Origin of the sequence: Streptomyces sp. NPDC001599 (genome assembly GCF_042893535.1) — a bacterium.
Lineage (GTDB): Bacteria > Actinomycetota > Actinomycetes > Streptomycetales > Streptomycetaceae > Streptomyces.
In genome coordinates this window covers 1-41,743 of sequence record NZ_JBIAVA010000031.1, presented here as the reverse complement: position 1 = coordinate 41,743, position 41,743 = coordinate 1, and the positions used below count along the sequence as shown (strand labels likewise).

Annotated in this window: 21 protein-coding genes; 16 read left to right on the top strand and 5 right to left on the bottom strand. The window is 73.6% G+C overall.

Annotated features, from left to right (window positions below; genetic code table 11):
- On the bottom strand, positions 1-17,069 hold a 17,069-nt coding region (locus tag ACFYZ3_RS38330), incomplete at its 3' end, for an amino acid adenylation domain-containing protein (protein WP_388528000.1).
- 305 nt (positions 17,070-17,374) lie between these two features.
- On the opposite strand from ACFYZ3_RS38330, the gene hppD reads away from it, so the two are divergent.
- The 3 genes from hppD (at position 17,375) to ACFYZ3_RS38315 (ending at position 21,326) form a co-directional block, all read left to right on the top strand.
- The gene (hppD, locus tag ACFYZ3_RS38325; protein ID WP_388527997.1) at positions 17,375-18,451 is read left to right on the top strand and encodes a 4-hydroxyphenylpyruvate dioxygenase; all 1,077 of its coding nucleotides are present in this window, start codon (positions 17,375-17,377) and stop codon (positions 18,449-18,451) included.
- 245 nt (positions 18,452-18,696) lie between these two features.
- Complete coding sequence (locus ACFYZ3_RS38320) at positions 18,697-19,995, top strand: alpha-hydroxy acid oxidase (RefSeq protein ID WP_388527994.1); 1,299 nt, start codon at positions 18,697-18,699, stop codon at positions 19,993-19,995.
- The gene (locus ACFYZ3_RS38315) at positions 19,992-21,326 is read left to right on the top strand and encodes a PLP-dependent aminotransferase family protein (protein WP_388527991.1); all 1,335 of its coding nucleotides are present in this window, start codon (positions 19,992-19,994) and stop codon (positions 21,324-21,326) included. The genes ACFYZ3_RS38320 and ACFYZ3_RS38315 overlap by 4 nt, the downstream gene beginning before the upstream one ends.
- On the opposite strand, the gene absA2 is transcribed toward ACFYZ3_RS38315, so the two are convergent.
- Positions 21,316-21,984, bottom strand: a complete 669-nt coding sequence (gene absA2, locus ACFYZ3_RS38310; protein WP_388527988.1) for a two component system response regulator — start codon at positions 21,982-21,984, stop codon at positions 21,316-21,318. The two genes, ACFYZ3_RS38315 and absA2, sit on opposite strands and share 11 nt — an antisense overlap.
- Positions 21,985-22,002: 18 nt before the next feature.
- Positions 22,003-23,706: a sensor histidine kinase gene (locus ACFYZ3_RS38305; RefSeq protein ID WP_388527985.1), complete on the bottom strand. Its 1,704-nt coding sequence runs from the start codon at positions 23,704-23,706 to the stop codon at positions 22,003-22,005.
- 136 nt (positions 23,707-23,842) lie between these two features.
- Here ACFYZ3_RS38305 and ACFYZ3_RS38300 point away from each other — a divergent pair, with 136 nt between their 5' ends.
- The 7 genes from ACFYZ3_RS38300 to ACFYZ3_RS38270 all read left to right on the top strand — a co-directional run bounded on the left by ACFYZ3_RS38300 (position 23,843) and on the right by ACFYZ3_RS38270 (position 29,374).
- On the top strand, positions 23,843-24,796 hold the full coding sequence (locus ACFYZ3_RS38300; protein WP_388527982.1) for an ABC transporter ATP-binding protein: 954 nt from the start codon (positions 23,843-23,845) through the stop codon (positions 24,794-24,796).
- Between the two features lie 6 nt (positions 24,797-24,802).
- Positions 24,803-25,597 (top strand): ABC transporter permease subunit, encoded by a 795-nt coding sequence (locus ACFYZ3_RS38295; protein ID WP_388527979.1) that lies wholly within the window; start codon positions 24,803-24,805, stop codon positions 25,595-25,597.
- Between the two features lie 145 nt (positions 25,598-25,742).
- Positions 25,743-26,198 (top strand): phospholipase, encoded by a 456-nt coding sequence (locus ACFYZ3_RS38290; RefSeq protein ID WP_361008209.1) that lies wholly within the window; start codon positions 25,743-25,745, stop codon positions 26,196-26,198.
- A 77-nt stretch (positions 26,199-26,275) separates the two neighbouring features.
- Positions 26,276-27,130: a prephenate dehydrogenase gene (locus ACFYZ3_RS38285; protein ID WP_388527976.1), complete on the top strand. Its 855-nt coding sequence runs from the start codon at positions 26,276-26,278 to the stop codon at positions 27,128-27,130.
- 91 nt (positions 27,131-27,221) lie between these two features.
- Positions 27,222-27,650: a hypothetical protein gene (locus tag ACFYZ3_RS38280; protein WP_388527973.1), complete on the top strand. Its 429-nt coding sequence runs from the start codon at positions 27,222-27,224 to the stop codon at positions 27,648-27,650.
- A 204-nt stretch (positions 27,651-27,854) separates the two neighbouring features.
- Positions 27,855-29,036 (top strand): alpha/beta hydrolase family protein, encoded by a 1,182-nt coding sequence (locus ACFYZ3_RS38275; protein WP_388527970.1) that lies wholly within the window; start codon positions 27,855-27,857, stop codon positions 29,034-29,036.
- 122 nt (positions 29,037-29,158) lie between these two features.
- On the top strand, positions 29,159-29,374 hold the full coding sequence (locus ACFYZ3_RS38270; protein ID WP_003975599.1) for an MbtH family protein: 216 nt from the start codon (positions 29,159-29,161) through the stop codon (positions 29,372-29,374).
- Between the two features lie 60 nt (positions 29,375-29,434).
- Here ACFYZ3_RS38270 and ACFYZ3_RS38265 read toward each other — a convergent pair whose 3' ends face one another.
- A complete protein-coding gene (locus tag ACFYZ3_RS38265; protein ID WP_388527967.1) occupies positions 29,435-31,351 on the bottom strand; it encodes a BTAD domain-containing putative transcriptional regulator in 1,917 nt (638 codons plus the stop codon).
- 747 nt (positions 31,352-32,098) lie between these two features.
- The gene (locus ACFYZ3_RS38260; protein WP_388527964.1) at positions 32,099-34,489 is read right to left on the bottom strand and encodes an HAD-IC family P-type ATPase; all 2,391 of its coding nucleotides are present in this window, start codon (positions 34,487-34,489) and stop codon (positions 32,099-32,101) included.
- Positions 34,490-34,754: 265 nt separating this feature from the next.
- Here ACFYZ3_RS38260 and ACFYZ3_RS38255 point away from each other — a divergent pair, with 265 nt between their 5' ends.
- From ACFYZ3_RS38255 to ACFYZ3_RS38230, 6 genes are read left to right on the top strand one after another with little or no spacing between them, the layout of a single operon-like run.
- Entirely contained in the window at positions 34,755-35,801 is a 1,047-nt protein-coding gene (locus ACFYZ3_RS38255) for a class I SAM-dependent methyltransferase (RefSeq protein ID WP_388527962.1), read from the top strand.
- Positions 35,798-37,345 (top strand): anthranilate synthase component I family protein, encoded by a 1,548-nt coding sequence (locus ACFYZ3_RS38250; protein WP_388527959.1) that lies wholly within the window; start codon positions 35,798-35,800, stop codon positions 37,343-37,345. The genes ACFYZ3_RS38255 and ACFYZ3_RS38250 overlap by 4 nt, the downstream gene beginning before the upstream one ends.
- The gene (locus tag ACFYZ3_RS38245) at positions 37,342-37,938 is read left to right on the top strand and encodes an anthranilate synthase component II (protein ID WP_388527956.1); all 597 of its coding nucleotides are present in this window, start codon (positions 37,342-37,344) and stop codon (positions 37,936-37,938) included. Before ACFYZ3_RS38250 ends, ACFYZ3_RS38245 begins: the two co-directional genes overlap by 4 nt.
- Positions 37,931-38,962, top strand: coding sequence for an anthranilate phosphoribosyltransferase (gene trpD, locus ACFYZ3_RS38240; protein ID WP_388527953.1), 1,032 nt, complete (start codon positions 37,931-37,933; stop codon positions 38,960-38,962). The genes ACFYZ3_RS38245 and trpD overlap by 8 nt, the downstream gene beginning before the upstream one ends.
- Positions 38,959-39,735, top strand: coding sequence for an indole-3-glycerol phosphate synthase TrpC (gene trpC / locus ACFYZ3_RS38235; protein ID WP_361008229.1), 777 nt, complete (start codon positions 38,959-38,961; stop codon positions 39,733-39,735). Before trpD ends, trpC begins: the two co-directional genes overlap by 4 nt.
- Entirely contained in the window at positions 39,732-41,402 is a 1,671-nt protein-coding gene (locus ACFYZ3_RS38230) for a class II 3-deoxy-7-phosphoheptulonate synthase (RefSeq protein ID WP_388527950.1), read from the top strand. The genes trpC and ACFYZ3_RS38230 overlap by 4 nt, the downstream gene beginning before the upstream one ends.
- Positions 41,403-41,743 lie beyond the last annotated feature (341 nt).

The window sequence follows — 41,743 nt, the reverse complement described above, 5'->3', positions numbered from 1 at the left end:
TGGCCGTGGTGGTTCCAGTGGGCGAGGTCGCCGGTGCGGTACATGCGGGCGCCGGGGATGCTGCTGTGGGGGTTGGCGGTGAAGCGTTCGGCGGTCAGCGCGGAGCGGCCGAGGTAGCCGCGGGCGAGCTGTTCACCGGCGAGGTACAGCTCGCCGGTGACGCCGGGGGCGACGGGCCGCAGGGCCGAATCCAGGACGTAGACCTGAGTGTTGGCGAAGGGCCGCCCGATGGGGACGGGGCCGTCAGGGATGTCCTCGCTTACGTGGTGGTCGGTGATGTTGACGGTGGATTCGGTGGGGCCGTAGGCGTTGATGATCTGGACGCCGGGGTGCTGGGTCCGCCAGGTGGCGAGGTGGTCGGTGTGGAGGGCTTCGCCGCCGAGGATGAGGGTGTGGGACGGGGATGCCGTCTCGGGGAGTGTGGTGAGCAGGGGGAGGTGGCTGGGGGTGGCCTTGATCAGGCTGGGCTGGACCTCAGCTTCCTCCAGGCTGGTGAGGTGGACCGTTCCGCCGCTGGTGAGGGGTGTCCACAGGGCGGTGATGGTGAGGTCGAACGCCAGGGGTGAGTGGAGGACGGTCACGCCGGTCATGGCGGAGTACGTCGTGCGGGCGCGGTGGAGGTAGGTGGCCAGGGCGTGGTGTTCGATGACGACGCCCTTGGGCCGTCCGGTCGAGCCGGAGGTGTAGATCATGTAGGCGGCGTGCCGGGCTGACCACGGGCTACGACGCTCCGCGTCCGTGAGCGGACCGTCGGGACGGCTCGCATACGCAGCGGGGTCCACCGGCTCGGTGAGGGTCAGGGCGGGCCGGGCGTCGTCGAGCATGTAGCTGATGCGCTCGGCGGGGTAGTCCGGGTCGATGGGCAGGTAGGCCGCGCCGGTCTTGAGTACGGCGAGCATGCTGATCACCGCGTCCAGTGACTTGGCCAGCGCGATCGCCACGAAGTCCTCGGCCCCAAGGCCCTCTTCGATCAGGTGCCGGGCGAGTTGGTTGGCGCGCCCGTCCAGTTCGGCGTAGGTCAGGGAGGTCTCCCCGCACACCACCGCCACGGCGTCCGGCGTCAATCGGGCCTGCCCGTCGATCAGTTCGTGCAGCGGCGTTCCGGGAAGCTCGGTCGGAGCCCCGTTCCACTCCACCAGGACCCGCTCCCGCTCGACCGCGTCCATCAGGTCGACGGCACCGATCGGCCGGTCCGGGGTCGTGGTGACGGCCTCCAGCACCCGCAGGAACCGGTCCGCGATCGCCTGGGCGGACAGGCGGTCGAGAAGTTCCGTACTGAAGTCCAGCGCCGCGTCGATGCCTTGTGGACGGCGAGACGTGTCGAAGGACTCCGCGAACCCGAAGGAGAGGTCGAACTTCGACGAGGTCCGCTGGACCTCCCGGAGCGCGACGGTGAGCCCGGGAAGCTCGGAGATGTCCTTCAGCGCGCCCTCGTGGTCGGTGTTGTTGAAGGTCAGCAGGACCTGGAAGAGGGGGTGATGAGACAGCGTACGGGCCGGGTTCAGCGCCTCGACCAGTCGCTCGAAGGGGAGGTCCTGGTGCGCGTAGGCGGCCAGGTCGGTGTCCCGCACCCGGTCGAGGAGCCGGCGGAAGGTCGGATCACCGGACGTGTCCGTGCGGAGGACCAGCGTGTTGATGAAGAGCCCGATCAGGTCGTCGGCGGCGTCGTCGGTGCGTCCGGCGACGGGGGTGCCGATCGGGATGTCCTCACCGGCGCCGAGACGGGTGAGCAGGACGGCGACCGCCGCCTGGATCACCATGAACGTACTGGTGTTGGTGGCGCGCGCCAGCTCCGTCAGCCGCGTGTGCAGCTCCGTCGGCACGGTGAACGGAACACGGTCCCCCGAGTACCCCGCGACTGCCGGTCGGGGCCGATCGGTGGGGAGGTCAAGCTGTTCGGGCAGGCCGGCGAGCTGCTGTTTCCAGTAGGCGAGTTGTTTGCCGGCGAGGGTGTCGGGGTCGGTGTCGTCGCCGAGGATGTCCTGCTGCCACAGGGCGTAGTCGGCGTACTGGACGGGGAGGGGCTGCCAGGTGGGCGCCTCGCTGCGGGCACGGGCCGCGTAGGCGGCCGTGAGGTCCTGGGCCAGCGGGGCCCGGGACCAGGCGTCACTGGCGATGTGGTGGATGAGGAGCAGCAGCACGTGCTCCTGCTCCGACACCCGGAACAGCGACGTACGCGCCGGAAGTTCCTGCGCGAGGTCGAAGCAGTGGCCCACGGCTTCGTCGAGCCGGTCGCCGATCTCCTCCTCGGCCACGTCGACGACGGTGAAGGGCGTCGAGGCGGCCTCCACGGGCAGCACGATCTGATACGCGCCCCGTTCGTCCTCGGTGAAGACCGTCCGCAGACTCTCGTGCCGGGCGACGACGTCACCGATCGCCGCGCGCAGCGCCTCCACGTCGAGCGCGCCGGCGAGCCGCAGCGTGAGCACGGTGTTGTAGGTCGCCGACGGTCCTTCGAGCTGGTGGAGGAACCAGAGGCGTTGCTGGGCGTAGGAGAGCGGGATGCGCTCCGGGCGCGGCCTCGCGGTGAGCGCGGTACGGACGGTGCCCGACGCGTCGAGGGCCTCCGCGAGACCCGCCACGGTCGGCGCCTCGAAGAGCTGCCGGATGGACAGTTCGACGCCGAGTGCGGTGCGGGTTCGGGAGACGAGTCGGGTGGCGAGGAGGGAGTGTCCGCCGAGGTCGAAGAAGTTGTCGTCGATGGTGACGTGGTCGACGCCGAGGACTTCGGCGAAGAGGGTGCAGAGGATTTCTTCGCGGGGGGTGCGGGGGGTTCGTCCGGCGGTGGATGCCGTGTAGGCGGGTGCGGGGAGGGCGGTGCGGTCGAGTTTGCCGTTGGGGGTGAGGGGGAGGGCGTCGAGGGTGACGTAGGCGGAGGGGCGCATGTAGTCGGGGAGTGCGCTGGCCAGTGCGTCCCGGACGGTGCTGTCGTCGTATCCGGTGGATGTGACGAGGTAGGCGACGAGGCGTTGGTCGCCGGGGGTGTCTTCGCGGAGTTGGACGGTGGCCTGGGTGATGCCCGGTTGTGCGGTGAGGGTGGTTTCGATCTCGCCCAGTTCGATGCGGTGGCCGCGCAGCTTTACCTGGTGGTCGGCGCGTCCGTCGTAGGTGAGGTGGCCGTGGTATTTCCAGTGGGCGAGGTCGCCGGTGCGGTACATGCGGGCGCCGGGGATGCTGCTGTGGGGGTTGGCGGTGAAGCGTTCGGCGGTCAGCGCGGGGCGGCCGAGGTAGCCGCGGGCCAGCTGCTCGCCTGCGAGGTACAGCTCTCCCGTGACGCCGGGGGCGACGGGTCGCAGGGCCGAATCCAGGACGTAGACCTGGGTGTTGGTGAAGGGGCGTCCGATGGGGACGGGGCCTTCCTCCGTGCCGTCGAGGCGGTGGTCGGTGATGTTGACGGTGGATTCGGTGGGGCCGTAGGCGTTGATGATCTGGACGTGGGGGTGCTGGGTCCGCCAGTCGGCCAGCTGGTCCGTGTGGAGGGCTTCGCCACCCAGGATGAGGGTGTCGGACGGGGACGCCGTGTCCGGCAGGTTGGTCAGCAGGGGGAGGTGGCTGGGGGTCGCCTTGATCAGGCTGGGCTGGACCTCAGCTTCCTCCAGGCTGGTCAGGTGGACCGTGCCGCCACTCGTGAGGGGTGTCCACAGGGCGGTGATGGTGAGGTCGAACGCCAGGGGCGAGTGCAGGACGGTCACGCCGGTCATGGCGGTGTAGGTGTTGCGGGCGCGGTGGAGGTAGGTGGCCAGGGCGTGGTGTTCGATGACGACGCCCTTGGGCCGTCCGGTCGAGCCGGAGGTGTAGATCATGTAGGCCGCGTGCCGCGCCGACCACGGGCTACGACGCTCCTCATCCGTGACTGCCGCGACGGAGTGACCCGCATACCGCTCCACGGCTATCGGCTCGGTGAGGGTCAGGGCGGGCGTGGCGTCGTCGAGCATGTAGCTGATGCGCTCGGCGGGGTAGTCCGGGTCGATGGGCAGGTAGGCCGCGCCGGTCTTGAGTACGGCGAGCATGCTGGTGACGGCGTCCAGCGACTTGGGCAGTGCGATCGCCACGAAGTCCTCGGCGCCCAGCCCCTCTTCGATCAGGTGCCGGGCGAGCTGGTTGGCGCGCCCGTCCAGTTCGGCGTAGGTCAGGGAGGTCTCCCCGCACACCACCGCCACGGCGTCCGGCGTCAATCGGGCCTGCGCGCTGATCAGTTCGTGCAGCGGCGTTCCGGGAAGCTCGGTCGGCGCTCCGTTCCACTCCACCAGGACCCGCTCCCGCGTGGCCGGGTCGAGGGTGTCCAGGTGGGCCACGGGACGGTCCGAGTCGGTGGCCAGTGCTTCCAGGACCCGCAGCATCCGGTCCGCCAGCGAGCGGACCAGGTCGCCGGCGCAGGTGTCCGCGCGGTAGTCGAGGCGCAGCCGCAGGTCGTCGTCGCGGGTGTGGGCGACCAGGTTGACGGCGAAGTCCGTGCTCTCGACCGCGTCGAAACCGGCCACCCGCAGTCCGTCGAGCTGGCGGCTCGTCGTGTCGGCGCTCACCGGGTAGTTCTGGAAGACCATGGCGGTGTCGAAGAGTTCGCCGTGTCCGGCCCAGTGCTGGATGTCGGCGAGTCCGGGCCACTGGTGGTCCAGGAGGCGGGCCTGTTCACCCTGGAGGCGACGGAAGAAGTCGCCGAGGGGTTCGGCCTGGTCGAGGCGGGCGCGGACGGGCAGGGTGTTGATGAACAGGCCGATCATGGATTCGACGCCGGGCAGCTCGGGCGGGCGGCCGGAGACGGTGGCGCCGAAGACGACGTCGTCGCGTCCGGTGGCCTGGGCCAGCGCGAGGGCCCAGGCGCCCTGGACGACCGTGTTCATGGTCACGCCCCGACCCCGCGCCCAGGCCGACAGCGCCGCAGTGGCCTCGCGGTCCAGGCCGAACGGGATGCTCAGCGGCGCCGCCTCGGCGGGGCCGGCGTCCGGGGCGAGGAGGGTGGCCTCGTCGAGCCCGGACAGGGACCGCTGCCAGGCGTCCCGGGCGGCGTCCCGGTCGCGGGCGCCGAGCCAGGCCAGGTGGTCGCGGTACGGGCGGACCGGGGGCAGGCTCACGGGGTCGCCGCCGGAGACGTACAGCTCGGTGAGTTCCTGCCAGAGCAGGGGCATGGACCAGCCGTCGAGCAGGATGTGGTGGTTGGTCATCACCAGCCGGACGCGGTCGGCGGACAGCCGGATCGCGGTGAAGCGCAGCAGCGGCGGGCTGGTGAGGTCGAAGCGGCGTTCGCGGTCCCCGGCCGCCAGCCGTCGGGCCTCCGCGTCCCGTTCCGCCTCGGCGCGGTCGGTCAGGTCGCACTCCCGCCAGTCCGGTTCGAGCTCGGCGGGCACCACCTGCACCCACGCGCCGGACGACGTCTGCCGGAACCCGGCCCGCAGGTTGGCGTGGCGGCGCAGCAGGGCCCCGGCCGCCGCGCGCATCCGGGTGCCGTCGAACGCGCCCTCCAGGTCGAAGGCGAGCTGGCCGACGTAGACGTCGCGGGCGCTCTCGTCGTACAGGTTGAGGAAGAGGAATCCCTCCTGGAGGGGGGCGAGGGGCAGGATGTCCTGGAGGCCGGGGACTGTGTGCTCCAGGTCCTCGATCTCGTCCTGGGCGAGCGCCGGGTGAGCGATGTCGGAGGGGGTGAGGCCGCCCGCGCCGGGCTGCCGGGCCTCCTCGACGAGGCGGCGCAGCAGCCGGAACCAGGTGTCGGCCAGCCGCTGGGTGTCCTCGGGCTCCAGCGCGGTGCGGGAGTACGTCCAGCGTGCGCGCAGCCGGGTGCCGTCGGCGGTCTCCCGGGCGACGGCGTTCACGTCCACGGGGTGGGCCAGCGGCATGGCACCGTCGATACCGGCGACGTCGCCGCCCTCGATGGTCCAGGGGGCCTCGTCGCCGCCCTCCCGGCCGATCCGGCCGAGGTAGTTGAAGCCGAACTCGGGGAGGGGCAGCGCGGCGAGGAAGTCCCGGGTGCGGGGGTTCAGGTGGCGCAGCAGGCCGTAGCCGAGGCCGTCGCCCGGTACGGTGCGCAGCTGCTCCTTGACGGCCTTCAGCGCGCGCAGCGCCGATCCGTCACCGGAGGTGGTGCCGGTGGCAGGGGCCGTGGGCGGTGGTGTGAGGCGGACGGGGTACATCGACGTGAACCAGCCGGCCGTACGGCTGAGTTCGGCGCCCGGGACCGCCCCCTCGTGCCGGCCGTGGCTCTCCAGGTCGAGCACGACGGGGGTGTCGGGTGTTTCGGGGGCCTCGCCGCGCCCGCGCCGCCACGCGGCGACGGCCAGCGCGAAGGTGCTCAGGAACACGTCGTTGACCGTGGCGTGGCAGACGCCGGGGACCCAGGTGAGCAGGGCCTCGGTGGTGTCCGCGTCGAGTTCGGCGGTGATCTCGCCGGCGGTCGCGTGGGTGTCCCGCGCGGGATCCAGGCGGAGGGTGTGCGGGGTGTCGCCGAGGACCGAGTGCCAGTGGTCCAGCTCCTCCTCGGTCCGCGGCTGCCCGGCGAGGTCGGAGAGGGACAGGGCCCAGTGCCGCCACGGGGTGCCCACCGGGGCGAGGGTCTCGCCCGCGTAGGCGGCCGCCAGGTCGGGGACCAGGATGCGCCAGGTGACGCCGTCCATGACCAGGTGGTTGGCGACCAGGACGAGCAGCCCGTCCCGGTCGGCGCCCCGGTCGACCCAGACGGCCTGGAGCATGCGGCCGTCCGCCGGGGCCAGGCGGTCGCGGGCCGCCCGTGCCTGCTCGGTGACCGCCGAGCGCACGGCGGACTCGTCGAGGCGTACGGCGTCGAAGCGGACCAGGCAGTCGGCCGGTGTCACCGAGCCCGGCGGCGGGATCTCGATGGTCCAGTCGTCGGCCACCCGCATGCGCAGCGCGTCGTGCCGGTCGAGCACGGCCCGCAGGGCGGTGCCGAGCGCGTCGGGGTCGAGGGCGGCGGGCACGCGCAGGACCAGCGACTGGTTGAACGCGGCCAGGTCGGAGCCGAGACCGGCGAACCAGCCCATCATCGGGGTGCGCGGCGCGGGGCCGTCGGCGGGCACGTCGGAGTCCTGCGCCGCGCGGTCCCCGGCGGGTGCGGCGGCGGCCGACCGGGCGAGCAGCGCGGGCGTCTGGTGTTCGAAGACGTCCCGCACCGACAGGACCAGGCCCGCCGCGCGGGCGCGGGCGACGAGCTGGATGGAGAGGATGCTGTCCCCGCCCAGGTCGAAGAAGCCGTCGTCGACGCCGGCCGGCTCCACGCCGAGGATCTCGCCGAACAGCCCGGTCAGCAGCCGCTCGCGCGGGTCGCGGGCGGCCCGGCCGGAGGTGCGGGCGGAGTAGTCGGGGGCGGGCAGGGCCCTGCGGTCCAGCTTGCCGTTGAGGGTCAGCGGCAGCGCGTCCAGCACCACGAACGCGGTCGGGATCATGTGGTCGGGCAGGGTCTCGCGCAGTGCGGCGCGGAGTTCGGCGGTGTCCACGGCGCGGCCGGGCTCGGGCACGACGTAGGCGACCAGCCGCCGGTCGCCGGGCCGGTCCTCGCGGACGATCACGGCCGCCCGCGCCAGGTGCGGGCGTTCGGTGATGACCGCCTCGATCTCAGTGGGCTCGATCCGCAGGCCGCGGATCTTGACCTGGGTGTCGGCGCGCCCCAGGTACTCCAACTGGCCGTCGGGCCGCCAGCGGACCAGGTCGCCGGTGCGGTAGAGCCGACTGCCGGCCTCGCCGAAGGGGTTGGCCACGAACCGTTCGGCGGTCAGCGCGCGGCGGTCGTGGTAGCCGCGGGCCAGATGCGCTCCGGCCGCGTACAGCTCGCCGGGCACACCGGGCGGTACCGGGCGCAGCGCCGCGTCCAGCACGTACACGGCGCTGTTGGCGACGGGGGAGCCGATGGGCGGGACGAGGGGGCCGGACAGCGGGCCGCTCATGGTGGAGCAGACGGTGGTCTCGGTGGGACCGTAGGAGTTCAGCATCGTACGGCCCGGCGACCAGCGTTCCACCAGCTCGGGCGGGATGGCCTCGGCGCCCACGACGAGGGTCAGGCCGTCGGGCAGCGAGCCCGGCGGCAGGAGCCCGAGGACGGACGTGGTCAGGCTCAGGTGGGTCGCCGCGTGCCGGGTCGCCAGCTCGGCCAGTTCCGGTCCCGGCGTGGTCTCCGGCGGCGCCACGACCAGGGTGGCGCCGGTGAGCAGGCCCATCGCCAGCTCCCAGAACGAGGCGTCGAAGCTCGGGGAGAGGTGCTGGAGGATCCTGCTGCCCGGGCCGGCCGCGCAGTCGCGGGTGAAGATGTCCAGGAGGCCGGGCAGCCCGGTGTGGGTGACGACGACGCCCTTGGGGCGGCCGGTCGTTCCCGAGGTGTAGATCATGTACGCGGGGTGCTCGGGGCGCAGCGGTACCGGCCGGTCGGCGTCGGTGACGTCGTGGCCGGGGAGGGCGGCGAGGGTCGCTGCGGTCTCGGGGGTGTCGAGCAGGAGGACCGGCGTGCCGGTGTCCGGGAGGCCTGCGGCCAGGGCGGACGTGGTCACGATGAGGGTGGGCGCCGCGTCCGAGACGAGGTGGGTGATCCGTTCGGCGGGGTGCGCGGGGTCCACCGGCAGGTAGGCCGCGCCCGCCTTGAAGGCGGCGAGCGCCGAGACGACCAGGTCGGCGGAGCGGGGCAGGGCGACCGCCACGAACCGCTCCGGACCCGCGCCCCGTTCGAGCAGGGCATGGGCCAGCCGGTTGGCGCGCTCGTTCAGTTCGCCGTAGGTCAGCACGCCGTAGGTCAGCGCGCCGTCGGGCGTCCCGGCGCCGGCCGTCTCGACCGCCGGGTGGCCGGGGCGCTCGGCGGCGTGCCGGGCGACGTGGTCGGCGAAGGTGCCCTCCACCGGCCGGCGGGCGGTGTCGTTCCACTCGGTCAGGACGCGCTCCCGTTCCCGGGGGCCGAGCACGTCGACGTCGCCGATGCGCCGGGCCGGGTCCGAGACCAGCGCGTCCAGGAGGCGCAGGAACCGCTCCACCAGCAGCGCGACGGTGCCCTCGTCGAAGAGGTCCGCGCTGTACTCGGCCGCGCCCACCAGCCCGGCGGGGGTGCCGTCGGCGTCGCGGTGCTCGGCGATCTCCAGGGCGAGGTCCAGCTTGGCGACCCCGGTGGCGACGTTCAGCAGCCGCACGTCGAGGCCGGTGGCGGAGAGCGCGGCCAGGGCGTCCTGCTGGGTGGTGTCCAGGCTCAGCAGCACCTGGAACAGCGGGTTGTGGGAGAGCGACCTGGCCGGGGAGAGGACGTCCACCAGGTGCTCGAACGGCAGGTCCTGGTGGTCGTAGGCGGTCAGGTCGGTGTCGCGGACCCGGTCGAGGAGTTCACGGAAGGTGGGGTTGCCGCCGGTGTCGGTGCGCAGGACCAGGGTGTTGACGAAGAAGCCGACGACCTGGTCGAGGGCGTCGTCGCCGCGGCCCGCCACCGCGGTGCCGAGCGGTACGTCCTCGCCCGCGCCCATCCGGGTCAGCAGGGCCGCCAGCGCCGCCTGGAGCACCATGAAGACACTGGTGCGGGACTCCCTGGCCAGCTCCGCCACGCCGAGGTGCAGGGGCGCGGGGACGGTGAGGGGCACCCGGCCGCCGCGGTGCGAGGCGACGGCGGGCAGCGGGCGGTCCGCGGGCAGTTCGAGCCGGTCGGGCAGCCCGGCCAGGGCCTCCTTCCAGTGCGCGAGCTGCCGTCCCGCCGGGCTGGTGGCGTCGGCGGCGTCCCCGAGCGCGGCGCGCTGCCACAGGGCGAAGTCCGCGTACTGCACGGGCAGCGGCGCCCAGTCGGGGGCGCGACGGGCCGCCCGGGCCGTGTAGGCGGTGGCCAGGTCGCGGATCAGCGGGCCGAGGGACCAGCCGTCACCGGCGATGTGGTGGACCATCAGCAGCAGGACGTGCTCCCGCGCGCCGAGCCGGAACAGCTCCGCCCGCACCGGGATGTCGCTCGTCAGGTCGAAGCAGTGCCGGGCGGCCTCCTCCAGACGTTCGTCCAGCCGGTCCTCGGCGATGTCGGTGACGTCGGTGACCGGCAGTTCGAAGCGCACACCGGCGGCGTCGAGCACGGTCTGCCGGGCGCCGTGCCCGTCCTCCGTGAAGACGGTCCGCAGGCTCTCGTGGCGCGTGACGACGTCCTGGAAGGCCGCGCTCAGCGCCCCGGGGGCGAGGTCACCGGTCAGCCGCAGCGCGCCGGTGATGTTGTACGTGGGGGAGGGGCCCTCCAGCTGGTGCAGGAACCACAGCCGCTGCTGGGCGTACGACAGCGGCAGCCGCTCCGGGCGCTCACCGGCCGTCGGGCCGGTGCCGGACCGTTCGGCGCCGTCGAGGGCGGCGGAAAGCCCGGCGACCGTGGGCGTCTCGAACAGCCGCCGCACGGACAGCTCCACGCCCAGGGTGCCGCGGATACGGCCGGCCAGCCGGGTGGCGAGCAGGGAGTGGCCGCCGAGGTCGAAGAAGCTGTCGTCGACGGTCAGCCGGGGCACCCCGAGCACCTCGGCGAACAGGGAGCACAGGATCTCCTCGCGCGGGCCGCGCGGCGCGCGTCCGGTCACCTGCCCCGCGTGGGCGGGGGCGGGCAGCGCCTTGGTGTCGAGCTTGCCGTTGGGCGTCAGCGGCAGCACGTCCAGGGTGACGAACGCCGACGGCAGCATGTGGTCGGGCAGGCGAACGGCCGCGTGGTCGTGCAGTGCGCGGGCCGTCGCGCCGGAGCCGGTCACGACGTACGCGACGAGCCGGGGGTCGCCCTGGACGTCCTCGCGCGCCACCACGGCCACGTCGTCGACCGCGGGGTGGGCGGCGAGCACGGCCTCGATCTCGCCGGGCTCGATGCGGAAGCCGCGGATCTTGACCTGCTGGTCGGCGCGGCCCAGGTAGTCCAGGCCGCCGTCGGTGCGGCGCCTGGCCAGGTCGCCGGTGCGGTACATGCGGGTGCCGCGCTCGCCGAAGAGGGCGGCGTACGGATCGGCGGGGAAACGGTCCGCGGTCAGCGCCGGGCGGCCCAGGTAGCCGCGGGCGAGACCCGCACCGGCCACGTACATCTCGCCGGTGACGCCGGGAGCGGTGGGGCGCAGCCGGTCGTCGAGGACGTAGACCCGCAGGTCGGGGATGTTGACACCGATGGTGCTCGCGGACGAGGCGGCCGCGGTGGCCCGGTCCAGGGCGAAGTGCGAGACGTGGACGGTGGTCTCGGTGATGCCGTACATGTTGACCAGGGCGGGCGCGTCCTCGGCGTGCCGCTCGTACCAGTCGGCCAGCCGGGACAGGTCCAGGGCCTCCCCGCCGAACACCACGGTGCGCAGGGCGAGTTCCGCTGCGTTCTCCCGGTCGGCGGCGGCCAGCTGGTGGAAGGCGGACGGCGTCTGGTTGAGGACGGTGACGCGTTCGCGCGCGAGCAGGGTGAGGAAGGCGGCGGGGTCCCGGGTGACGTCGTGCGGGACGACGACGAGCCGGCCGCCGTGCAGCAGCGGACCCCACAGCTCCCACACCGAGAAGTCGAAGGCGTACGAGTGGAAGAGCGTCCACACGTCGCGCTCGTCGAAGCCGAACCAGGGCGCGGTGGCGGAGAAGAGCCGTACGACGTTGCCGTGCGGCACGGCCACGCCCTTGGGCCGGCCCGTCGAGCCGGAGGTGTAGATGACGTACGCCGTGTCCCTCGGGTCCAGCGGCCTGACCCGCTCGCCCTGCGCCAGGTCGGTTGCGGGGTGGGCGTCCGCGGTGTCGCCGTCCGCCGGGGCGGGGGCGTCGAGGACGATGCGGGGCACCTCGTGGGCGGGCAGCCGCCCGGCGGTGGCGCGGTCGGTGAGCAGGGCCGCGGGCGCGGAGTCGGACAGCGCGTGGGCGAGCCGGTCGGCGGGGTACCCGGGGTCGAGCGGCACGTAGGCGGCGCCCGACTTGACCACCGCGAGCAGGGCCACGACCAGTTCGACGGAGCGCGGCAGGGCCAGGGCGACCAGCGCGTCGGGGCCGATCCCGCGGGCGGTCAGCAGCCGGGCCAGGCGGTTGGCGCGCGCGTTCAGCTCGGCGTAGGACAGCGAGGTGCCCTCGAAGGTCAGCGCGGTGCGGTCCGGGTGCCGGGCGGCCTGCCGCTCGAACAGCTCGGGGAGCGTGGCCGACACCGGCGCGGTCGAGGCGGGCGCCGGTGAAGTGGACTCGGTGCCGGGCCGGTTGGCGGCCACCAGCAGGTCGTGGTGCTCGCCGGGGAGGAGGACGTCGAGGTCGCCCAGGCGCACGCCGGGATCTGCGGCGACCTGCGTGAGCAGCCGCAGCAGCCGCTCGGTGAGGGCGCGCACGGTGCCGGCGTCGAACAGCTCGGTGCTGAACTCCACCGCGAGGTCGAGACCGGCCTGCCCGCCCGCGGCGTCCCGCCGCTCGTCGAAGGCGAACACGAGGTCGAACCGGGACAGCCCGGTGTGCACGGGCAGCAGCGACGTCGTGATCCCGGGCAGCCGGCCCAGCTCGCCGAGAGCGTCCTGCTGGGTGGTGTCGAAGGTCAGCATCACCTGGAACAGCGGGTGGTGGGAGGTGGCCCGGTCCGGGTTGACCGCCTCGACGAGCCGCTCGAAGGGCACGTCCTGGTGGGCGTAGGCGGCCAGGTCGCGCTCGCGGACGCGGGAGAGCAGCTCGCGGAAGGCCGGGTCGCCGCCGGTGTCCGTGCGCAGCACCAGTGTGTTGACGAAGAAGCCGACCAGGTTCTCGACGGCGGCGTCGGTGCGGCCCGCGATGGTCGAGCCGATCGGCACGTCCTCGCCCGCGCCGAGCCGCGTCAGCAGCCCCGCCAGCGCGGCCTGGAGCACCATGAAGACGCTGGTCCGCGTCTCGGCGGCGAGCGCGGCCAGCGAGCGGTGCAGCTCGGCGGGCACCGGCAGGTCGAGGCGCGCGCCGGAGTTGTCGCGGCGCACCGGGCGCGGCCGGTCGCTCGGCAGCTCCAGCCGCTCCGGCAGCCCGGCCAGGGCCTCGCGCCAGTGGGCGAGCTGTCGGGCACCCTCACCGCCTTCCCCGGTGCCCGCGCCGTCCCCGTCGGCGCCCAGCAGTTCACGCTGCCACAGCGTGTAGTCGGCGTACTGCACCGGCAGCGGCGCCCAGTCGGGGGCCGTGCCGGCGGTCCGGGCGGCGTAGGCGGTGCCCAGGTCACGGGCGAGGGGCGCCAGCGACCAGCCGTCGCCCGCGATGTGGTGCAGGACGAGGAGCAGCACGTGCTCCTCGGGCGCCACCCGCAGCAGGGTGGCCCGCAGCGGTACGTCCCGGGTCAGGTCGAAGGTGTGCCGGGCGGTGCGCGCGAGGTCGTCGGCCAGCCGCTCCGGGGCGCTGTGCAGCGTCTCCAGCCGGGGCGCGGCCCGCTCGGCGGACAGGATCACCTGGTGGGGGCCGTGCGCGTCCTCGGCGAAGACGGTGCGCAGGCTCTCGTGCCGGGCCACCACGTCGCCGAGGGCCGCGGACAGCGCGGCGCCGTCCACCGGGCCCGCCAGCCGCAGCGCGGCCGGGATGTTGTAGAGCGGCGACGGCCCCTCGTACTGGTGGATGAACCACAGACGCCGCTGCGCGAAGGAGAGCGGCAGGCGGTCGGGGCGCGGCCGGGCGGTGACCGCCGCGCGGGCCCGCCCGCCGTCCGCCAGCGCCGGGGCCAGCTCCGCCACGGTCGGCGCCTCGAAGACGCGCCGGATCGGCACCTCCGCCCCGGCGGTGGCGCGGATGCGGCTGATCAGCCGGGTGGCGAGCAGCGAGTGGCCGCCCAGGTCGAAGAAGCTGTCGTCGACACCGACCTCGGCCACGCCGAGCACCTCGGCGAAGAGCGTGCACAGCAGTTCCTCGCCCGGCGTGCCCGGCGCCCGCCCGCCGGAACGCGCGGTTTCCGCGGGGGCGGGCAGGGCCCGCCGGTCGAGCTTGCCGTTCGGCGTGACGGGCAGCCGGGACAGCGCGACGAAGGCCGAGGGCACCATGTACCCGGGCAGCAACTCCCTCAGCCGCGCGGCGAGCACGGCACCGTCCGGGCCGGGGTCTGCCCCGGTCCCCGTCCCGGTACCCGCCCCGGTGGCGGGCGCGGTGTCCGGGTCCGTGCCCGGTGCGGCGCCGGTCCGCGCGTCCGCTCCGGTGTCGGCGCCGGTTCCCGTGGCCGCGTCCGCTCCGGTGCCGGCAACGGTCCTCGTCGCCGTGCCGTCCGGCCCGGGCTGCGGCCCGCTCCCCGTCCCGGCGACCGCCCCGGAGTCGGGCGCGGTGTCCGTGTCCGGTGCCGTACCGGTTCGGGGGTCCGCGTCCGGTCGGGCGTCGGCACAGGCGTTCGCGGCCGTGCCGCCCGGCTCGGGGTGGGTCCCGGTGTCCGCAGGGGTGCCCGGGGCCGCGCCCGGGTCCCGGGCCGGCACGGTGTAGGCGACCAGGCGCTGGTCGCCGGGGCGGTCCTCGCGCAGGACGACGGCGGCCTGGGCGATCTCGGGCTGCCGTACGAGCGCGGCCTCGATCTCGCCGAGTTCGATGCGGAAGCCGCGCAGCTTGACCTGGTGGTCGGCGCGCCCGAGGTAGTCGAGGCTGCCGTCGTGGTTCCAGCGTGCCAGGTCGCCGGTGCGGTACATCCGGCTGCCGGGCGCGCCGTGCGGGTCGGCGGTGAAGCGCTCGGCGCTCAGCGCGGGGCGGCCCAGGTAGCCGCGGGCGAGCTGGACACCGGCGATGTACAGCTCGCCGGGCACCCCGGCCGGGACCGGGCGCAGCGCGGCGTCGAGCACGTACATCCGGGTGTTCCACACCGGCCGTCCGATCGGCACCGGTCCGTCGCCGGTGTCCTCGGCGCACGGCCAGTACGTCACGTCGACGGCGGCCTCGGTGGGCCCGTACAGGTTGTGCAGCGGCACGTCCGACACGGCGAGGAAGCGGGCCCGCAGCTCCGCCGGGAGCGCCTCGCCGCTGCAGAACACCCGTCGCACCGGCGTCGCACCGCCCAGCGCGGCCGCGGCGGGCTCCCGCAGGAACACGTCGAGCATCGACGGCACGAAGTGCAGGGTGGTCACGCCCTCGCGCCGGACGGTGTCGGCCAGGTAGGCCGGGTCCGTGTGGCCCCCGGGCCGGGCCACGACCAGGGTGGCGCCCTGGATCAGCGGCCAGAAGAACTCCCACACGGACACGTCGAAGCCGGACGGCGTCTTCTGAAGCACCCGGTCGGACGGCTCCAGGCCGTACGTGTCCTGCATCCAGGCCAGCCGGTTGACGATCGCCCGGTGGGAGATCACCACGCCCTTGGGGCGGCCGGTGGACCCCGAGGTGTAGATGACGTAGGCGGGGTGGCCGGGGTCGGGCACCGCCCGCGGGACGGTGGCGGGCGGGGCGGCCGGCCCCGTCGCGGCCGGCTCGTCGAGCAGCAGCCGCGGCGTGCCGTCCCCGGGCAGCCGCTCCGCCGTGTCCCGGGTGGTCAGGACGAGCATCGCGCCCGCGTCCCGCAGGATGTGCGCGATGCGCTCGGCCGGGTAGCCCGGGTCCACCGGGACGTACGCGGCACCCGACTTGAGCACCGCGAGCAGCGCCACCACCAGCTCCGCGGACCGCTCCACGGCGACCGCGACGAACCGCTCCGGCCCCGCGCCCCGCGCCGCCAGCGCACCGGCCAGCCGCTCGGCGCGGGCGTCCAGTTCGGCGTACGTCAGCGAGGCGCCCTCGTACACCAGGGCCTCGTGCCCGGGAGTGCGGGCGGCCCGCGCGGCGAACAGCTCGGGCAGCGTGGTCTCCGGGACCTCGTGGGCGGTGTCGTTCCACCCGTCGAGGACCCGCTCCCGCTCGTCCGGCGTCAGCAGGGCCACCTCGTCGACCCTGGCGGCGGGGTCGGCCGCCAGCTCCGCCAGGAACCGGACGAAGCGTTCCTGCAACACCGTCAGGTCCTGGACGCCGTACACCTGCGGGTTGCCCTCGAAGTCGACGCGCAGGCCGGACTCGGGGGTGCCGCTCAGCACGATGTTCAGGTCGGACGTCGGACCCGAACTGACACTGCGCATCAGGCCGACCGGGCCGCCGAAGTCCACCGGCCTGATGTACGGCATGACGTTGACGGTGGGCCCCGACACCCCCGCGCCGCCCAGCTCGCGGTCGAGGTCCTCGCCGCGGAAGCGGCTGTGCGCCAGGAGGCCGCTCATCGCCTCGGACACGGTCTCGACCACCCGCGCGAAACTCTCGCCGGGGCGCACCGCCAGCCGCAGCGGCAGCCGGTTGGAGACCATGCCGGGGGTGATCCGGGCGTTCGCGCCGTAGCGCCCGGTGACCGGCACCGACACCACGATGTCCCGGGCGCCCGTCGTCCGGTGCAGGAAGGCGCCCACACCGGCGATGACCACGCGGGCCCAGTGCGCACCGGTCGCCTCGGCGGCCCGGCCGAGCACCTCCGTGCGCTCCGGGGGCAGGCCCAGGCTGGTCACGGTCGGCGCGAGGACCCGGCCACCGCCGCGCCCGGTGAGCGAGACGGGCTCGGGGCGGTCGGCGAACAGGCCGGTCCAGTAGGCCCGGTCCCGCTCGTACCGCGCCGACGCACGGTAGGCCTCCTCGCCCGCGACCATCCGGTCCGTGTCCCCGAAGGCGGCCGCGGGCACCGCACGCCCGTCCCGCAGCGCGCGGTACACCTCGGCCAGCCGCTCGTAGAACAGGGCCATGCTGGTGCCGTCGATCACGATGTGGTGGACGCCCAGGTAGTACAGGTGCCGTCCGCCGCCGAGCGTGAACAGCGCGTGGCTGCTCAGACCGGGCCGGTCCAGGGGCAGCGGCGTCGCGCGGTCCCGCTCCATCCACCGCTGGGCCTCACCCTCGGGGTCCTCGTGCCCGGAGAGGTCGATGTGGCGCAGCAGTACGGGGGTGTAGGGCACGCCGTCCGGGTCCTCGACGGCGTCCGAACCCTCCGGTGCGGGCGGGCAGTACGCGCGGTACGGCCGGCCCTCCTCGTCGGTGAGGAAGCGCGAGCAGAGCGTCTCCGTCCCGGCCACGGTGTGCCGCAGGGCCGCGCTCAGCATCGCGTGGTCCAGCGGTCCGTCGATCTCCAGGCAGGATCCCGTCCGGTAGTGCGCGCCACGCGGGTCCAGCTGCTGGGCGAGCCACACCTCGTGCTGCGCGCTCGTCAGACCGTGCCGAACCGAAGAGTTCTCAGACACCTGTCTCCTCACAATGCAAAACAAACAAGATGTGTGCCCGTTCGGCGTTTACCGGACGGCATTCAATTGAGGGCGAACTGGGACGCTAGCAAGGCTGCGACGAGCTGGTCAATATGCTTATGCGAGTGGATAACCGCAGGTAGGAGCCTTGATAACCAGTCGATAGCGAGGTTATACGGGCCATTTGTAGAGTGTGGTCACGCGCATTTCTCATCACTGCCGGAGAAAGAGAGGGCCCCTTCCCTCTTTCCGGCGGGCGCTCCCTCAGCGCTCCCCCTTTCCCCTTCATTCATTGGAGAGCCGCCATGCCGCCCAGTGACATCGCGTACGCCGAGCTGTACGTCGCGGACGACCGGGAGGCGTCCGGCTTCCTCGTCGACAGCCTCGGTTTCGTCCCCTTGGCGGTGGCGGGCCCCGCCACCGGTACCCACGACCGCCGGTCCACCGTGCTGCGCAGCGGTGAGGTCACGCTCGTGGTCACCCAGGCGCTGGCGCCGGACACCCCGGTCGCCCGGTACGTGGAGCGGCACGGCGACTCCATCGCCGACCTCGCCTTCGGCTGCGACGACGTGCGCTCCTGCTTCGACCGCGCGGTCCTCGCCGGTGCCGAGGCGTTGCAGACCCCGACGCCCTCCCACCGGGCGGGCCAGGACGCGTGGTTCGCGACTGTCTCCGGCTTCGGGGACATCCGGCACACCCTGGTCCCGGCGGCGGGCGGGGACGGCGCGGGGCTGCTGCCGCCCGACCGGGACTGGGCGCTGCTCCCGGCCGCCACGGGCCGCACGGGGCCGCGGCCCCTCCTCGACCACGTGGCCGTCTGCCTGGAGTCCGGCACGCTGCGCAGCACCGCCGAGTTCTACGAGGCGGCCTTCGACATGCCCTACTACTCCTCCGAGTACATCGAGGTGGGCGAGCAGGCGATGGACTCCATCGTCGTGCGCAACGCCGGCGGCGGCATCACCTTCACGCTCATCGAGCCGGACGACACCCGGGTGCCGGGCCAGATCGACCAGTTCCTGAGCGCCCACGACGGGCCGGGCGTCCAGCACCTGGCCTTCCTGGTGGACGACATCGTCGGCTCGGTCCGCTCGCTCGGCAACCGCGGCGTGGCCTTCCTGCGCACCCCGGGCGCCTACTACGACCTGCTCACCGAGCGGGTCGGCGCGATGGCCGACGCCATCGAGGACCTGCGCGAGACCAACGTCCTCGCGGACCGCGACGAGTGGGGCTACCTGCTCCAGATCTTCACCCGCTCGCCCTACCCGCGCGGCACCCTCTTCTACGAGTACATCCAGCGCAACGGCGCCCGGGGCTTCGGCAGTTCCAACATCAAGGCCCTGTACGAGGCGGTCGAGCGGGAGCGGGAAGTGGCCGGCCGATGACCCCCGCCGAGCCCGGGGCCGGCACGTCCGCGGGGTCCGGGGCCGCGGTGCTCGCAGAGACCGTGACGGTGCCGGTCGTGGCGCCCGGGGCTGCGGAGCCGCCGAGCCCGGCGCCCACGGAGGCCGGGAGCCCGGCGTCCGCAGGGGCCGGGGCCCGGAGGTCCGCCGAGCCCGGGCCCGGGACGACCCGGGGGTCCACGGGCCCCGGGGCCGCCGCGCCGGTGGCGCCTGCGGAGGCGGAAGCGGTGGTACTTGAGGAGCGGGCGCCCGCGCTGCCGGGGAACGCGGCGGCGCCCCCGGAGCCCGGGGCGGTGGCGCCCGAGGGGTCCGGGGCCCCGGCGCGCGTGGCGGCCGGGAGTCCGGCGGGCGGCGTCGGTGCCCGGGTGCGGGAGCCGCTCGCGCTCGACGACTTCGCGCGGCTCGCGCGCGAGCAACTGCCCACGGCCACCTGGGACTTCATCGCGGGCGGCGCGGGGCGGGAGCGGACCCTCGCCGCCAACGAGGCCGTCTTCGGCGCCGTACGGCTGCGGCCCAGGGCGCTGCCCGGCATCGAGGAGCCGGACACCTCCGTGGAGGTGCTCGGTTCCCGGTGGCCGGCGCCCGTGGGCATCGCCCCGGTGGCCTACCACGAACTCGCCCACCCCGACGGCGAACCGGCGACCGCCACGGCGGCCGGCGCGCTCGGACTCCCGCTCGTCGTCAGCACCTTCGCCAGCCGGAGCCTCGAAGAGGTGGCGGAGGCGGCGCACGAGGCGAGCGCACCGCTGTGGCTCCAGCTGTACTGCTTCCGCGACCACGAGACCACCCTGGGCCTGGCCCGCCGGGCCCGCGACAGCGGCTACCAGGCGCTGGTGCTCACCGTCGACACCCCGTTCACCGGCCGCCGGCTGCGCGACCTGCGCAACGGCTTCGCGGTCCCCGCCCACATCGCCCCGGCCAACCTGACCGGCACGGCGGCGGCCGGCAGCGCGAGCCCCGGCGCGCACAGCAGGCTGGCCTTCGACCGCCGCCTGGACTGGTCCTTCGTGGCCGACCTGGGCGCGGCGAGCGGCCTCCCGGTGCTGGCCAAGGGCGTGCTGACGGCGGCGGACGCCGAGGCCGCGGTCGCCGCGGGCGTCGCGGGCATCGTCGTCTCCAACCACGGGGGCCGCCAACTCGACGGCGCACCGGCGACCCTGGAGGCGCTGCCCGAAGTGGTGTCCGCCGTACGCGGACGCTGCCCGGTCCTCCTCGACGGCGGCGTCCGCACCGGCGCCGACGTCCTGGCCGCCCTGGCCCTCGGCGCCCGTGCCGTCCTGGTCGGGCGTCCCGCGCTGTACGCCCTGGCGGTCGGCGGCGCCGCGGGCGTGCGCCGGATGCTCACCCTGCTGACCGAGGACTTCGCCGACACGATGGTGCTCACCGGCCACGCCGCGACCGGCACGATCGGCCCGGACACCCTGGCCCCGCCCCACCACGGCCCGCCGCACGCCGGCCCGGCGCCGTACGACGGTCCGCCCACCGCGCCCCGCCCGGCGCCGCACCGAGACAGGAGCCACGGATGACCACCACCACCCCAGCGCGCACGGACCGGGACGGCGTCCTGGCGCGGACCGCCCTGCACCCCAGCCTGTCCGCCCCACTGCTCGACACGATGAACTTCCTCAACGAGGTGACCCTCCGCTACCCGCAGGCGATCTCCTTCGCCCCGGGGCGCCCCTACGAGGGGGACTTCGACGTCGCACGCGTCCCCGGGTACATCGAGACCTACCTCGACCACCTGCGCGAGCGCGGCCACTCCGAGGAACGCGTCCGCACCGCGCTCTACCAGTACGGCGAGACCGCCGGGCAGATCAGGGACATCGTCGCCCGCATGCTCGAGGTGGACGAGGACCTGACCGTCGACCCCGCCTCCGTGGTGGTGACGGTCGGGTGCCAGGAGGCCGTCCTGCTCACCCTGCGCGCCCTGTTCACCGGACCGGACGACGTGCTCCTCGTCGACAGCCCCGCCTACGTCGGCATCACCGGCGCGGCCGGCCTGCTGGACATCCCCGTCGTGCCGGTGCCCGGCACCCCCGACGGGCCGAGCCCGGAAGGGCTGGAGCGCACCGTCCGGGAGATCGAGGCGAGCGGCCGGCGCGCCAGGTGCCTGTACGTCGTGCCCGACTGCTCCAACCCGACCGGCGTCAGCATGCGCCGCGAGGCCCGCACCGCCCTGCTCGACGCCGCCGCGCGGCTGGACCTGCTCCTCCTGGAGGACAACCCCTACGGGGTGTTCAGCCGGGTGCGCCGCCCCACCCTCAAGTCCCTCGACACCGAACGGCGCGTCGTCTACCTCGGTTCCTTCGCGAAGACCGCCTTCCCGGGCGCCCGCGTCGGCTTCGTCGTCGCCGACCAGCTCGTGGCCGGAGCGGACGGGCGGCCGCCCGGTCTGCTCGCCCACGAACTGGCCAAGGTCAAGAGCATGGTCACCGTCAACACCCCCACCCTGAGCCAGGCCGCGGTTGCCGGACTGCTGCTGCAGAACGGCGGGGGACTGCGGGCGGCGAACGAGGCCTCGGCCCGCCACTACCAGTCCACGATGCGGTGCCTGCGCGACACCCTCGCCGCCGAACTGCCGCCCGGCTCCCCGGAGTCGGACGGCGTGCGGTGGAACGACCCGGACGGCGGGTTCTTCCTGACCCTCGACGTGCCCTTCGAGGCGGACGAGGCCGCGCTGGACGTGTCCGCGGAGAAGTACGGCGTCATCTGGACGCCGATGCGCCACTTCCACCTGGACGACGCGGGCGACCGGCAGATCCGGCTGTCGTGCAGCTACCTCACCACCGACCGCGCCGCCGAGGGGGCGACGCGGCTGGCCCGCTTCGTCAAGGACCGGGCAGTGTCTAACGGTTGAGGTCGCTGTCCTTCACCAGTCCCGCCTCGTACGCGATGATCGCCGCCTGCACCCGGTTGCGGACCTCCAACTGGGTGAAGATGGCGCTGACATACGTCTTGATCGTGCCCTCGACCAGGTGCAGCCGCTGCGCGATCTCCGCGTTCGACAGCCCGGCCCCCAGCATGCCGAGGACCTCCTGCTCCCGCTTGGTCAGCAGCGTCGTGCGCTCCCCCGACACCTCCGAGCGCGGTGAGGGGGCCCGGCGCAGCTCGGTCATCAGCCGCCGCGCCACCAGCGGGGAGAGGCAGGAACCGCCGGACGCCACGGCCCGTACGCCGGAGATCAGGTCCCGCGGGTCGGACGCCTTGAGCAGGAACCCGGCCACGCCCTGGTCGAGGGCCCGCTCGATGTACCGGTCCTCCCCGAAGGTGGTGAGGACGACCACCGCGGTGTCCGGGTTGGTGCTCCGCATCTCACCCGCGGCCGTCAGGCCGTCCATCTCCGGCATCCGGATGTCGAGCAGGGCCACGTCGGGCCGGTGCTTGCGGGCCAGTTCGACCGCCTCCCGCCCGTCGGAAGCCTCGGCGACCACCTCGATGCCCGGCTCGGTCGTCAGGATGGAGCGAACCCCGGCCCTGATGATGGTCTCGTCGTCGGCGAGCAGTACGCGAATCATCCGATCCTTCCCTGGTGGTCAGAGCGTGTCCTTGGCCATGAGGACATCATCCTTGAAGCACAGCCGGTACATGGCGCCGCCGAAGTCGAGCAGACCGCTGCTCGCCCGGTAGTACTCGCAGGTCGTGCCGGCCGGGACGGACGGCTCGGAGGTGACCGGCGGCGGCTTCTTGATCCGGCGCTCCGGCAGCGCGGGCGCCAGATCGGCGCGGGTCTCGCCCACCCGGATCCGGGCGTAGTCCTCGGGGGCGAGGGACGTGGTCGCCGAGGTGAAGACGTAGAGCCCGCCGAGGAAGGCCACGATGGCGGCGCCGAGCACCGCCGGGATCAGCGCGGCCCGCCGGGCGTCCCGCCTGATCCGGGCCCGGGTGCGCAGCAGCGCGGCCCGGGAGGCGCTGCGCCACGGCCCGGAGGGTGCGGGCAGGTCCGCCGCGTCGGCCGCGGCCCGCCCCTCGTCCCCGGCCGTCGCGTCCCCGGACACCGCGCCGTCGCCCGTGCCGTCCCCGCCGGCCGGCCCCGGCGGTTCGGTGGACCGCGACGGCGAGGAGGCGCCGCGCGGCAGTCGCGCGTACACCTCGAAGCCGCCCGCCCGCGGGCCCGTGCGCAGGGTGCCGCCCGCGAGCCGGACCCGCTCGTCGAGGCCGATCAGCCCCGACCCGCTCCCGGCCGCCGGAGCACTTGCGCCGCGCTCCGGACGCTCGTTGACGACCGACACCACCGTCTCGTCCGCGGTGTGCGTCACCCGTACGTCGATGGGCGCGCCCGGCGCGTGCTTGGCCGCGTTGGTCAGCGCCTCCTGCACCACCCGGTAGGCCGCGAGGTCGGACAGCAGCGGCGTGCCGGGCCGGTCCCGGGCCCCGTCCTCCTGGAACCGGACCGGTGTACCGGACCGCTGGAAGCGGCGCACGAGCTGGGCGACGGACTCGTCGGCGGGGGTCAGCGACGGATTGGGGTCCTCCCGCAGCAGCCCGATCACCTCGTGCAGCCGCTCGGTGGCCATCGTGCACCGCTCCCGCAACTGGCCCACCGACTCCCGGTGCTGCTCCGACAGCCCGGGGGCCAGCTCCAGGCCGCCGGCGAGCAGGGCCATCACGCTCAGCTCGTGGCCCAGGGAGTCGTGGATGTCCTGCGCGATCCTGGCCCGCTCCTTCATCCTGGCCTGGTCGGCGATGTAGCGCTGGCGCCACTCCAGTTGCTCGGCGTGCTCCCAGCCGGCGTGGGTCAGCGCGGTGCGCTGGCTCCACCAGTTGCCCGCCCACCAGGGCAGTACACAGGCGACGAACTCGGTCATCAGCAGGCTCAGCCAGTCCTTGCCCTGGCCGACGGTGCCCACCAGCAGGAGCCCGGCCACGGCGACACAGAGGAACACCAGGTGCGCGGGCCACAGCCGGGTCAGTCTGCGGCCCGCGAGGCAGCTCAGCACCACCGTCGCCATGGCCGGCCACAGGTTGGCCCCGAACCACGGATAGAACAGCGTCAGCAGCGCCGCGAGCAGCAGGGACAGCAGCGGCGCGGTGCGCTGCACCACGACCGCGGCCGCGATGAGCAGACAGGCGGCCAGCCAGGCCACCGGCGCCGTGCCGAGCGTCCCGGTGGCGAAAGCGGAGGGCACGAGCAGCACGAGCAGCAGCACCAGATCGGCGCGCCGGGTGAACGGGCGCTCGGAGCCGAGGACCCGTACAAGCGATTCGATTCGTCGGCGCACGGCCTGCCATCGGTGCATTCCAGCACGCTACAAGAGCGGCCCCGGCCGCCGGATCTGCCGAAAGTCGACTGCGGTCGTTGCCGATCGCCAGATGTTTCGTGCCCCTGCCTCTCCCTAGCGTTGAGGACGTGACTTTGGAAGGAGCCACCAGGCGATGATCACTTTGGACCGACTGACCAAGCGGTACGGCGACAAGACGGCGGTCTCGGACCTCTCGTTCGAGATCAATCCGGGAAAGGTCACCGGATTCCTCGGCCCGAACGGCGCGGGAAAGTCGACGACGATGCGCATGATCGTCGGTCTGGACGCGCCCACCTCGGGGCGGGCCCTGGTGGGCGGCAAGCGTTACGAGGAACTGCGGCACCCGTTGCGGGAGGTCGGTGCGCTGCTCGACGCCCGCGCGGGCCACCCCGGCCGTTCGGCCCGGCACCACCTGCTCGGTCTGGCCCGCAGCAACGGGATCCCGGCGTCCCGGGTCGGCGAGGTCCTTGAGACCGTGGGCCTGTCCGAGGTGGCGAACAAGCGCATCGGCTCCTTCTCCCTCGGCATGGGCCAGCGGCTCGGGATCGCCGCCGCCCTGCTGGGCGACCCCAAGGTGCTGCTCTTCGACGAGCCGGTCAACGGACTGGACCCGGACGGTGTGCGCTGGGTCCGCGAGCTGATGCGTTCCCTCGCGGCGGAGGGCAGGACGATCTTCGTGTCCAGTCACCTGATGAGCGAGATGCAGGAGACCGCCGACCACCTCCTGGTCATCGGCCGCGGAAAGATCATCGCGGACGCCCCGATCGAGGAGGTCATCGCGGGCAGCTCGCTGACCGCCGTACGGGTGCGGACCCCGCAGCCCGACGTGCTCAGGCGGGAGCTGCTGGAGTTCGGGCTGCGCGTCGAGCCGAACGCGGACTCCGCGCCCGACGAACTCCTCGTCGTCGGCGGGACCCTGGAGGAGATCGGCGACCTCGCCTTCCACCACCGCGTTCCGATCCACGAACTCAGCATGCGCAAGGCCAGCCTGGAACAGGCGTACATGGAACTCACCGCCGCGAGCGTGGAGTACGGCTCTCCCGCGCTCTCCCAGGTCACCGAAGTCCCGGACCACCAGAAGGCGTAACTGGATATGACTACTACAACCGTCCCCAAGCTCGTGGGTCCCGTGAAGGGCGGCGGCTTCAAGGGCGCCGTCGCGTTCGAGTGGACCAAGTTCTGGAGCGTGCGGGCCACCTGGTGGAACCTGGCCGTCGGCCTGCTGCTCACCGTGGCCTTCGCCGCCATGGTCGGCGCCTCCGCCGACGCCAGCGCGAAGAAGGGCGTCGACGTCACGATGCCCGCCCCGCACCACGCCTCGCAGGCCTTCCTCATCTCCCAGCTGACCATCGTGGTGCTCGCCACCCTCGCCCTCACCAGCGAGTACTCCAGCGGCTCGATCCGCACCACGCTCCAGAGCGTGCCCGCGCGCGGCCGGATGCTGCGCTCCAAGACCCTGGTCGTCGCCGCCGTCGTGGTCGCCGCGGGCTTCGTCTTCAGCTTGCTGGGCACCCTGGTGGCCGCGCCCCTGATGGGCGACTACGGCGACTACAGCGGCGGCCAGCTGTTCGGCACCGCGCTCGGCGCCGGGGTCTACCTCGCCCTCCTCGCCGTCATGGCCATCGGGCTCGGCACCGTCCTGCGCAGCGCCGCGGGCACCATCACGACCCTCATCATGGTCCTGCTCGCGCTGCCCCAGCTGATGGGCGTCGTCGGCGCCAAGTGGCTGGAGACCGCCTCGGACTACATGCCGAGCGTCGCCGGTACCGTCCTGCTGACCCAGGACAGCGACCCCTACGGGGCCGGCACCGCGCTGCTGGTCCTGCTGCTGTGGGCGCTGGCCGCCTACGCCGCCGGCACCGCGGTCCTGCGCCGCCGCGACGCCTGACGCCCCACCCGCCCTGGCTCCCGAAGGGGCCGTGCTCCGGCTGCCGGAGCACGGCCCCTTCGCCGATACCGGTGCGATAAGGGGCCCATAGCGGGTCCCGCCAAGGTGGTGGAGCCGTATCCGCCCCCCACCTTGGAGGCCGCCCGTGCGCACCACCACCAGGACCCGGACCACGCTCGCCGCCGTCGGTGCGGCGCTCGCCCTCGGCGTCGCCGCCGCTCCCGCCCAGGCGGCGCCCGCGGACAAGCCCCAGGTGCTCGCCTCCTTCACCCAGACCAGCGCGTCCAGCCAGAACGCCTGGCTCGCGGCCAACCGGAACCAGTCCGCCTGGGCCGCCTACGAGTTCGACTGGTCCACGGACCTGTGCACCCAGGCGCCCGACAACCCCTTCGGCTTCCCGTTCAACTCGGCCTGCGCGCGCCACGACTTCGGCTACCGCAACTACAAGGCGGCGGGCAGCTTCGACGCCAACAAGAGCCGCATCGACAGCGCCTTCTACGAGGACATGAAGCGCGTCTGCACCGCCTACACCGGCGAGAAGAACACGGCCTGCAACAGCACCGCCTGGACCTACTACCAGGCCGTCAAGATCTTCGGCTGAGCCGAGCCGAACCGAGCCTGCCGAGCAGAGCAGAGCCGAGCAGAGCCGCCCGGGCCCGGGCCGAGAGGGGAAGACGCATGCGCAGCGTCGTCATCGTGGGCGCCGGAGTGATCGGCCGCTCCGTCGGGCTCGCTCTGCGGCGGCACGGCGTGACCACGTACCTGACCGACGCCGACCCCGAGGCGGCGCTGGCGGGCGAACGCTGCGGGGCCGGCTTCGCCGCGCCGCCGCCGCGGCAGGCCGACATCGCGGTGCTCGCGGTGCCGCCCGACCAGGTCGCGCCGGTGCTCGCCGAGCACCAGAAGCTCGGCACGGCCCGCTGCTACACCGACGTCTCCGGCGTCAAGGTGCGTCTGCACCGGGAGGTCAGGGCGCACGGCTGCGACCTGGCCTCCCTGGTCAGCGGCGCCCCCGTGGTCGGGGGCAGCGGCCCCGTCCAGGCCCGCGCCGACCTCTTCGACGGCAGGCCCTGGGCCCTCACGCCCACCGAGGCCACCGGGAACCTCGCCCTGAACTGCGCGCTCGAACTGGTCGCGCTGTGCGGGGCGGTCTCGGTGCTGCTGGACCCCGAGACCCACGACCGCGCCGTGGCCCTCGTCTCGCACGCCCCGCACCTGGTCGCGAGCCTGGTCGCCGCGCGGCTGCTCGGCGGCGACGAGTCGGCCGTACGCCTCGCCGGCCAGGACCTGCGCGACGTCACCAGGACCGCGGACGCCAACCCGGAACGCTGGGCCCGCATCCTGACCGCCAACGCCGGTCCCGTCGCTGACCAGTTGGACGACTGGGCGGCCGAGGCACAGGCGATGGCCCGCGAACTGCGCGACGCCGCCCGGTCCGGGGACACCGACGGCCCGGTCCGGCTGCGGGAGACCCTGCGCTTCGGCGTGGCCGGACGTGCCCGCATCCGGGAGCCGCACACCCCCTCGCCCTGAGCCGAGGGGCGACGGACCGCGGCGGACCCCGGCACCCCTAGGACCCGCGCCACCACCGTCATCCGGCACCACCGATGGAAAGGACACGACCATGCGTGGAATCCTGCGCGCCACGGCGCTCACCGCCGCGATCGGCGCGGTCGCCCTGCTCCCGACGACGGCCGCCTCCGCCGCGCCCGCCGGGGCCGCGGCGGCCGGCTGCGTCACGGACAGCGAGACCGAGGACTTCGGCCGGGGCGAGATCACCGTCTGCGTCGAGGACGGCGAGGTACGGGTGACCGGCCACGTCGAGGACCTCAAGCCCGGCGGCCCCTTCAACGGCGGGGACTCCGGCTGCGTGGGCTGGTGGATCGACTGGGAGACGGCGTCCGGGCCCGACTCCAGCACCAGCACCCTGGCCTGCCCGCACTTCACCGACAAGCCCTACGTCGAGTTCGACTACGACCCGACCGAGTCGGAGTACGGCCCCAAGGACGTCACGGGCGTGGCCGACACCCACCTCACGATGGTCTTCATGTGACGGTCCCGCCCGCCCGACCCTGTCGAAAGGTCAGGGCCGGAGCGTACGGCGGACGACGGAAGTCCAGGCGCTTCACCGGTCGGCCCACGGAGATCGCATCCACTTGAGGCGACCAAGGTGATGAAACCGCCGTTGCCGCTTCCACCTCGTGTTTTGCCCTCCTAGCGTGATCGGTGTCACTGCTTCCCGACGAAGTGAGCGCCGATGCCGAACGTGATGGGAGCCGGCCGCCCGGCGCGCCGGTGTGCCGCCCTGGTGGCGGCCCTGCTGCTGGCCCTCGTGTCCTTCGGCGCGGGCGCCCCAGGCACGGCCGCCGCGCGGGGGGCGCCCGCGCCGGCCGCCGACGCCGCGTGGGCCGCGTCCGCACTGCCCGCGCCGACCGGCGCCCTGCCGGTCGGCGTGCGCACCGCGCACCTGCGCGACACCTCCCGGCGCGACCCCTGGAACCCCGGCCGGTACCGCGAGCTGGCCCTCTCGCTCTGGTACCCGGCGCTGCCCTCGCGGGCGCCGCGCGCCTCGTACGTCACGGCCCGGGAGTCGGCGCTGATCCTGCGCTTCCACCGGGTCGAGGGCGTGCCCGCCGACCTGCTCGGCCGCATCCGCGTGCACGCGCGCACGGCGCCGCCGCCGCTGCCCGCGCCCGCCCGCGGGCTGCCCCTCGTCCTGCTCTCACCGGGCTTCGCGCTGCCCCGTTCCTCGCTGACCGGGCTCGCCGAGGAGCTGGCGAGCCGCGGGTACGCCGTCGCCGCGGTCGACCACGCCTACGAGGCCCCGGCCATCAGCCACCCCGACGGCCGCGTGACCGGGTGCCTGGCCTGCCGACGGCACCCGGAGGGCGCACGGGTCGCCGCCACCCGCGCCGCGGACCTCCGCTTCGTGCGCGAGCGGCTGCTGCGGTCGCCGGGCGCCGTGGGGCTGCCGCGGTTCGACCCGTCCCGGGTGGCGGTGGTGGGCCACTCGATGGGCGGCGCCGCCGCCTTCGAGGCGCTGCGCACCGACGCCGGTTTCGCCGCCGCGGCCAACCTGGACGGCACCGTCCACACCGGCGGGAGGAGTCCGGTGGACCGGCCGTTCCTGCTGCTCGGCGCGGGCAAGCACGGACGGCCCGGCGCCGACCCCACCTGGCAGCGGGCCTGGCGGGACCTGACGGGACCGCGCCGCTGGCTGTCGGTGCGGGGCGCCGGGCACCTGTCCTTCACCGACTACGCGCGGCTCCTCGAACGCACCGGCACGGCGGGCGAGGAGGTCACGCTCGGCGCGGCCGACGCCGGGCGCATCACCAGGGAGCTGGTGGTGGCCTTCCTCGACGAACGGCTGCGCCGGTACGGCCCCCGCCTGGACACCGCCGCCCGGCAGGACCCGGAGGTCCTCACCCACGGACGCTGAACGGCCCGCGGGAAAACGGATCGATATCGGAAGGAAAAACGGTCTCGGTACCTTGACCGGGGTCGGCAGGGTCCGCGACCCGCGCAGAGTCTCCAGCCCGACGCTCCCGGAAGGAATGCGACGTGACCAATCCGTTCGAAGACGCAGACGGCCGCTATCTCGTGCTGGTCAATGATGAGGGGCAGCACTCGCTGTGGCCGTCCTTCGTGGACGTGCCCGCCGGGTGGACGGTCGCCCTCGGCGAGTCCGACCGGGAGGCGTGCCTGGAGTACGTGGAGAAGAACTGGACCGACATGCGGCCCAGGAGCCTCGTGGAGGCGATGAGCACCGGCAACTGACCGGACACGACGGCCCGTACGTCCCCGGAAGGGGGCGTACGGGCCGTCGCCGTCTCCGGCTCAGTCGGTGAGGGCCACGGCGACCGGGGCCGCGGTCTCCAGGGACCCCGCGGCCGCCAGGCAGTGGGACGCGTGCAGCCGCACCAGCTCCTGCCACTGGAAGCGCATCCCGCCCCAGCGGCTGCGGCCGACCGCCTCCAGGAGCTGCGCGTCGACCAGGGTCTCGATCAGGTCCTCGGCCTCCAGCAGGTCCGTGCCGAGCACCCGGGCCGCCTGCGCCGCGTCGAAGTCCGCGTCGCCGAGGCGGCTCAGCTCCCGGTAGGCGAAGGCCACCCTGGGGTCCAGCTCCCGCATGCTGCGGTCCAGCCGGGCGCGCAGCGAGTCCTCCCCGATGCTGAGGGCCGCCAGCCGGTCGCCCGAGCGTTCCAGCCGGGAGACCAGGTCGAGCACGCGCCAGTGCGTCTTGGTGAGCAGCCTGGCCGCGGCGGCCCGCAGCGCCAGCGGCGAGTGCCCGCACAGTGCGGCGAGCCTGCTGGTCGCCTCGGGGACGTCCTGCGCCCGTGAGTCCCGCAGCACGCCGGCCAGCGTCTCCCGCGCCTCGTCGTCCGACAGGGGCGCGACCCGCAGTCGGAAGGTGCGGTACTTCTGCATCAGCTCGTCCAGGTTGGCCCGGCCGGTGATGAGTACGCAGCACCCGCCGCTCGTGGGCAGCAGATGACGTACCTGGGCGTAGGACGAGGCGTGGTCGAGCACGATCAGGACCCGCCTGCCCTCCAGCAGTCCGCGGTACCGCTCCGCCGCCTCGGCGGGCTCGGCGGGCAGTGGACCCTCGTCCCCCAACTGGCGCAGGAACTGGTGGAGCACCTCCAGCGGGCCGCCCTCCCGCAGGTCGGCGAAGAGCTGCCCGTCGGGAAATCTGTGCGCCACGCGGTGCGCCCAGTTGATCGCCAGGCTCGTCTTTCCGATTCCGGGACTTCCGGTGAGGTAGGCGATGGCGGGCGGATTCTGCGCGGATCCGTCGAGCAGGACGTCATCCATCAACCACTGCTCCCGGCTACGCCCGATGAAGTAGGCGTCGCTTTCCGGAAGCTGACTCGGAACGGTCTGCGGCCGCTCCTTTTTCGCCGCCGCTATGCCCAGGACGCCGAGCTGTGGAAATTCGTCGCGGAGGATCGAGTCGTGCAGCGACTGGAGGTCGGTACCCAGTTCAAGACCGATCTCTTCGATGGAATGCCGCATTCCGTCGCGGAATGTCGTGAGCGCCTCCGCCCGCCGTCCCGCACGGTACTGAGCGAGCATCAGGTAGTAGCGCAGCCGGTCGCGCAGCGGGCAGGCGCCCACCAGTGCCTGGAGTTCGCCCAGGACCGACTGGTGCTCGCCCAGTTGGAGGCGCAGCGCCATGTGCTGTTCGACCGCCAGCATGCGCTGTTCGTCCAGTCGGGCCGCCTCGGTCTCGGCGAAGGGCGCGTGGACGCCGCCCAGGGCGGGGCCGCGCCACAGGGCCAGGGCCTGGCGCAGCGCCTCGGCCGCCGGGGCCGGGCGGTTGTCCGCCGTCAGTTCGGTGGCTCTGGAGACCAGTTGTTCGAAACGGAGCGAGTCGAGTGAGTGGCCGGCGAGGCTGAGCATGTAGCCGGGTGTGGCCGTGATGATGGTTTCCCGTTCCCAGCCCGCGGTACGGAAGATTTTGCGCAGTGTGGCAATGCAAATGGCCACCTGGGTGCGGGCGGTACTGGGTGGACGGCCGTTCCAGACCTCCTCTATCAGGGAGTCGAAAGAAACGACCTGATTAGCGGAGAGAAGCAGTGCGGAGAGCACGGCTCGTTGCCGGGGACCGCCCACCGTAAGACCTCGGCCATTCATATGTACTTCGAGTGGCCCGAGCACTCCGAATTCGAGACCGGCGACCGGGATTTCCTTTTGGGAGACTTCCGCATTGCCGATTCTCTGGTATATCGGTTCTATCAGCCGAAGATCCATGACCTCTTGATACCCCCGCGTCAAGTTGTGCTGATGTCTGCGTGCCGAAACTCTCCGAAGCCGTCGGGTGCCACGGGCATGAAGACTCCGTTACGGCCGGGTCAGCCGGGTTCACCGCTGGTCGGGGCCTCGTCGTCATGTCGCTCACCTCCGGGTCCGGGTCGCTGCGTCAGGAGCTGCTGGTCTGTGCGTGGGTCCTCACTTCCCTTCGGTTCCATGCGCCCGGACCGGTGGCCGGGCGGCAGTGCGAGGGGGGGGAGCGTCGCGGAAGTCGCGGTCGTGGTTGCCGGTGCGGCGCTGCCTGCGACCCGGCCCAATCTGACCTGCGGATTTTTTCCTTCGTAGCCGGCTCCCCCCTGCCTGCAGTCGGAATAATACGGATCTTCTTTGAATCCAACACTCAACTTTCGGCAGGTCTCTGCCCTGGCTTTCGTCAGTGCGCCGTTTGCTATTCCCCGATGGCCTGGATTCGGCCCCGAGGTTACCTGCCGGTTACTTTCGCCGCGGATTGCGTAAGGAATGTGAAATCTGCTGGTGGCGGCGGATGCCGGGGCTCGTCCCGGTGCCGTGGCGGGCCGCCCGGCGAGCGGCCCGGAGCCGACTCCTCCACTCGCGCCGGTGGCCAGGTTTGGCCGGATCGTGTCGTTCCGGTCGGTGCGGGCGCAGAAAGACGGAGGGGACGCCCGGCACGGACCGGGCGTCCCCTCCTCTTCACCGGGCGGTACGGGGGTCGACCGCCCGGTGGGCTCAGTCGGCGTCGAGACGACGCCGCATACGTGCCCACACGAACTCCAGCGCCAGCCCGGCGACCGCCGCACAGGCGACCGCCGCCCACGGCGCGGTGACGCCGACCAGCTTCAGCTGGAAGAACTCCTGGAGGTAGGGCACGACCAGCACCACGGCGAAGCTCACCGCCATGGTCAGCACCAGCAGCACGCGCCACCAGGTGTACGGGCGGGCGATGACGGCCAGCGCCCACAGGGCCGTGAGGAACAGCGCGAGGGTCGCCGCCGAGGTCTCGGCGTCCAGGTTGTCGTCGTATACCGACCGGGCGATCAGATAGGCGACCGAGGTGGCGGTGGCCGCGAGCGCGCCGGCCGGGATCGCGAACCTGAGGACCCGGCCGACGAAGTTGGACCGGGCCCGCTCCTTGTTGGGCGCGAGGGCGAGGAAGAACGCGGGGATGCCGATGGTCAGCGACCCGACCAGCGTGATGTGGCGCGGCAGGAAGGGGTACGGCACCTGGGCGATCACGACGACCAGCGCCATCAGCACCGAGTAGACGGTCTTGGTGAGGAACAGGTTGGCCACCCGCTCGATGTTGCCGATGACCCGGCGCCCCTCCGCGACCACCGAGGGCAGCGCCGAGAAGTTGTTGTTCAGCAGGACGATTTGCGCGACCGCCCGGGTGGCCGGACTGCCCGAGCCCATCCCCACGCCGATGTCCGCGTCCTTGAGCGCGAGGACGTCGTTGACGCCGTCGCCCGTCATCGCCACGGTGTGCCCGCGGGACTGGAGCGCGCCCACCATGTCCCGCTTCTGCTGCGGGCCCACCCGTCCGAAGACGGTGTTCTCCTCGACCGCGTCGGCCAGCTCCGCCCGGTCCTCCGGCAGGAACCGGGCGTCCACCGGCCGTTCCGCCCCGGGCAGCGACAGGCTCGACGCCACGGCCCCCACCGAGACCGCGTTGTCGCCCGAGATCACCTTGGCCGTGACGCCCTGGTCGGCGAAGTACTCCAGGGTGGCCCGCGCCTCCGGCCGCACCCGCTGCTTGATGACGACGAGCGCGGCGGCCGTGACCGCGGCGGGCACGGCCGCGGGATCGTCCATGAGCGCGTCCAGCGGCCGGTCGCTGCGCGCCAGGAGCAGCACGCGCAGCCCCCGGGCCCCGTAGGAGTCGGCGGCGGTGAGCACCGAGTGCCCGGCCGGCAGCATCGTGTCCGGCGCCCCCAGCAGCCACGCCGACTCCGTGCCGGCGGGCTCGACGAAGGAGGCGCCGCTCCACCGCCGGGCGGACGAGAACGGCGCGGTGGCGGTGCGCCGCCAGCCCTCGGGAGCGGGGTACGACTCGATGATCGCCTGGAGGCTGGCGTTGGGCCGCTCGTCGGCGGCGCCCAGGGCGCCGAGCACCGCGTCGACCGGCAGTTCCGGCAGCAGCGGGAGGACCTCGTCGACGTCCATCGACGCCTCGGTGAGCGTGCCCGTCTTGTCCAGGCAGACCGTGTCCACCCGCGCCAGCCCCTCGATGGCGGGCAGTTCCTGCACGAGGCACTGCTTCTTGCCGAGCCGGACCACCCCGACCGCGAAGGCCAGCGAGGTCAGCAGCACCAGGCCCTCGGGCACCATGGGGACGAGACCGCCCACCATGCGCCGGATCGCCTCCGAGAAGTTGTCGTCGTTCACCACGAACTGCGTGATGATCAGCGCGATGCCCGCCGGGACGATCGCGTAGGTCACGAACTTCAGGATCCGGTCGATGCCGTTGCGCAGCTCGGAGTTGACGAGGCTGAAGCGCCGCGCCTCGTCGGCGAGCTGCGAGGCGTACGCCTCCTTGCCCACCCGGGTGGCGGTGAACGTCCCCGAGCCGGCCACCACGAAGCTGCCGGACATCACCGGGTCGCCGGGCTGCTTGACCACCGGGTCGGCCTCGCCGGTGAGCAGCGACTCGTCGACCTCCAGGTTGTCGCCCGAGGTGACCGTGCCGTCCACCACGATCTTGTCGCCCTGGCCGAGGTCGATGGAGTCGTCGATGACGATCTCGGAGGCGCTGAGTTCGAGCCGCTGCCCGTCCCGCCACACGCGGGGGCGGCTCTCGCCGACGATCGCCAGCTGGTCCAGGGTCCGCTTGGCGCGCACCTCCTGGATGATGCCGATCGCGGTGTTGGCGAGGATGACGCCGCCGAACAGACCGTCCTGCACCGGCCCGACGATCATCACGATGACGAACAGCACGCCGATGATCGCGTTGATGCGCGTGAACAGGTTGCTGCGGACGATCTCCCCGATCGTGCGGCTCGACCGGGCCGGTACGTCGTTGACCTGCCCCGCCGCGACCCGTTCGGCGACCTCGGCCGCGCTCAGGCCGCCACCCCCGCCGACGCGGACCGCGCCCCCCGGCTCGTCCAACTGGTTCTTCATCCCTGACGCCCTCCGGGCTCGACTCCGCGCTCAGTTCCGGTCTCGGCTGCGTCCCCCGCGAAGTGACTGTAGGAGCCCGTCATCCGCCGTCACCAGGCACGAACGACGTCTCTTGGGCCTTACTTTCGACAGGGACGGATCTTGGCCCGGCGGGGCGAAAACCAATCGATATCGAGGAGAAAGTTGACGCTCCTACCGTCGTGCCGGCAGGCCCGGCGGGCATCGTCTTGCCCGCGTCCACCCCCACCCGAGGAGATCCCGACGCATGCGCGCACAGACGAGCGGACCCACCGTGACCGGGGACGACGTGCAGGGGCAGCTGGCGGAACTGCGGCGGAGCCACCCCGAGCTGCACGCCCTCGCCGACCCGCGGCGGATCGCCGCCTGGGAGGCGGCCAGGGACAGCGTCCCCGGGCGCCACGACGACTTCGGCGCCGACGGGGAGGGCAGCCGGGGCGTGGAGTACGTACAGGCCCAGGCCCTCAACCGGCGCGCCCGCGAGACGGGGATCAGGAAGCTCCTCGGCTTCGCCGAGACCGCCCGCCGCACCGCCGACGGCGACCGGCCCGTCCTGGTCGACCTGCTCGGCGGCGACGGACTGGTGCGCAAGGTCTGCGAGGACCTGGGCATCGGCGACTTCAACATCCTCACCTGCGACGCGTCCCCCCACATGGTGACCACGGCGTGGGCGGCCGGCGTGCCCGCCCTGCTCCAGCGGGCCGAGCAGCCGCTGCTGCGCGACCACAGCGTCGACGCCGTCCTGCTGGCCTACGGCTCGCACCACGTACCGCCCTCGGACCGGCAGACGGTGGCCACCGAGGCCCGCCGGATGCTCCGCCCCGGCGGCACGTTCGTCCTGCACGACTTCCTCGTCGGCTCGCCCGTGGACGTGTGGTTCGAGGAGGTCACCGACGTGTACTCGGCGACCGGCCACAAGTTCCTGCACTTCACCCGGGACGAGATCGAGGGGTACCTGGAGAAGGCGGGCTACGACCACCGCGAGGTCGTGGAGATCGACGACCCCTACACCGCCGTCGCCGCCACCCCCGAGGAGGCGGAGCTGGAGATCGGCCGGTACCTGCTGAACATGTACGGCCTGGTCAAGGTCTTCGAGGGGCGCACCGAGCAGGAGGCGTACCGCTGGGTGGCCGAGACCGCCAAGGCCGTCTTCCGCTACCCGGACGCCGAGGGCGGTCTCGCCTCCTGCGAACTGCGCCGCGAGGAGGCCGCCGGCGGGTGGCGCGTCACCATTCCGCGGCGCGCCGTCGTCGGAGTGGGCCGGGTCTCGGCCACCGCCGGGAAGGCGGCATGACCACCCACGCCGCCGAGGCGCCCACGACGGACGCACAGGGCGCACAGGGCGCACAGGACACACAGGATGCACAGGACGCGGCGGAGTCCGCCGAGGCGGCCGCCCGCGCCACCGTCCCGCACCGCGCCGCCGCCGCGGCACTCGCCCGCGAGCACGACGTCGTCCCGCTCCACCAGGAGTTCCTGGACGACTCGGTCAGCCCCGTCACCGCCTTCGCCCAGCTGTGCGGACCGGACGAGGCGGGATTCCTGCTGGAGAGCGTGCCGGTCTCCGGCGGCGTGGCACGGTACTCGTACGTCGGCCACCGCCCGGTCCCGCTCGAGCTGCCGGGCGGCGACCCGCTGACCGCGCTGCGGTCCCACCTGGCCCGGTCCGTGGCGCCGGTGCCCGGACTGCCGCCGTTCCACGGCGGGGTCGTCGGCTACCTCGGGTACGAGGCGGCACGCCACTTCGAGGACCTGCCCCTGGCCGCCGGACCGCCGCCCGGACTGCCCGAGTCCGCCTTCCTCGCCGCCGACGACCTCGTCGTCTTCGACCACGCGACCCGGCGCGTCCTGCTGATGACCCTGTACCGCCCGGCCCGCGAGTCCTACGACGACGCCGTCGCCCGCATCGTGCGCCTCAACCGCGCACTGCGCCGCGCGCCGGCGCCCGCCGTCTTCTCCGGCCGCCCGCTCGCCGCCGCCACGCCGGCCGACCACGGGACGGAGGGCTGGACCGCGAACCTCACCGAGGACCAGTTCACCGACCGGGTCGCCCGCGCCCGGGAGCACATCGCGGCCGGTGACGCCTTCCAGATCGTGCTCTCCCGGCGGCTCAGCAGGCCGCTGCGCGCCCGGCCGCTCGACCTGTACCGGCACCTGCGCGCCACCAACCCCTCGCCGTACATGTACCACCTGAGCCTGGGCGGCGGGCGGCACGTCATCGGCGCCTCCCCCGAGCTGCTCGTCAAGGCGGAGGGCCGCACGGTGCGCACCCGGCCCCTCGCGGGCACCCGGCCCCGCCACCCCGACCCCGCCGAGGACCTGCGGCTGGAGCGGGAGTTGCGCGCCGACGAGAAGGAACGCGCCGAGCACGTCATGCTGGTCGACCTCGGGCGCAACGACCTGGGCCGGGTCACCGAACCGGGCACGGTCCGGGTGGAGCGGCTGATGCGGGTCGAGCGCTTCTCCCACGTGATGCACCTGTCGTCCACCGTGCGCGGACGGCTCGCCGAGGGCCGGGACGCGCTGGACGCCCTGCGCTCCGCCTTCCCCGCCGGAACGCTCTCCGGGGCGCCCAAGATCCGGGCCATGGAGATCATCGCCGAGCTGGAGCCCGAGCAGCGCGGGGTGTACGGCGGCGCCCTCGGCTTCGTCGGCGCGGACGGCCTGACCGACTTCGCTATCGCCCTGCGCACCATGGTCGTCGCCGACGGCCAGGTGCACGTGCAGGCGGGCGCCGGGATCGTCGCCGACTCCGACCCCGCGGCCGAGTTCCGCGAGACCCTGCACAAGTCGCGCGCCATGCTCGCGGCCGTACGGCGGGCGGAGGCGGCGGCATGAGCGCCCCCACCGGCACCCGCGCGGCCCCACGGGTCGCGGTGATCGACAACTACGACTCGTTCACCTACAACCTCGTCCACTACGTCGCCGAACTGGGCGGCCGCCCCACGGTGTTCCGCAACGACGCCGTCACCCTCGACGAACTCGCCGGGTTCGACCTGCTGCTGCTCTCGCCGGGCCCCGGCACCCCCGCCGGCGCCGGCATCTGCGTGGACGCGGTCCGCGCACTCGGCGCACGGCTGCCCGTCCTCGGCGTGTGCCTGGGCCACCAGGCCGTCGCCGTCGCCTACGGCGGCTCGGTGGTGCGCGGCGAGCAGGTGCACGGCAAGGCCAGTGCCGTGCACCACGACGGCGGCGGGGTCTTCGCCGGCCTGCCCGACCCGTTCAGCGCCACCCGCTACCACTCGCTCGTGGTCGAGCCCGCCGGCCTGCCGGACGAGCTGACCGTCACGGCCCGCACCGCGGACGGCACGGTCATGGGCCTGCGCCACCGCACGCACCCGGTCCACGGGGTGCAGTTCCACCCCGAGTCGGTGCTCAGCCCCGAGGGCAAGCAGCTGATCGCGAACTTCCTGGAGTGCGCCGATGATTGAGTCACTGAGAACGCTCGTACGGCGGCCCCTCACCGAGGCCGAGGCGGCCGAGGCGATGCGCGTGATCATGCGCGGCGAGGCCACGGCGGCCCAGATCGCCGGGTTCGCGCTGGCCGTCACGGTGCGCGGCGCCTCCGCCGACGACCTGGTCGGCATGGCCCGCGCCGCCCAGGAGTTCGCCACGCCGGTGCCCCGCGCGGGCGGCGATCTGCTCGACACCTGCGGGACCGGCGGCGACGGCCTGAACACCTTCAACATCTCCACCGCCGCCGCGATCGTCGCCGCCGCCTGCGGTGTACGGGTCGCCAAGCACGGCAACCGCAGCGCGTCCTCCGCCTGCGGCAGCGCCGACGTGCTGGAGGAACTGGGCGTCCGCATCGACCTCGGCGCCGAGGAGGCCGCCGCCTGCCTGGACCGCACCGGGATCACCTTCCTGTTCGCCCCGGTCTTCCACCCGGCCTTCCGGCACACGGCGGGACCGCGCCGGGAACTGGGCGCGCGGACCGTCTTCAACCTGCTGGGACCCCTGTGCAACCCCTCGGGCGCCCGGCTGCGCACCCTGGGGGTGCCGAGCCGCGAGCTGGTGGAGCCGATGACCGAGGTCCTCGAACGGCTCGGCGTCACCCGCGCCCTGGTCTTCCACAGCGCGGACGGCATGGACGAACTGAGCACCGGGGCCCCCGCCCACCTGGTCGAACTGCGCGACGGACGGCGCACCACCCACCGCTTCGACCCCGCCGAGCACGGGCTGGCCCGGTCCCGCCCCGGCGACCTGGCCGGCGGCGACCGCGCCGTCAACGCGGCCGTCCTGCGCCGCGTCCTGGCCGGTGAACGCGGACCCGCGCGGGACGTCGTCCTGCTCAACGCCGCCGCGGCGCTGCGGGTCGCGGACCTGGCCGGCACCTGGCCCGACGGGCTGCGGCTGGCCGCGTCCGCCGTCGACGGGGGCGCCGCCGCCGACCTGCTGGACCGCTGGGCCCACGCCTCCTGGCAGCGGGCGGACCTGGTGGAGGTGCCGGCATGAGCGGCATCCTGGCCGGCCTCGTCGCCGAGGCCGAGTCGCAGACCGGGCGCCGGCGCGCGCTGCGCACCGAGGCGAAGCTGACCGAGCTGGCCGCCGCGGCGCCCCCGGCCCGCGACTTCGCCGCCGCGCTGCGCGAACCCGGGCTCGGCGTCATCGCCGAGATGAAGCCCCGCAGCCCCTCCAAGGGGCCGCTCACCGACGACTACCGGCCGGCCGAACTGGCCCGCGCCTATCAGGGCGGCGGCGCCCACGCCGTGTCGGTGCTCACCCACGAGGCGGGCTTCGGCGGCAGCCCGGACCACCTGGCCGTCGCCCGCGCCGCCTGCGAACTCCCCGTATTGCGCAAGGACTTCGTCGTCGACGAGTACCAGATCCTGGAGGCCCGGGCGCTCGGCGCCGACGCCCTGCTGCTGATCGTCGCCGCGCTCAGCCCCGCACGGCTCGCCGCACTCCTGGCCCGCACCCGTGCCTGCGGCATGGAGGCGCTGGTCGAGGTGCACGACGAACGGGAAGTGGACGTGGCCCTGGAGGCGGGCGCCGACGTGATCGGCGTCAACCACCGTGACCTGCGGGACTTCTCGATCGACCGGACCCTTTCGGCTCGGCTGCGGGGGCGGGTGGGCACCGGGCGGGTCATGGTCGGGGAGAGCGGCGTCCGCGGCGCACCCGACGCCCGCGCGCTGGAAGCGGCCGGGGTGGACGCGGTCCTGGTCGGAGAACTGCTCATGCGGGCCGGCGACCCCGGCGCCACGATCAAGGAACTGGTCGGATGACGGCGAGCGACACACACACCGAACCCCACACGTCCCCGACCGGGACCGGCACGTCTACCCCGGCCGGGACCGGCACGTCGACCGCGGACCGGACCGACGCGGTGGTTCAGGCCGGGACTGGTGCGTTGACCTCGGTCGGGACCGGCACGTCGACCGCGGCCGGGACCGGCACGGTGGCTCCGGTCGGGACCGGCGGGGTGACCCCGGACCGGCCCGGCACGGGGGCCGCGACCGGGACCGACACGGCGACCCCGGTCGGGACCGGCACGGCGGCCCCGGGACGGCCCGGCCCCGTGGCCGACGTCGGGCGGGGCGGATGGAGCCCCGGCTCGTGGCGGAGTCGGACGGCCGAGCAGCAGCCGGAGTGGCCCGACCCCGGGGAACTGCGCGGCGTGGAGGACACCCTCGCCCTCAGGCCGCCCCTGGTACTGCCCGACGAGATCCTCGACCTGCGCCGCTCCCTGGCCCAGGTGGCCGCGGGGGAGGGCTTCCTGCTCCAGGCGGGCGACTGCGCGGAGCGGTTCGGCTCCTGCACCGAGGCCGGGGTGCGCGGCAAGCTGCGGGTCATCCTCCAGGTGGCCATCCTGCTCACCTACGGCTCCGGGCTGCCGGTGGTGAAGGTGGGCAGGATCGCCGGTCAGTTCGGCAAGCCCCGCAGCCGCCCCACGGAAACCGTCGACGGCGTCGAACTGCCCGCCTACCGCGGGGACATCGTCAACGGACCCAAGTTCACCGCCGAGGCCCGCCGCCCGGACGCGGGCCGCCTGCTGAGCGCCTACCACCACGCCTCGGCGGCCCTGAACGTGCTGCGGGCGCTCACCCTGGGCGGCTACGCCGACCTGGGCCAGGTCCACGACTGGAACCAGGAGTTCGTCCGGCGCAGCTCCGCCGGGCAGCGGTACGAGAAGGCCGCCGACGACATCACCTGGGCCCTCCGGTTCATGTCCGCCTGCGGCCTGGACACCCGCTCCCAGGCCGCCCTGCACCAGGTCCAGCTCTACACCTCGCACGAGGCGCTGCTGCCGCAGTACGAGCAGGCGCTGATCCGGTACGACGAGAAGCGGCGGGGCTGGTTCGACACCAGTGCGCACCTGCTGTGGATCGGCGACCGCACCCGCCGCGTCGACGGTGCGCACGTGGAACTGCTCGCCGGGGTGGACAATCCGGTCGGCGTCAAGGTGGGACCCACCATGGGCGTCGCCGACCTGCGGGAACTGTGCGAGCGGCTGGACCCGGACCGGGCGCCGGGCAGGCTCGTCCTGATCAGCAGGCTCGGCGCCGGGCGGGGCGCGGAGCTGCTGCCGCCGCTGCTGCGGGCCGTGCGGGACGCCGGGCACGCCCCGGTGTGGGCCTGCGATCCCATGCACGGGAACACCTTCGTCTCCGGGAGCGGCTACAAGACCCGCCGGCTGTCGGACATCACCACCGAGGTGGCCGAGTTCTTCGCGGTGCACCGCGAGGAGGGCCTGCACCCGGGCGGAATCCATCTCGAACTCACCGGCGACGACGTCACCGAGTGCCTCGGCGGCGACCTCGACGAGGTGCTGGACACCCACCTGGCCAGCCGCTACGAGACGGCCTGCGACCCACGGCTGAACGCCGCCCAGTCGATCGAACTCGCCTTCCACGTCGCCCAGTTCCTGCGCGAACTGCGCGGTGGTGCGTGAGGGCGGGAGCATGAGGGGAGGGAGCGCGGGGGCGGAGCGTTCCGCCGCCCGGCCGCCGTACTGCCGAAGGTAAGTCCCGTACCTGACGAACGCCAGGTGTGCCGCCGTGAACGGTCTCCGTACCCTCGTGCGCAGGGGCCTGAAAATTCCCCCGCAGGCTCCTGGCGCAACCGGCCCGGGGGGGGGGGGGGGGGGGGGGGGGGGGGGGCCCCCGCCCCCCCCCGCGGGGGGGGGGGGGGGGGGGGGGGGGGGGGCCGGCGGCCCCCCCCCCCCACGCCTGGGGGTCAGTCCAGCGGTTCGACCCGGATGTCGCGGAACCGGACCTTGTTCCCGTGGTCCTG

What these genes read in the sequence shown, in the direction of transcription:
- hppD (WP_388527997.1), top strand. Translation starts at nt 17,375, where the DNA reads ATGCCGCCCAGTGACATCGCGTACGCCGAGCTGTACGTCGCGGACGAC.
- ACFYZ3_RS38315 (WP_388527991.1), top strand. Translation starts at nt 19,992, where the DNA reads ATGACCACCACCACCCCAGCGCGCACGGACCGGGACGGCGTCCTGGCG.
- absA2 (WP_388527988.1), bottom strand. Translation starts at nt 21,984, where the DNA reads ATGATTCGCGTACTGCTCGCCGACGACGAGACCATCATCAGGGCCGGG.
- ACFYZ3_RS38305 (WP_388527985.1), bottom strand. Translation starts at nt 23,706, where the DNA reads ATGCACCGATGGCAGGCCGTGCGCCGACGAATCGAATCGCTTGTACGG.
- ACFYZ3_RS38300 (WP_388527982.1), top strand. Translation starts at nt 23,843, where the DNA reads ATGATCACTTTGGACCGACTGACCAAGCGGTACGGCGACAAGACGGCG.
- ACFYZ3_RS38295 (WP_388527979.1), top strand. Translation starts at nt 24,803, where the DNA reads ATGACTACTACAACCGTCCCCAAGCTCGTGGGTCCCGTGAAGGGCGGC.
- ACFYZ3_RS38285 (WP_388527976.1), top strand. Translation starts at nt 26,276, where the DNA reads ATGCGCAGCGTCGTCATCGTGGGCGCCGGAGTGATCGGCCGCTCCGTC.
- ACFYZ3_RS38280 (WP_388527973.1), top strand. Translation starts at nt 27,222, where the DNA reads ATGCGTGGAATCCTGCGCGCCACGGCGCTCACCGCCGCGATCGGCGCG.
- ACFYZ3_RS38275 (WP_388527970.1), top strand. Translation starts at nt 27,855, where the DNA reads ATGCCGAACGTGATGGGAGCCGGCCGCCCGGCGCGCCGGTGTGCCGCC.
- ACFYZ3_RS38265 (WP_388527967.1), bottom strand. Translation starts at nt 31,351, where the DNA reads ATGGATCTTCGGCTGATAGAACCGATATACCAGAGAATCGGCAATGCG.
- ACFYZ3_RS38260 (WP_388527964.1), bottom strand. Translation starts at nt 34,489, where the DNA reads ATGAAGAACCAGTTGGACGAGCCGGGGGGCGCGGTCCGCGTCGGCGGG.
- ACFYZ3_RS38255 (WP_388527962.1), top strand. Translation starts at nt 34,755, where the DNA reads ATGCGCGCACAGACGAGCGGACCCACCGTGACCGGGGACGACGTGCAG.
- ACFYZ3_RS38250 (WP_388527959.1), top strand. Translation starts at nt 35,798, where the DNA reads ATGACCACCCACGCCGCCGAGGCGCCCACGACGGACGCACAGGGCGCA.
- ACFYZ3_RS38245 (WP_388527956.1), top strand. Translation starts at nt 37,342, where the DNA reads ATGAGCGCCCCCACCGGCACCCGCGCGGCCCCACGGGTCGCGGTGATC.
- trpD (WP_388527953.1), top strand. Translation starts at nt 37,931, where the DNA reads ATGATTGAGTCACTGAGAACGCTCGTACGGCGGCCCCTCACCGAGGCC.
- trpC (WP_361008229.1), top strand. Translation starts at nt 38,959, where the DNA reads ATGAGCGGCATCCTGGCCGGCCTCGTCGCCGAGGCCGAGTCGCAGACC.
- ACFYZ3_RS38230 (WP_388527950.1), top strand. Translation starts at nt 39,732, where the DNA reads ATGACGGCGAGCGACACACACACCGAACCCCACACGTCCCCGACCGGG.